This window comes from Kamptonema animale CS-326 (genome assembly GCF_028330895.1).
Classification (GTDB): domain Bacteria; phylum Cyanobacteriota; class Cyanobacteriia; order Cyanobacteriales; family Microcoleaceae; genus Kamptonema; species Kamptonema formosum.
On the sequence record NZ_JAQMUA010000454.1, the window covers coordinates 1 to 52,220 of the forward strand.

Annotated in this window: 64 protein-coding genes, 1 tRNA gene, 1 pseudogene and 1 CRISPR repeat array; of the genes and pseudogenes, 26 read left to right on the forward strand and 40 right to left on the reverse strand. The window is 44.1% G+C overall.

The window, feature by feature from the left end:
* The first annotated feature begins 22 nt into the window (after positions 1-22).
* Positions 23-1,239: a CRISPR direct-repeat array (repeat unit 36 nt; unit sequence CTCCCTACTTTGTAGGGAAACTAATTGAATGGAAAC).
* Positions 1,240-1,553: 314 nt separating this feature from the next.
* The 11 genes from PN499_RS26400 to PN499_RS26450 form a co-directional block, all read right to left on the reverse strand.
* Positions 1,554-1,886: a hypothetical protein gene (locus PN499_RS26400; RefSeq protein ID WP_272036127.1), complete on the reverse strand. Its 333-nt coding sequence runs from the start codon at positions 1,884-1,886 to the stop codon at positions 1,554-1,556.
* Positions 1,886-2,089 (reverse strand): hypothetical protein, encoded by a 204-nt coding sequence (locus PN499_RS26405; protein ID WP_272036128.1) that lies wholly within the window; start codon positions 2,087-2,089, stop codon positions 1,886-1,888. Before PN499_RS26405 ends, PN499_RS26400 begins: the two co-directional genes overlap by 1 nt.
* 56 nt (positions 2,090-2,145) lie before the next feature.
* Positions 2,146-3,033 (reverse strand): hypothetical protein, encoded by an 888-nt coding sequence (locus PN499_RS26410; protein ID WP_272036129.1) that lies wholly within the window; start codon positions 3,031-3,033, stop codon positions 2,146-2,148.
* Between the two features lie 31 nt (positions 3,034-3,064).
* Positions 3,065-4,951: a hypothetical protein gene (locus PN499_RS26415; protein WP_272036130.1), complete on the reverse strand. Its 1,887-nt coding sequence runs from the start codon at positions 4,949-4,951 to the stop codon at positions 3,065-3,067.
* Between the two features lie 3 nt (positions 4,952-4,954).
* Positions 4,955-5,506 carry a hypothetical protein gene (locus PN499_RS26420; protein WP_272036131.1) on the reverse strand — a complete coding sequence of 184 codons (552 nt, stop codon included), beginning with the start codon at positions 5,504-5,506 and terminating at the stop codon, positions 4,955-4,957.
* A 4-nt stretch (positions 5,507-5,510) separates the two neighbouring features.
* On the reverse strand, positions 5,511-6,383 hold the full coding sequence (locus PN499_RS26425; RefSeq protein WP_272036165.1) for a hypothetical protein: 873 nt from the start codon (positions 6,381-6,383) through the stop codon (positions 5,511-5,513).
* Positions 6,384-6,446: 63 nt separating this feature from the next.
* The gene (locus PN499_RS26430; RefSeq protein ID WP_272036167.1) at positions 6,447-6,770 is read right to left on the reverse strand and encodes a hypothetical protein; all 324 of its coding nucleotides are present in this window, start codon (positions 6,768-6,770) and stop codon (positions 6,447-6,449) included.
* Positions 6,767-7,054, reverse strand: a complete 288-nt coding sequence (locus tag PN499_RS26435; RefSeq protein ID WP_272036170.1) for a hypothetical protein — start codon at positions 7,052-7,054, stop codon at positions 6,767-6,769. The genes PN499_RS26430 and PN499_RS26435 overlap by 4 nt, the downstream gene beginning before the upstream one ends.
* Positions 7,055-7,166: 112 nt before the next feature.
* Positions 7,167-8,708, reverse strand: coding sequence for a hypothetical protein (locus PN499_RS26440; protein ID WP_272036172.1), 1,542 nt, complete (start codon positions 8,706-8,708; stop codon positions 7,167-7,169).
* A 45-nt stretch (positions 8,709-8,753) separates the two neighbouring features.
* Positions 8,754-9,080, reverse strand: a complete 327-nt coding sequence (locus PN499_RS26445; RefSeq protein ID WP_272036174.1) for a hypothetical protein — start codon at positions 9,078-9,080, stop codon at positions 8,754-8,756.
* 61 nt (positions 9,081-9,141) lie between these two features.
* Positions 9,142-9,495, reverse strand: coding sequence for a hypothetical protein (locus PN499_RS26450; RefSeq protein ID WP_272036176.1), 354 nt, complete (start codon positions 9,493-9,495; stop codon positions 9,142-9,144).
* Between the two features lie 637 nt (positions 9,496-10,132).
* Between PN499_RS26450 and PN499_RS26455 the strand changes: the two genes are divergently transcribed.
* Genes PN499_RS26455 through PN499_RS26470 form a run of 4 tightly spaced genes read left to right on the forward strand, consistent with a single transcriptional unit; the run spans position 10,133 to position 12,673 of the window.
* A complete protein-coding gene (locus PN499_RS26455; RefSeq protein WP_272036178.1) occupies positions 10,133-10,471 on the forward strand; it encodes a hypothetical protein in 339 nt (112 codons plus the stop codon).
* 20 nt (positions 10,472-10,491) lie between these two features.
* On the forward strand, positions 10,492-10,836 hold the full coding sequence (locus PN499_RS26460; RefSeq protein ID WP_272036180.1) for a hypothetical protein: 345 nt from the start codon (positions 10,492-10,494) through the stop codon (positions 10,834-10,836).
* A gap of 8 nt (positions 10,837-10,844) precedes the next feature.
* The gene (locus PN499_RS26465) at positions 10,845-12,092 is read left to right on the forward strand and encodes a hypothetical protein (RefSeq protein ID WP_272036183.1); all 1,248 of its coding nucleotides are present in this window, start codon (positions 10,845-10,847) and stop codon (positions 12,090-12,092) included.
* Positions 12,089-12,673, forward strand: a complete 585-nt coding sequence (locus PN499_RS26470; RefSeq protein ID WP_272036186.1) for a hypothetical protein — start codon at positions 12,089-12,091, stop codon at positions 12,671-12,673. The genes PN499_RS26465 and PN499_RS26470 overlap by 4 nt, the downstream gene beginning before the upstream one ends.
* A gap of 277 nt (positions 12,674-12,950) precedes the next feature.
* On the opposite strand, the gene PN499_RS26475 is transcribed toward PN499_RS26470, so the two are convergent.
* Positions 12,951-13,325 carry a hypothetical protein gene (locus tag PN499_RS26475; protein ID WP_272036188.1) on the reverse strand — a complete coding sequence of 125 codons (375 nt, stop codon included), beginning with the start codon at positions 13,323-13,325 and terminating at the stop codon, positions 12,951-12,953.
* 286 nt (positions 13,326-13,611) lie between these two features.
* Here PN499_RS26475 and PN499_RS26480 point away from each other — a divergent pair, with 286 nt between their 5' ends.
* The 4 genes from PN499_RS26480 to PN499_RS26495 all read left to right on the forward strand — a co-directional run bounded on the left by PN499_RS26480 (position 13,612) and on the right by PN499_RS26495 (position 19,827).
* Positions 13,612-18,525, forward strand: coding sequence for a methyl-accepting chemotaxis protein (locus PN499_RS26480; protein ID WP_272036190.1), 4,914 nt, complete (start codon positions 13,612-13,614; stop codon positions 18,523-18,525).
* Between the two features lies 1 nt (position 18,526).
* Entirely contained in the window at positions 18,527-18,934 is a 408-nt protein-coding gene (locus tag PN499_RS26485) for a hypothetical protein (protein ID WP_272036193.1), read from the forward strand.
* 4 nt (positions 18,935-18,938) lie between these two features.
* Entirely contained in the window at positions 18,939-19,247 is a 309-nt protein-coding gene (locus PN499_RS26490) for a hypothetical protein (protein ID WP_272036196.1), read from the forward strand.
* A 67-nt stretch (positions 19,248-19,314) separates the two neighbouring features.
* Positions 19,315-19,827: a hypothetical protein gene (locus PN499_RS26495; protein ID WP_272036199.1), complete on the forward strand. Its 513-nt coding sequence runs from the start codon at positions 19,315-19,317 to the stop codon at positions 19,825-19,827.
* Positions 19,828-19,831: 4 nt separating this feature from the next.
* Here the strand turns inward: PN499_RS26495 and PN499_RS26500 are convergent, their stop codons facing one another.
* From PN499_RS26500 to PN499_RS26520, 5 genes are read right to left on the reverse strand one after another with little or no spacing between them, the layout of a single operon-like run.
* Entirely contained in the window at positions 19,832-20,176 is a 345-nt protein-coding gene (locus PN499_RS26500) for a hypothetical protein (protein ID WP_272036201.1), read from the reverse strand.
* Entirely contained in the window at positions 20,173-20,571 is a 399-nt protein-coding gene (locus PN499_RS26505) for a hypothetical protein (protein WP_272036203.1), read from the reverse strand. Before PN499_RS26505 ends, PN499_RS26500 begins: the two co-directional genes overlap by 4 nt.
* 1 nt (position 20,572) lies before the next feature.
* The gene (locus PN499_RS26510) at positions 20,573-20,884 is read right to left on the reverse strand and encodes a hypothetical protein (protein WP_272036205.1); all 312 of its coding nucleotides are present in this window, start codon (positions 20,882-20,884) and stop codon (positions 20,573-20,575) included.
* Entirely contained in the window at positions 20,877-21,290 is a 414-nt protein-coding gene (locus PN499_RS26515; RefSeq protein WP_272036207.1) for a hypothetical protein, read from the reverse strand. The genes PN499_RS26510 and PN499_RS26515 overlap by 8 nt, the downstream gene beginning before the upstream one ends.
* The gene (locus tag PN499_RS26520) at positions 21,290-21,769 is read right to left on the reverse strand and encodes a hypothetical protein (RefSeq protein ID WP_272036209.1); all 480 of its coding nucleotides are present in this window, start codon (positions 21,767-21,769) and stop codon (positions 21,290-21,292) included. Before PN499_RS26520 ends, PN499_RS26515 begins: the two co-directional genes overlap by 1 nt.
* Before the next feature lie 17 nt (positions 21,770-21,786).
* Between PN499_RS26520 and PN499_RS26525 the strand changes: the two genes are divergently transcribed.
* The 3 genes from PN499_RS26525 (at position 21,787) to PN499_RS26535 (ending at position 24,791) form a co-directional block, all read left to right on the forward strand.
* Positions 21,787-22,122: a hypothetical protein gene (locus PN499_RS26525; RefSeq protein WP_272036211.1), complete on the forward strand. Its 336-nt coding sequence runs from the start codon at positions 21,787-21,789 to the stop codon at positions 22,120-22,122.
* Positions 22,122-23,711 carry a hypothetical protein gene (locus tag PN499_RS26530; RefSeq protein ID WP_272036213.1) on the forward strand — a complete coding sequence of 530 codons (1,590 nt, stop codon included), beginning with the start codon at positions 22,122-22,124 and terminating at the stop codon, positions 23,709-23,711. The genes PN499_RS26525 and PN499_RS26530 overlap by 1 nt, the downstream gene beginning before the upstream one ends.
* A 237-nt stretch (positions 23,712-23,948) precedes the next feature.
* Complete coding sequence (locus tag PN499_RS26535) at positions 23,949-24,791, forward strand: DNA-methyltransferase (RefSeq protein WP_272036215.1); 843 nt, start codon at positions 23,949-23,951, stop codon at positions 24,789-24,791.
* Positions 24,792-24,922: 131 nt separating this feature from the next.
* Here the strand turns inward: PN499_RS26535 and PN499_RS26540 are convergent, their stop codons facing one another.
* The 4 genes from PN499_RS26540 to PN499_RS26560 form a co-directional block, all read right to left on the reverse strand.
* Positions 24,923-25,300 carry a helix-turn-helix domain-containing protein gene (locus PN499_RS26540; RefSeq protein ID WP_272036216.1) on the reverse strand — a complete coding sequence of 126 codons (378 nt, stop codon included), beginning with the start codon at positions 25,298-25,300 and terminating at the stop codon, positions 24,923-24,925.
* Positions 25,301-25,399: 99 nt separating this feature from the next.
* Positions 25,400-26,713 carry a PIN-like domain-containing protein gene (locus PN499_RS26550; RefSeq protein ID WP_272036218.1) on the reverse strand — a complete coding sequence of 438 codons (1,314 nt, stop codon included), beginning with the start codon at positions 26,711-26,713 and terminating at the stop codon, positions 25,400-25,402.
* 101 nt (positions 26,714-26,814) lie between these two features.
* Positions 26,815-27,054 carry an addiction module protein gene (locus PN499_RS26555; protein WP_272036219.1) on the reverse strand — a complete coding sequence of 80 codons (240 nt, stop codon included), beginning with the start codon at positions 27,052-27,054 and terminating at the stop codon, positions 26,815-26,817.
* 127 nt (positions 27,055-27,181) lie between these two features.
* Positions 27,182-27,922: an abortive infection family protein gene (locus PN499_RS26560; protein ID WP_272036220.1), complete on the reverse strand. Its 741-nt coding sequence runs from the start codon at positions 27,920-27,922 to the stop codon at positions 27,182-27,184.
* A 245-nt stretch (positions 27,923-28,167) separates the two neighbouring features.
* Here PN499_RS26560 and PN499_RS26565 point away from each other — a divergent pair.
* A pseudogene (locus tag PN499_RS26565) lies at positions 28,168-28,323 on the forward strand (Uma2 family endonuclease); the annotation flags it as partial.
* Between the two features lie 227 nt (positions 28,324-28,550).
* On the opposite strand, the gene PN499_RS26570 reads toward PN499_RS26565, so the two are convergent.
* The 16 genes from PN499_RS26570 to PN499_RS26645 all read right to left on the reverse strand — a co-directional run bounded on the left by PN499_RS26570 (position 28,551) and on the right by PN499_RS26645 (position 38,834).
* Complete coding sequence (locus tag PN499_RS26570) at positions 28,551-29,270, reverse strand: GIY-YIG nuclease family protein (protein ID WP_465249975.1); 720 nt, start codon at positions 29,268-29,270, stop codon at positions 28,551-28,553.
* A 151-nt stretch (positions 29,271-29,421) separates the two neighbouring features.
* Positions 29,422-31,068 (reverse strand): hypothetical protein, encoded by a 1,647-nt coding sequence (locus PN499_RS26575; RefSeq protein WP_272036224.1) that lies wholly within the window; start codon positions 31,066-31,068, stop codon positions 29,422-29,424.
* Entirely contained in the window at positions 31,059-31,346 is a 288-nt protein-coding gene (locus PN499_RS26580) for a hypothetical protein (RefSeq protein WP_272036226.1), read from the reverse strand. The genes PN499_RS26575 and PN499_RS26580 overlap by 10 nt, the downstream gene beginning before the upstream one ends.
* Before the next feature lie 4 nt (positions 31,347-31,350).
* Positions 31,351-31,710, reverse strand: a complete 360-nt coding sequence (locus PN499_RS26585) for a hypothetical protein (protein WP_272036228.1) — start codon at positions 31,708-31,710, stop codon at positions 31,351-31,353.
* Entirely contained in the window at positions 31,703-31,891 is a 189-nt protein-coding gene (locus tag PN499_RS26590) for a hypothetical protein (protein WP_272036230.1), read from the reverse strand. The genes PN499_RS26585 and PN499_RS26590 overlap by 8 nt, the downstream gene beginning before the upstream one ends.
* A 113-nt stretch (positions 31,892-32,004) precedes the next feature.
* Complete coding sequence (locus tag PN499_RS26595) at positions 32,005-32,730, reverse strand: PspA/IM30 family protein (protein WP_272036232.1); 726 nt, start codon at positions 32,728-32,730, stop codon at positions 32,005-32,007.
* Positions 32,727-33,263 carry a rhomboid family intramembrane serine protease gene (locus PN499_RS26600; RefSeq protein WP_272036234.1) on the reverse strand — a complete coding sequence of 179 codons (537 nt, stop codon included), beginning with the start codon at positions 33,261-33,263 and terminating at the stop codon, positions 32,727-32,729. The genes PN499_RS26595 and PN499_RS26600 overlap by 4 nt, the downstream gene beginning before the upstream one ends.
* Positions 33,264-33,425: 162 nt before the next feature.
* Positions 33,426-33,653, reverse strand: coding sequence for a hypothetical protein (locus PN499_RS26605; protein ID WP_272036235.1), 228 nt, complete (start codon positions 33,651-33,653; stop codon positions 33,426-33,428).
* Positions 33,654-34,102: 449 nt separating this feature from the next.
* A complete protein-coding gene (locus PN499_RS26610; RefSeq protein ID WP_272036237.1) occupies positions 34,103-34,762 on the reverse strand; it encodes a hypothetical protein in 660 nt (219 codons plus the stop codon).
* A 475-nt stretch (positions 34,763-35,237) separates the two neighbouring features.
* Positions 35,238-35,453, reverse strand: a complete 216-nt coding sequence (locus PN499_RS26615; protein ID WP_272036239.1) for a hypothetical protein — start codon at positions 35,451-35,453, stop codon at positions 35,238-35,240.
* Between the two features lie 229 nt (positions 35,454-35,682).
* Positions 35,683-35,967 (reverse strand): hypothetical protein, encoded by a 285-nt coding sequence (locus tag PN499_RS26620; protein ID WP_272036241.1) that lies wholly within the window; start codon positions 35,965-35,967, stop codon positions 35,683-35,685.
* A gap of 141 nt (positions 35,968-36,108) precedes the next feature.
* Positions 36,109-36,699 carry a nucleotidyltransferase family protein gene (locus PN499_RS26625; protein ID WP_272036243.1) on the reverse strand — a complete coding sequence of 197 codons (591 nt, stop codon included), beginning with the start codon at positions 36,697-36,699 and terminating at the stop codon, positions 36,109-36,111.
* Positions 36,700-37,077: 378 nt separating this feature from the next.
* Complete coding sequence (locus tag PN499_RS26630) at positions 37,078-37,356, reverse strand: hypothetical protein (RefSeq protein WP_272036245.1); 279 nt, start codon at positions 37,354-37,356, stop codon at positions 37,078-37,080.
* A gap of 231 nt (positions 37,357-37,587) precedes the next feature.
* Positions 37,588-37,857, reverse strand: coding sequence for a helix-turn-helix domain-containing protein (locus PN499_RS26635; protein WP_272036247.1), 270 nt, complete (start codon positions 37,855-37,857; stop codon positions 37,588-37,590).
* Positions 37,858-37,885: 28 nt separating this feature from the next.
* Positions 37,886-38,161 (reverse strand): helix-turn-helix transcriptional regulator, encoded by a 276-nt coding sequence (locus tag PN499_RS26640; RefSeq protein WP_272036249.1) that lies wholly within the window; start codon positions 38,159-38,161, stop codon positions 37,886-37,888.
* 403 nt (positions 38,162-38,564) lie between these two features.
* The gene (locus PN499_RS26645) at positions 38,565-38,834 is read right to left on the reverse strand and encodes a helix-turn-helix domain-containing protein (RefSeq protein ID WP_272036251.1); all 270 of its coding nucleotides are present in this window, start codon (positions 38,832-38,834) and stop codon (positions 38,565-38,567) included.
* A gap of 59 nt (positions 38,835-38,893) precedes the next feature.
* On the opposite strand from PN499_RS26645, the gene PN499_RS26650 reads away from it, so the two are divergent.
* The 14 genes from PN499_RS26650 to PN499_RS26715 all read left to right on the forward strand — a co-directional run bounded on the left by PN499_RS26650 (position 38,894) and on the right by PN499_RS26715 (position 49,558).
* Positions 38,894-39,040, forward strand: coding sequence for a hypothetical protein (locus PN499_RS26650; protein WP_272036253.1), 147 nt, complete (start codon positions 38,894-38,896; stop codon positions 39,038-39,040).
* 174 nt (positions 39,041-39,214) lie between these two features.
* Positions 39,215-39,544 carry a hypothetical protein gene (locus PN499_RS26655; protein WP_272036255.1) on the forward strand — a complete coding sequence of 110 codons (330 nt, stop codon included), beginning with the start codon at positions 39,215-39,217 and terminating at the stop codon, positions 39,542-39,544.
* Positions 39,541-39,825, forward strand: coding sequence for a hypothetical protein (locus PN499_RS26660; RefSeq protein WP_272036258.1), 285 nt, complete (start codon positions 39,541-39,543; stop codon positions 39,823-39,825). The genes PN499_RS26655 and PN499_RS26660 overlap by 4 nt, the downstream gene beginning before the upstream one ends.
* A gap of 19 nt (positions 39,826-39,844) precedes the next feature.
* Positions 39,845-40,270 carry a hypothetical protein gene (locus tag PN499_RS26665; RefSeq protein ID WP_272036260.1) on the forward strand — a complete coding sequence of 142 codons (426 nt, stop codon included), beginning with the start codon at positions 39,845-39,847 and terminating at the stop codon, positions 40,268-40,270.
* Between the two features lie 265 nt (positions 40,271-40,535).
* On the forward strand, positions 40,536-40,757 hold the full coding sequence (locus PN499_RS26670; RefSeq protein ID WP_272036262.1) for a hypothetical protein: 222 nt from the start codon (positions 40,536-40,538) through the stop codon (positions 40,755-40,757).
* 403 nt (positions 40,758-41,160) lie between these two features.
* Positions 41,161-41,619, forward strand: a complete 459-nt coding sequence (locus PN499_RS26675; protein WP_272036264.1) for an ASCH domain-containing protein — start codon at positions 41,161-41,163, stop codon at positions 41,617-41,619.
* A gap of 5 nt (positions 41,620-41,624) precedes the next feature.
* Positions 41,625-41,888 (forward strand): hypothetical protein, encoded by a 264-nt coding sequence (locus PN499_RS26680; RefSeq protein WP_272036265.1) that lies wholly within the window; start codon positions 41,625-41,627, stop codon positions 41,886-41,888.
* On the forward strand, positions 41,885-45,058 hold the full coding sequence (locus PN499_RS26685; RefSeq protein ID WP_272036267.1) for a hypothetical protein: 3,174 nt from the start codon (positions 41,885-41,887) through the stop codon (positions 45,056-45,058). Before PN499_RS26680 ends, PN499_RS26685 begins: the two co-directional genes overlap by 4 nt.
* Before the next feature lie 2 nt (positions 45,059-45,060).
* Positions 45,061-45,291 carry a helix-turn-helix domain-containing protein gene (locus tag PN499_RS26690; protein WP_272036270.1) on the forward strand — a complete coding sequence of 77 codons (231 nt, stop codon included), beginning with the start codon at positions 45,061-45,063 and terminating at the stop codon, positions 45,289-45,291.
* A gap of 38 nt (positions 45,292-45,329) precedes the next feature.
* Positions 45,330-45,845 carry a DNA N-6-adenine-methyltransferase gene (locus PN499_RS26695; protein WP_272036272.1) on the forward strand — a complete coding sequence of 172 codons (516 nt, stop codon included), beginning with the start codon at positions 45,330-45,332 and terminating at the stop codon, positions 45,843-45,845.
* 15 nt (positions 45,846-45,860) lie between these two features.
* Positions 45,861-46,835, forward strand: coding sequence for a deazapurine DNA modification protein DpdA family protein (locus PN499_RS26700; protein ID WP_272036274.1), 975 nt, complete (start codon positions 45,861-45,863; stop codon positions 46,833-46,835).
* Complete coding sequence (locus PN499_RS26705) at positions 46,819-48,369, forward strand: bifunctional DNA primase/polymerase (protein ID WP_272036276.1); 1,551 nt, start codon at positions 46,819-46,821, stop codon at positions 48,367-48,369. Before PN499_RS26700 ends, PN499_RS26705 begins: the two co-directional genes overlap by 17 nt.
* Before the next feature lie 30 nt (positions 48,370-48,399).
* Positions 48,400-49,257, forward strand: a complete 858-nt coding sequence (locus PN499_RS26710; protein ID WP_272036278.1) for a 3'-5' exonuclease — start codon at positions 48,400-48,402, stop codon at positions 49,255-49,257.
* A 28-nt stretch (positions 49,258-49,285) separates the two neighbouring features.
* Positions 49,286-49,558: a hypothetical protein gene (locus PN499_RS26715; RefSeq protein WP_272036280.1), complete on the forward strand. Its 273-nt coding sequence runs from the start codon at positions 49,286-49,288 to the stop codon at positions 49,556-49,558.
* Here the strand turns inward: PN499_RS26715 and PN499_RS26720 are convergent.
* The 3 genes from PN499_RS26720 to cofG form a co-directional block, all read right to left on the reverse strand.
* Entirely contained in the window at positions 49,507-50,622 is a 1,116-nt protein-coding gene (locus tag PN499_RS26720) for a site-specific integrase (RefSeq protein ID WP_272036282.1), read from the reverse strand. The genes PN499_RS26715 and PN499_RS26720 overlap by 52 nt on opposite strands.
* Before the next feature lie 242 nt (positions 50,623-50,864).
* Positions 50,865-50,935, reverse strand: a tRNA-Cys gene (locus PN499_RS26725).
* Positions 50,936-50,987: 52 nt separating this feature from the next.
* Entirely contained in the window at positions 50,988-51,965 is a 978-nt protein-coding gene (cofG, locus tag PN499_RS26730; protein WP_272036284.1) for a 7,8-didemethyl-8-hydroxy-5-deazariboflavin synthase subunit CofG, read from the reverse strand.
* Positions 51,966-52,220 lie beyond the last annotated feature (255 nt).

Sequence of the window (52,220 nt, forward strand, 5' to 3'; positions counted from 1 at the left end):
CTGCAACTCTTGTCGCCGTAGTCTCCCTACTTTGTAGGGAAACTAATTGAATGGAAACAGCCAAAATGCTCGTAGCCAATCATCTCTTCACTACACACTCCCTACTTTGTAGGGAAACTAATTGAATGGAAACCCTCTAAAAAACACTCCTGCATCACAAAGCGAAACCATTGCACCCTCCCTACTTTGTAGGGAAACTAATTGAATGGAAACTAGCTAACCAACTGATTAGGTCAGTTTGTAACTCTACAGCTAGGTGTCTCCCTACTTTGTAGGGAAACTAATTGAATGGAAACACCACGGAACGGCCATCAGCCGAAGAGGAGACGAGAATCATCTCCCTACTTTGTAGGGAAACTAATTGAATGGAAACGACGACACGACTACATCGAACACCATCGAACGATTCGGCTCTCCCTACTTTGTAGGGAAACTAATTGAATGGAAACATCCAAAAGTTCTTTTTCTGCTAGCCCTTGATATTTGGAGTAAGCGCTCCCTACTTTGTAGGGAAACTAATTGAATGGAAACAGGCCATCTCTATCCAATTCTGCGTCCCTTTCTCTCTGAGACTCCCTACTTTGTAGGGAAACTAATTGAATGGAAACCTTGTGGAGTTGATCAGGTTTTGCCAGATTTGATCGGAGTAACTCCCTACTTTGTAGGGAAACTAATTGAATGGAAACGATTCTTCCAGAGGGGCGGTCTCTTACCATTCAATCCATCTATGAGACTCCTCCCTACTTTGTAGGGAAACTAATTGAATGGAAACATCCCAGTAAACAGTCCAGATCCCAGGATTTAATCTTTGTGCTCCCTACTTTGTAGGGAAACTAATTGAATGGAAACCCTGAACTACCAACGCATTGATTGTGTTGGCCGCTCCCTACTTTGTAGGGAAACTAATTGAATGGAAACATCACGATGTACTCGTCGAACATCCGATCCCCATAAGCTCCCTACTTTGTAGGGAAACTAATTGAATGGAAACTCTAGATGACATCTATCGTGGTGGGATAACCACTGCTCTCCTACGAGGAGCTCCCTACTTTGTAGGGAAACTAATTGAATGGAAACCACCGAAAGCTTGTTCAATTGCCTGTTTAATTTGGCTAACTCCCTACTTTGTAGGGAAACTAATTGAATGGAAACAGGAGCGATCGCCTCATACCAGCTCACCCATTTTTGCTTGACTGTTCGGGTCTCCCTACTTTGTAGGGAAACTAATTGAATAAAAACTAAGAACGATCGCATAACCATAGAGCAAACTTTGGCAGCGATCGTTATTTTTTGGGAAGCATAAGAATCAAGCTAATGTTAGCAAAACATCATATTCTTCAAAAAATTGCCCGATTTTCCGTGCCTCTAACTGTAAGTGACGAGCAGCTTTAGCATAGTCAGCCGCACTCAAAGCCTCCCCTGTAGCAGCGATCGCGACAGGGCCCTATTTGGAGTGTGCCTGTACACGGCTTGCCGCATTGCTGAAGCTTATTCCCTGACTGCCACCATTTATTCAACAGGAATAAATCCTGGCATTCATGCAAAAATTAGATTCAAAATCCACCAGTAGTCCCACTATCCTCATCATCTTGATCTGATTGCCGCATTTGAAATCCCCTACTAAGAATAAACCCCTCCACAGCTTTTAATCGATTTCTAACAGCTTGAAACTCGGATTTTATCAGTCTAAATCTGGCGACAAGTTCATCATATTTTTTTTCCATCTCACGCTGAAGCGCATCATAATTTTTTTCAGCCTCATGTTTCTCCGACTTCACAGCAAAAAGCAGAACGACAGAGATTACCCCAGAAAAAATACCAACAACTCCAACAAGAATTTCTATAAAATTCTTGGCATCAATAGTAACCATTAAAATAGGTCGCATTAGCTACTCCTGTGAACATCTCGACCAGAGCCAGACGGATAAAGTATGCCGCACAAAGCGCCAATAGCGCCAGTAGCGGCAGAATTCAATTCGGGAGGAATCTTCTTGTCTGCTGCACTCAATCCAATCATCCCAATAACAGAGATTATGGCAGTCAGAGAAATGCTTGAAATGATTATTTTGTGGGTTGTAGAATCAAGCATATTTCAGGATTTTTTGTTGAAAATAGCACATTAACGAGAGTCCCGAAACGACGGACTTAGACAAATTTATGAACGTAATCACAGGACTCTCCGCGATACCCCAGACAAATCGTGGCAGGCACTTTCGCTAATTCTTTCCCGCACACAAAAATATCGTTCGCGAAATCGGGATATGCGGGATTTGGCTCTATATATTGTAACTCTTCTCTGTGAGTTATGGGGATTTTTAAAGTTTGTTTTACTGCATTTTTGAATAAATTTCCCGGCTCCAGAATAGCACCTTCCTCGTGTACGATTGACGTTACCAAATAATGCCGAATCTTACACTGATAAGGCGGTGGACAAACGACTGTTTCAACTTCCTCAATGCACCCTGATATCGCTGTCCTGTAATCATCGGGAGGTTCTTCAAGTGTTGTCGATGCCATTCTAAAAGGGAGGATCACCTCTGTCTTTACAGAGGGCGACCCTGGATTAAAAGGAACATCACACTGATAATTCATCGTGCCTTTATAGTAAAGCTGCTTCCCACTTGTACCTCTACTATCTTTACCGGGAGCAATAGTTTTGCCAGAAGCCGGCAAAAATTCATGATAGATATTAGACCAATACTCACCCACAAGTTTTATACAGAGAACTGGTGATTTCTCGTTCTCAACAAACAGAGCCACAACTCGCCGACATATATCAAGAATATCTATATTTTCGGCGAGAATTATCGAAAAGGTATTTCCCGATGCTCTTATAAATTCTAGTTTTCTAGGTCGAAAATCGGAGTCGGGACAGGGGATTTCCATAGATGGCAATAACTTAAAAATAGATATCAATTCAGTCAACATAGAAGTATTTACATCCGAGGGTATTATAAACCGGCCAGTGGTGAGGAGATGCCTCCCGCGATCGGCGACATACTTAATACCGTAGGAGTGATACTTCTTAGCCATTAATAAAATATTGAATAGTCATATTCCATATTCAAAATTTAGAACGTGGAATAGAGAAACCGTCCCCAAGATATCGTAGGGAAGCATAATTATCGCGATTAAAAAAGGAACTAGGACTATTAGCACGAGAGAGCGACAACTGAGCTGGAGGAATAGAATAACTAATTCCAGCAAGAATCATGTTGCGTCGCTCTACAGCCGTTTTCCAAGCAATAAAATCATTTACCTGAGTAGCGGAGAGTGCCTTTGGAGGAGGAAATGCCGCACTCGCCGACGTAAGACCTAAATGCTTCAATGATTCAGGAACAGGAGGGAGTGGGATCGAGTTACGCGGAGCAGAGGAGATTTTGCTAGGTAGAGGCAACCGCGAGTTCGGCGACATGGAGCTTGTTGCCCGTAGCTGCGCGTTTATGTCTGCTAGGTTAGCGTCTAAAATTTCAGGCAGACGAGCAAAGCGATCCTGAAGCATCCGAATGCTCGCCTCACGATCCCCTGAGTAAGGAAAAGATTGCTGACCAACAATTCGATCAACATTTTCCGTTAGCCGCCCCAGAATTTCGCCTTGCAAGAAATAGTTAGGTTTGTAACCGAAAGATTTCCCGATCAGGGATTCAGTTTTATCTATCGCCTTTTTAAGCGATCCAACACTATATTCTGTTGAGAAAGCCTCAGCCTCTACCTGAAGCAAATCTGATTCATATCCAAGCCATGACAAAGCAACAGATTGAGTTGAATAATGGAAACTATCGCGAACATTCTGAACATAAGCATACTGGAGAACATCTTTATCCTGAAAACCGATTGTCCGAAAAGGATATCTCAAGCTATCATCTTTTCTAGACAAACTCTGAAAGGCTCTATTCTGGAGAAAATGTACTGTCTCGTGATAGGCAACTAAACTCTGAAGAAAAACAGTAGAGCCAGAATAATCAGAAGGAACCGAATCCCTCAAAAAAAGTCCTGCCCTGTTGTTCTCATCAAGTTCTGGTGCTCGATAAAAACCAAGAGCATCACGAGCCTTTCCAACAAATGCGGAATTGGAGATACTCACATCAACATTTTCACTTTGCAAAAATCTAGCAACTTCAGAGAGCGCTCTTGCGGGATCTCCACTGACGTTATAGACTAATCCACCAGGTTGAACAAACAATAGATTACTAACATTGTCTCCCGCGATACCACCTTGAGATTTAATAATCTGTTCTACAACCCTTCTATTCGCCTCATTTCCAGCACTATTACGAACACTCCTCGATCTCAAACCAAAAGACTCAGCAACTAAACCATCCGGAATTTCAACGGTCAAACTCCTAGCGGGACGTTCAAAAGGAACGAGATTATTGTTAACAGGAACTAAAACACCAAATCCATTATTAATATAATCGATTGTGTTATAACCAGCGTTTTCAGGAATTCCTCGGTCGAAATTCCGATCTCGACCTCTAAAATCAATCCCCAAAGGAATCGTAAAAGATTTATAACCACTGAAAAACTGTAATTCATCAGCAAAACCTCCACCAAAGCTCAACTCAAAACCAGTAGCCCCTTTCCTGACACCAACAGAAAAGCCAGGAATACGATCGAGACCAATACCAGCACTAAGATAATAATTATTAGCCCCTATTTCTAAGGTGGCAGCAACCCCGTATTTCCCCAAGATAATAGTGGGAGTTATCTCTATTCCCAAAACATTAAAGGTTTCGCTAGCAGAGATATCAAAAGCCAATTTACGCTTGAGTAGGCTATACTCGACATCTAAAGAAAAAGAGATGCCGAACAACTCAAAATCTTTTTTCAGTACAACACCTATAGGAGCGCCCAGGCGTTCTTTGCTCACCAATAATAACTGACCGGGAAATTGCAAGGCTATGCCGAAGCTTCTGGCTAGATACCTTTGAATCAAAGTAAAAATATCCACTTATTACCTCCCATATTTTTGATAACAAGCCCGACCTCCACCACCCTTGATACAATTAGCCAAACCAGAATTACCGTAATTTATTCCACTACCAACGACAGACGAATAGCTTGATTCATAGCAACCTTGACCCCCTTTATTCTGAAGACAACGCTCTACTATCAAAGAATTAGTCCCTCGTTGAGGCACAATCGGAGCCATAGGTAAAGAGGATTGAATTGGCACAACCGGAGCCGCAACTAAAGGTGCGCGTTGCCCCAAATCTTTAAATAGAGGAGGGGAAATACCCGCATCTCTAGCATCAGAAATCAATGGGGGTATAAGTCGCTCACCCTTAAGAGTTCTCCCAAAGTCTCGGACAACTCTTTGACTTTGCTGAACTGTATAGTCAACACCTTTTTTAAATCCTTCGAGACCTTCACCAACAGCCCTAACGAACTTGCGAGCACCTATCCTTGTTGCACCAATAGGGTTATCTGGGTCTAATTCCGTAGCACCATCTCGCCCATAGCCACTGGGATAAGATGTGGATTGATAAAAGTTATTTGTTGGCATTTATTTACCTGCCATATTTTTGATAACAAGCCCTGCCACCGCCGCCATTAATACAATTAGCTAAGGCAGAGTTACCGTAATTTTTTCCACTGCCGGCAACCGATAGATACTTCGATTCATAGCAACCTAAACCGCCGCCATACTTGAGGCAATTATTTACTAATTGCAAGCCTCTGCCATCATTGAAACGACCGCGTTGATCGGCCGTTAATGCGCGGACAGAGGGAACTATCGCCTGCAATTTTTTATCTTCAAAAACTTCGCGACCGCCCAGCCGTGTCCCATAAACGCTTTGGTCACGGATTGGGCCAAGCCGTTGAACCCTAGACCTAATCTGAGAATCAAAAACAGCAACATCACCCGCAAACCTAGCTATTTCGGCATTAGCATTCGCTTCTACAATCTCCCCTAAATATCCAAGAATCGCTTGAGCATTGCCAATTAAATCCGTCGTTGCGAGAACTTGATCGAACGCATTCCTTACTGTCAAACTAGGCAAAAGACTCAATTTCCCATCAATTTTCGGCCCCACAGCAGCGCCAATTTCGGCCGAGCCAAAACCTTCAAGAGAAACGCCAATTACACCCGCAATACTCCCAATGCCAACCCTTCTGCCAATAGCCTTCAGACCTGCAATTTGCCTAGCGCTTCCTACTGCTGCACGAGCCGTCCCCTTGATAGTTGACCCCGAATCAATCGCGCCAACGATGCTGCCAACAGGTGGGAGAAAAGCATTAATTTCCTTAAGAGAAACAATAGGAATTTCCCCTCCGGCATACACAGAAAACTTACCGAAATCGACACCGAAAACAATGCGGCCATCGTTAAAAGGATTGGGATCGAAAATCGTCTCAAATTTCTGAGGCATATTAGGCATAAGAAATCAGGCCGCAATGCTTAGTGCATCCAGCAGTTGTCACAAATTATCGAATCGAAAGATTTACATAAAGATCAAGGTGTTTTCTTGAGCCTTGGTGCGAGATATAGGGGGAGATGTAGGGGCTGGCTCTTCAATCTTTTTTGCCGATTTAATTGGAAAATTTAGAGCCAGGTAAGTATAGGCTGCCTCTGGGAAATGAAAGTCAATAACAGTCTCGACTTTCTCACCAGATAGAACACTTACTCGGACAATGTTTGTATTTGAGTAAGGAGAGATCCCGCCCCGCTCAAGGGAGACACCTACGCCCTGAGAATCAAAGAATCCAAACGGCTCTCCCTGACCCAACACCTGCAACAAATAAACTGACCAATCAGCGTTTTTCATATCGAAAAATTTATTGCCGGAGTTAAATCAGCTACGTCAACACCAATGTAGGCAATATTGCCTTGTTCAGTCATTTTGCTTTCAACTAACAGTGCCTTTACCTCTTCCACTGTGCTGAAAGACAACAAATCGCATTTCTCAGGCTCAATACAATTAGTTTTCGCTTCCGCAAACTCGATCCATTTAGGAGTGAAGCCAGAAGCAGATTGAGTTACTTCAGATAAAGCATGGATAGCCAAAGTTCCGCTATCCGTCACTTGAGTTTTCAAAACTACAAACCGCATAAATTCAGAGCCACTTTACAAGTTTTGAACAAAACTGAGAAGTGCGATCGCCGAATTTTCCGAAATTGTGGAAAAATGTGCGATCGCCATCCCACTACCAGCAGCCGCTAACTTACCCAGCAGCTACCAAAACAGGCGAAGGAGTAAGATTCGGCGTAAGATTCGGCTGCGGGCCATTATTCGGGAGTCGAATCCCGCCGCCACCACCACCATCAGGGCCGTAAGGCTGATTACCAGGTATGCCACCGCCACCGCCGCCGCCACCAGGAGGCGAAGACCGGCCGCCAGGTGTTGAAGAACAAGTAATGCCAAATAGCCCCAGTTTTTTGTGAAGCTGGTCATCACTTTCGCCTTCGTATTCAAGGCAAACGGTTGCGGGGTTTGCGGCGAGTTTTTTGCCGCAAAAACAGACATCCTCGACCGCTCCACCTGAAACGGGAATAGCTGTCTCTCTCGTCCCTGGGGCTTCGCCTCTGCGCGAGTTGGCTGGACGCTCCTCTTGAGTCACGTAAGTAACGATGTACTTTTTCGGAACGAGTGAATCCCGACCAGGGCAACTAAAGGGATTGGGATTCATCCAAATACAGCCGGGGAGATTTCGACTGGAGGCCAAAAGTCGTTTGCGATCGCGATACCACTGCGGCCGATAAGCGATCCACTTGTTTACATCAAAGGTATCCCCTGTAGTAAACAGCCCAGCACTCAAGCCCGTAATTTGACTGAAAAACTGTAGAGGGGGAACATCGAACTCATTCGGATAGTTCGCCTCCATCAGATAGTTGGAAACATCATTCCTGAAATCGGGGCGAGCCATCATCCGGCCCTTGGTGAGTTCAGCCTCGTTATACCCCAAAAATCCAGCCTGAGATTGATAGATCATCGCCCCAGAGAAGCGATGCTGCTTGCCATTCCGATAATTGCCGACAGGAGTAGTATCGAAGCCCGGAATCGGATCTATCTGGCGAATTCGTTCAGCTACGTCGGGATCGTTTGTATCGGCCAGCATCTCAGGATGGAGATTAATCCATTCTTCTCCTGACAACTTGATACAGACAATTGGATTTTGAGGAAAGCGGCTATTGATGTAATTGTAAATAGCAGTTGCAACACGACGAACCCCGTAAACCAGACCGGTGAATCCAAAGCCAGAGTAAGGATCTCTGAATAATTGAGGGATACCAACAACGAGAGGCCGACCCTCTTCACCACCAATATTAGTCAACGCCTGACCCGTAACATTGACGTAAATATCATAGGGGGCGGGGGCAACAACAGAAAAGCTACCAATTCTGCGAGTGAAGGTTAACTTCCTCGGCTCAAAATCGGAATCATTGCAAGTAGGATAAGTCCGATAGAAATCGGGAAATCCCAACCCCGGCCTAACTGGGTAGGCGGCCCCACTATCAGGCGTGAATCCCAGCATTTTAATTATCTCAAATGCCGTATCTTCTATCCGCCCAGAAACGACATCATCTGGGGAACCAGGAGAAATATTCCCACCACCAATATCAGGAACTTCAGGAAGTTGTTCCGTATCCCGATAAAAATTAGTCCAGTCCGAGGGTACAAAAAATTTGTCCTTAACCATGTGAACCGTCCCCCTGTCGCTCACATAGTAGGGAATCCTATAAGTTTGTGCTCTATCTCTTGCCATTTTTTTTCAGCTTCCGCATTACTAACAAACAGAACAGGCTAAAAATTAGGCTGGTTGAGTAGAACCTCCTGATGTTGGTGTTCTTTCAAAAGACACCGCAAAGATATGGTTTTCGTTCCCATTTTGAAGCGGCGTAATGGTGAAATTAACACCCCATCTATCCGGTTTGAAATCATCGGGTAGATTTTGGGTGCGTTTATTGAAATTCAAAAGAGCATGATAGTAAGCTTCACCTGGATCGGTCGCTTCATCAGCATCAAGGCCCGGAACATTCGTTATATCTAATGTTCCTGCACCGACATCAAATAGAGCGCCAGTAGTCGTACCGCCGATATCGAACTGAGACTCCGTGGGTTTTTTGTAAGGGGCCATTCTTTTATCTCCTAAGTATGCTAATTAAGTAGGCTAAGAAAGAGGAATAGATAGCGGAGAATTAACCGGGATTGGTTTCGCCTGTTGTATCTTTACTGCGTTCAAAAACGCAGTAAAATGTGTGCCGCTCATTCCCACTTGAGATAGGGGAGGGCTGGACTTGTTTATCAATAATCCATTTACTTTTCTGAGCGCCCGTTAGCCTCCGAAAGCGTTCAACCCCTCCCTGCAAAACCTGGAACATCGCTTCTCCAGGGTCGTCCGCCTCGTCAGCAGTCAGATAAGTTAGTCCAGCAAACCCGATATTTCCTGTTAGCCCAGGCCCAGTAGTAATGGTCTGAGCGCCTGTCATTGAAGGCGAAGAACCAGCTCCTAAAGCATTCCAATCCGCCAAAGTTGGTGCAGCGTATGGCATAAATATTTTTTACGTGGCGAAAATAAGTTGTCTTTTTTACCCTAACAATTTTTTTGAAAGATTGGGGATTTTTCGCTTAAAAATTACTCGTCGTCTTTGAATAAGAAAGCGAGGAAGTTATGCTAAATTAAAAAAGCACTTGAAAAGCGGCCGTAGAACTTCTTCCTAGCAAATCTTAACGCCATAGAAGCGAGACAAAAGTGATAGAGCTGACAAATGGAACAGCATATAAGGTTGATATATGTAGCTCGATATTAACCCTAGTATATCAAGGCACTGTATTCGATCCAGTATCAGAAAGGATTAAGTTAAAATTCCAGGCGAATGGAGTAATATCCTTCATAGAGTCAAATAGGATATCAAAGATAGAGGCTGCTTAATATGTCATGTCAAAACAATCCTCACGTACCCAGGAAAGGGAAGAAACATAACAGATTCTATCCTGGTACTTATTACAATCTGGCGGGAAGCAATAGAGACCCGCCTATTTGTATCCCTATCAAAGCCTATTGCGCGAAATACTTTCTATCACGCTCTCAAGTGATTCGAGCAGTCAAGGCGAAATATCTTTGCGCTGTATCTTTTAAGAAAGCGCTGTACGTAGAAGATAAGCCCATAGCACACCTATCTTGTTGATATGCCAGTACAACCAACTCTCGCGCAATTCTTCGGTGCTAATGCCACCGAAACAGCTACGGAACTAACGGTGGTGAAGGCAGACTTAGTGTCAGCAACGACACCAGCCGCGTTTAATTACACGCCGACTTCAACGACAGACACGGCGGAAAAGAATGCTTTAGCATTACTCCATAGATGGAGATTAAATCAAGATACTTCTGCTGATGCTCAATTCAAAGTATCAGAGTGGCAACCTAGCTTGGTGCAAATCAATAGTAAATGGTACACCCGCTATAGGGCAACGATAGATATCACTGTTGAGCAAGCAACAACACAGCCTAATCCTAATGACGTTTAAGGAGATAAGGAGATAATAGTATGGCAGTTGAACCATCTTTAGCGGCACTACTTGGTGCCGGTGCAACGCAGACAGCTACAGAGATAGTAATACCAAAGGTGGGGTTGCAAAGTGCTAGTGCTGCATATCAATTCACGCCCGCAGCCGACAATAGAGCAGAGCAATTGTTTTTGGCCATCTTACTTAGAGCGAAAGCTGGTCAAGATACATCAGAAGATTCACAGATGCGAATCAGTGAACCTCAATTTTCGTTGGTAAATGTACCGAAACCCGGAGATCCAGAGTACGTGAAAATCCGATATCAATACACAGTACAGATAGATATAGACGGAATCACGAAAGAACCATCACCAGATGGAATTTAGGAGTAAAAATGCCAAATATTATTGAAGGGATTCAAAACAGAGCTAATCGCATAATAGATGCAGCGAAAAACACTAGCGTTGATATCGATATAAATCCATTTAACGATTCAAAAATTGGAGCAACAGTCCGTAGCGGTAGAAACGCGCTAAATATAGGGATAGGAGTAGATGCTGGGCAAGGGGCTGGTGAAGCAGACAAGCTAGGACAAATAGGGATTGAAGCAAACATCTCAAGAGATGGTGTTGGATCGGTAGGTATTGGGGTAGGAATTGGAGGCAAGAGCGGACTACTCCCCGACCCCGAAATAAACATAAAAAATGCAGAGGGAAGAGCAATAATAACCTCTAGCCTAGAAACCCTGGCAATTGAATCGGGACAGTCACTCTTGGAAGGCGGTGTTGCGGCAATAAAATCCGACTTAGAAGCAATTAGACTAAGAAAAATATTGGCTGAGATGGAGGCTAACTCCAGACAAGGACAATCGAGAACGAAACAAACACCTCAAAACAACAGTCAAAAAACTCCGCAAAACACTAGCCAACAAAAACCTCAGAATAACAGTCAAAGAACTCCGCAGAATACTGGTCAACAAAAACCTCAGAATAATAGTCAAAGAACTCCGCAGTTACCAAGTGCTCAGGGTAGAACAATTCCTCAATTCGGAACCCCACAACAAACAATAGCGCCAACAGGACGAATACCTTCAGAACTTACCCCAAGGAGAGAAGCGACACAACAACCATTTACTATTCCCACAGATATACCAAAAACAAATACACGACTACCTAGAAAACCACAGATAGGAGGTAACACAACGCAACAGAATAGTGGAACAAATCAACGCAATGGTGGTATCACTCTAGGTAATGCACCGCGACAAAATAGTAGCCCAAGTCAACGCAATGGAGGCATTTCTTTCGGAGGCAATGGAGCGCCGCAACAGGATAGCAGGGTAAATCAACGCAATAGTGGTCGCACCATAGTATCTCCTGAAGAACTAGAGGATATTAGCGCTAATAACCCCAATAATAAACCTAGAATCGTTCAGCCACAACAAAACTCGGAACCGCGATCGGCGTATCGATTATTAAGCGCCCGCGAAAAACAATTGTTTGATTGTATTCAAAATGGTGGGGGTGATGCTTGCAATAAAAAGTATGGGGAAAGTGCACAGCCATCGAGCAACAACAATAACGATGAAGGCTTCTCTCTGTCGCTAGGAGATCCTTATATAGGAATGGGAATTCAAGAATGAGCAATCCCTTGCCAACTAGGAGGAAAACTATTGCCAAGAAATTCACGAAAGACGAGCAATCTCATGTTCTTTTCAAACCCGGAGAATTCGATTACTCCAGCGGAGGATATAATACGCCATTAAAGTACGACGGAGAGATACTATCCCTTAGAATGAAAGCCAATATATATTCGCTGCCGACACTAACAATCCCAGACACATCAGATATTGTTTCGCAAAAGGAATTAGATTTAATAGTAGAAAACATTAAAGGATGGAGCAAGATAGGTTTTGGACTGTTTTACAAAGCTCCTGACGGCTCCGAGTATTCTATAGGAGAAGTCTCCATATATCCAATCCAACCATTTTATCAAGCTAGTTTGTCAGAGTTACTATCCGACCTAACAAGACATCCAATACAGCATGATTGGAGCTTAATTGGTCGAATTATTAATTATGGGTATGGGATATTAAAGGGAAGCAACACTTCTGCAAGTGGCACACCATTGCCGGATGACGAGGTGATTATTCATGGGGCAGCGATGGAAGTTGGCGAGTATTTAACAAATCTTGATTGCCAACCATTCACCTTATTAAGCTAGAAACTATGGTGAAACTAAGAGGTATTGGAAAAGCGGCTAAATCAGGACTAGATATATTGAATGATGCAATAAAAAATCGTCTAGGTGTTGGCGGGCCACCAGCATCACGAAGTATAACAAGAGATACTATCGACTTAAAAAAGACACCCCCAAAAACTGAGCTACAAACTTTACAGGAAAATAGCAACACTTTCACTCCAGCAAATAAAGGAGGGAAAGGCAGAGGAATAGGGAATATCCCTTTAGAAAAACCCGACATTCGTCGTCGGCCACAAATTCAAGATAAACCAGAGAACGTAAGAAATCCAAATTTCCCCCCAAAGAAAACACCTATACTTCCGCTAGTTCCACCTTTAATTCCACTAATTCCACCAAAGCCTAAAACGGAACCCGTTGACGATAGCAAAATACCGTTCCCGCCAACACCGCCAGAACCTTCTCCCATATCTCCAAGACCACAACCCAAACCGAGAGATCCGCGAATTCCACCAGAGCCACAAAACGAAGGGCCATGTACAACGGTAATTCCCGGTATACCTCCGGGAACTATCGTGCCATTAGGCGAAAGAAGGATTTGGCGATTAACTTGGAGCGACGGTTCTCCACGAGAAATACCATATACTCTCCCCAATCCGACAGCTTCAAATGGCATCGGATGGAACTACATCATTTATGTCAGAGATCCAGCGAATGGATTCACCGGATGGGCCGGCTGGGGGTGGTATGCAGCAGCCAGTCCCGGCACACCAGATAGGATAGTCGAGATTCCTTGTCCTCCCCCTGGAGTCGATCCTCCAGAACCTCCAGATAAACTAGAAGAGTGTCCTGAAGATATGAGCGGATGTGATTGTCAAACTGTTTATCAAATAGTTCAGAGTCTACTTGCAAAATATTCCGCAGAGACTCAAAATCACGTAACCGAATCGTCAGAGATAGGGATGGAGTTTGTAAATGAATCCCACGATTTTACCCGAAATGTGATAACAACTTCTAAAGAGGAAATAATTGACTCCTTAAAAGTTTGTTGTGACGACTTGTCTATAAAAATAGATAACATAAAAGCTCCAGAAATAAAGCAGTTTGACGAAGAAGCTTTCAAAAAATGGATTATCACGCTACTGGCAGATTTCGGCAAGCGCACGTTAAGTTACATAGAGAAACTATTCAAGCAGCAAACCTACTTCTTAGAAGATAGGATGATCAACTATCATCAGCAAACGACAAATTTACTAAGCGATATAACAAACATTCTAGGCGACATACAATTACAGGTTGACTTGCTAATCCAGTTTCAGCAAGAAGTCACAAACTATTTTGAATCTGTACTAGACGACTTAGCAACGATCAGACAGTTAATAATTGAGTGCTGTCAAAATATAGAGAGCATCGATTTTTCGGAAATATTGGAGCTAATAGACACGACTTCAACAAGATTAACTCAAGAATTGTCAACCACAATAACGAATACTTCCGGCATAGTTATCGCAAGCCTAGCCAATCAAATTTTAGTGTCGGGCAATAATACAGTTGTCGAGTTAGGCAATGCGATCGCCAATATCCAAAATATATTAAGCAACAATTTTGAAAAGCGAACTCAGATTAATAGACAAAATCTAAAAATTGTCTACGACTTACTGTTAGAAATATATAAATGCTGTAGAGAGAGCGGAACAAAATTAGATTGCTGCGAAGATATTAAGGGAGTCCTGAGCTTTAGCTTGTGCGACACAGAAGATACAGTAGATCCAGCAAGCGAGATAGCTGAAGATGTAGCTAGCCAAGTCACAGGTAGCTTAGTAAATTTAGTATCAAGCCTCATCCCAGGGAACATCGACGATGCAGTGTTAGGAGCGCTAGAAGGAACTATTCAAAAGATAGTAAAAGGATTTGTTGCGGTCAAAATCAAACCGTATGTTAACACGACTCAAAACGCCAGACAAATATCTTATTCCGGCTACGCATTTAAAGGTATCGAATCTCAGATTAACGCTCTATCACAACAATTAGATTTAGCAGTCAAGGAAATCTGTAGTAAAAGTGTAGAATGTCCCGATGAGGAGCAATACATTTTTTCCGGTTCGCTAGAATTTGCGACTTGTGATGAAAATGCGCCAGAGATATCAATTTGGGACACATTGGTCATAACAACATCCAACTTTATTGTTAGTCGAATCGCTTCCGAATTAGTCTCGAAACTGTTTCCCTTTCTTAAAGCCGATTTCGATGATAAAACACTTGACGCTATTATCGGGAACCTAGAAGATACGATAAAAAATGAATTAAAAAGCTTATTCTACAGATTTCTGCCGTTACCTCAAAATGAAAGAGTCAAACCTTATCATGGCTACAATTTCGAGGGAATAGAAAAGATGATTTTGGCATTATCTGACCAAATCAATTATGTAACAGAGCAGCTATGCGGAAAAATGGCGGCCTCTGTACCAGTTACGCCATCAGCACCAGTGATTACCAAGATAGTATTACCAACAGACTCACAAATCGATGGTTTGACTAATTTTCAATGTGAAGACTACGAAGGGCCGTTGGCATTTCCCTATCAAGGGAGTGGGATACAGGGATTGTCCTCTCAGTTAGTGGCGATAGAAAACGGAATGAACGTTATATTAAAACAAGTTTGTTCTGTCAAAAAAGAAGTAAGCTCAGATAATGTTAACGGAGCGTACAGTTTCAAATGCGGCAATGATGTAAAAAGCTTCACTTATAGCGGCAAGGGAATAGTCGGACTATCAGCACAATTAGCAGCTTTGGCGCAAGGAGTAAACGCCGTACTATCTAAAGTCTGCGACTCGGACAGTGATATCAACAGAAATATCAATGATACCCGCAATCAAATAATTGAGGTATCCAATAATAACAACCAAACCATCAATCAAAATATCGACAACACGCGCTCTCAAATAATCAACAATGATAATGAGAACGAGCAAGAAATCAACCAAAACATACAAAATATCAGCAATAGCATAAGCAACATACAAAACACAATTAACAATATTAACAACACCATCAGCAATCCTCTAGCAGACCCAAACAATGAAAGTCCAAACAATGATGAATACGTAAATGGGCAAATCCGATTAATCTGCAATGGCACTCCAATGAGCTACCCTTACAGCGGGGTCGGATTGGAGGGGATATCAAATGGCATAGAAGCGATGGGAAACGCATTGCAAATGGTCTTAGATCGAGTTTGCAAGCCAGACGATTTTATTGCAGGAGAGTTATTGATTGAATGCGACAATTACCCCTACTCTTTTTCTTATTCGGGAAGCGGATTTGATGCAATAATTTCCTCTGTAGAGGCTTTGAATCAAGTAATGCAGGTTGTACTAAATCAAGTCTGTGGCAAAATTGGGACAAATATAGAATTCATTGACGATACCATAGAGCTAACCTGCGACAATGAAACTACAACATACAACTATTACGGTATCGGAACAGTAGGCATTACACAAGGAATTAACGCATTAGCTAAAGCGATTCAATTAGTGCTAAATAGGGTGTGCGTATTGCCAACCATAGAAGATTGTAGTCAAGCAACTATAGAGCAAATATCACAAATAACTCAAGAAATAAATCAGTCGTTCAGCGAAAAAATTGAAAACACAATTGACGAACAAACCTCTAACATAAAAGAGACTATAACAGAGACGATTTCAAACGTAGCGGAAACGATTTCTGAAATCACGAATATATCACAAGCTATCTCGGAAAACTTAAATTACAACAGCACAATCCAAACAATCTTACAAAACCAGTTGGGTAATATCGTATTAACGCTTAACAATTACCTGGAGGATTACAGCGAAAATACAACGAACACTAACTCGGTTTTAAGTCAAATAAATGGTATCATCACAAATATATTAAATAGCGTATCCGTAGAAATAGCAAATACGCACAGTATTGATTGTGATATTGAAATAGGGAAGCAAGTAAAACCCAAACCGCTCTATGTCACTAACGGTGCAGGACTATATATTGTCGATCCAGTAGAGAATCTAGTAAAAGAAGTTGTAAGGAGTTATCTAAACCCGCAGAACGTCCCCTTTTCTGGGTTTTTACCAAATAGCTTACTAATAGGAATTCCAGCAAACAATATAGTACCAAACACTCTATTGTCAGGATTTCCTGGATACTCAGCAATCTACAGCGCAAATGGATTAGCCGCAAATCAATTATTAGAATTGATAGAGCCGGCAGCCAGCGTAATTCAATTTGATGGACTGACCTTTAACAATGAAGAAAAAATATATTTAGCTCGTTCAACCCCAGACAGACAAACTCAATATTTCAAGGTCATGCCGGACACGGGGGACATTGAATTAATTGCCGAATCACCCAACGATCTCACCGAAGGAGTTGGGGCGATGACTAAAACTTTTGTGGGACAAACAGACAAAGAAGATCCGAAAGTTGAATACACCTACTCGCTAGGAGTTAGTAACACGCGAGAAGATTTCAAACTGCTTCGACTAAACGAACTTGATTTCAGTAGCCTGGAGATAGTATTACCGCAAGAAATTAACGCTCTATTAAAAAGCGATCCATACACTTCAGGGCTGCCTGGTTCTCGTCAGGACTATGTGCTTTCCATAACTTTTGACAGAGACAATAACCTATACATTTCATCGGCTCAATACGATGAGGATGCACTTGGTGGATATATAAAGAAGCGGCGGCTAACTAGAATCACAAATAGCGGAGTAGGCAATATTTCAATTATCAAGGATTATCCGGCGATTCGTTCCACAGAACCGGCGCAAATCAACGAGATTGACGAGGGAGTGATTTTTGATGTTTTATCCTTTGATGCCCTAAATCAGTTATGGGGTTTAGATGTAAGCAGTGTAAATAGTCCGATCCTGTACAAAATAGAGAATTGTACCGGAGAGATATTAAGCGCAACAAGTCCGGTTGGCGAGACTGGGACTGAGCATATTTTACTAAAAGGTAATTACTATAATTTTCAGTTTGCCCCTAACAATCCAGAGAAAAAATTACACTGCCTATGTGATGGTGATTTCAAGCCGGAATTAGAAATCACCTATCAGCAATCGCAACCACAAGAGTACAGTTATAGCGGAGTTGGACTAAAAGCTCTAGCGCAACAAGTGGATCAGGTGTTTCCCATCCTCCAGCAAGTAGTAGATAAACTGTGCCACCCAGTCAAAGATGAAGAGTATGAGAAAGAGTGCTTGATAGTTCAATGTGGCAATGGATACCTAGATGAGAGCGTCCATGAAATTATTAGATATGAAGGGTCAGGATTAAAACTCTTATCCTCAAAGCTAGATGCAGTAATAAAACAGAATCAGTTTTTACTTAACACCACTTGCCAGCCATCAGAAGAACAGGGATGTGTCGTATTGCTGCCTGACGAGCGATACGCCGAATTTACAGTAACAAAACAGTTGGTGCTAACCTTTGGTGAGAATTACCCAAAACAGACAGGTAGTTTGTGGCACGTTAATATCCCAATGCCCATAGATAATCTAGATTGGTGCGAACATTTCGAGAATATATCTATGCGGAAAGGGAGTGTAAATGGTCGCTTATACTGGGAAAATAGTAAGATTTATACAGGCAGCTATTTTGAATCGGAAGAAGAAGCGAGAAGAGTTTTAGCTCTACTCGCAGCGCTATCAACCTCCACTCCCCGGCAGAATAATGGGAGCCTAGACCCTCGGATCACGAAGGGGGCGAAAACTAAGAGAATCCCGCAAAATAGAGTGACAAGGTGTGTCAAAGCAGTTGTTAGCGATATAAATCCACTAACAGGGGAACCGACAGGTGTGCAATGCTATAAACCCCCTAGAGGAGGATGTTAAAATGGTTTTTTCTCCTAACGACTGTCATGGATTAAAACGATTACTTGGTGGGTCTGGAGGCTCAGGAGGTTCTAGCGGCGGCTCTTCTTCAGGTTCGGATATTATGTTTGTGCCGAAAGGCACTAATCAGCAATTACTAGAAGTTACAGAGGTAGGGATGACGATAGCAGCAGCAACAGCATCCCCAGTAGCAAGAATGCTAACGATACTCAACGAAAGCGTAGAAAAAACAACTGTATTTATTAGTGTGGGGAGTCCTGCTTCTTTGGGGAACTACCTATATCCGCTACGTCAACATCTGATCTTAGAAGAGATACTAGATGGAGGAGAAATCTGGAGCGCGATTACTCAATCAGGAGAAATCGGCATATTAAGAGTCTCTATCACACCATTAGTAAAAATATTTTAGATCCATGATTTATGTTCCCAGAGGCACTATCCAACAAGTAATAACCGTCAGTGACTCAGCGACTATCCTTGCCCCAGAAACAGCAATAGCAACAGCAAGAATGCTAACTATATTAAACGAGAGTTCGGAGAACACAACTATATTCATCAGCAAGGGGACTCCGGCATCTTTAGGAAATTACACTTATCCTCTACACCAATTTTTGATACTACAGAATGTGCTAGACGGAGGGGAGAATTGGAGTGCGGTATGTCGTCCCGGAGAATCGGGCACAATTAGAATAGCGATTGCACCATTGGTGAGAATCTCTTAAAATACAACTATCAGGAGAATCTACAGCATCAAAATTCCACAATTTCGGAAAAATAGAGAATACTGATATGGCAAAAGAGCTTTACGTAGGGATTTTCGAGAAAGATGCCAGCGGCAAGAAAACAGAAATAGATGTAGCTGACTGGGAAAAGCTAGAGGATGCTAACTGGATTTCCGCTGCACAGATATTCGGATCGCTCCCACAACAAATGGTACTTATGCGACCAAAAGCTGAAATGCTAAGTCCCGAAGGTATGACGATTGCGATCGCGGATAAAAGAAATAAAAGATGGAGTAACATCACTTTCGACCAATGGTTTGTAGCCGAATGCCTAAAGAGAGATTTCTTAGAGAGGCTGAATCTAGATCCAAAAGCAGCGGAGGTTAAAATCAGTGGATGGCTCGACTGGATCTCACAAAAGGATCTGCGAAACATTAAATTGAAAGTTGATGAGGAGATAGCCAAATTACAGAGGGAATATGTCAAAGTTTATGGCTCTCCACTTCCAAAAGATGAGGCGATAAAAACTCTAAAAGTCGCTCAGCCCACATTAATGCGGGATTTTCAGGCAATAGCCTAATAGCCTAGAAAAAGCTCCCGTGCGTACCATCAGGGTTAAGCAAAACCTGCTTAACCCTATCGATTAAAGATGATTGCTGTAAAAGGCCCACGCCATCGGCAGCGGGAGGAATAGGAAGAGACGGAATAGCCTCTCCCATTGACCGAATATAGGCCCAAACTTCTACGGCTTCAGCCCCAGTCAATTTAAGCTCAAGGATGTCGGAACCAGAGCGCTGAAGGCAAAGTGTAAGTTTGGGTGTCTCCCAGGTAGAGGTAATGGAATTATAGGAAGTCCTCTCAAATTTCGCTTGAACCACGTCATCAAGGACTATCAAGCGATCGCCACTTGTAACTATTTCTCCCTTCATATCTTCACCAGCGAGAGTTTACGTTCACCCCCCTTATCGTTGTACACGGGACGCAAGCCTTGGAAGCAAATAACCGAAACAGGAATAGTTTGAATAACACTCTCATCAAGATCGATACTCTGAGAGAAGCTTGAACGGATATCCTCAATAGTCCTAGCTGAATAATACTGGCCTCCGTACCAGCACCCCCACTGTCGCCCTGGAGCTTCAGGAGTTCGCTTCGGTCTCGCCTGCCAATGTAGCAGAGAGAAACCTTTTTGAGAAATTGATGGATGAATAGCCGAAACTAGCGGCTCAAAATCGATATCTAAAGCAATTGACGGAATTGAAGGCCATAATATACGAAACCTATAATCATCCTTCTTGATAATATCTGGATTCTCAATAACTATCACGCTAACCTACTCCTATTATTTGAAAATGACAGCTCCAACTAGGGAAAAGCCATAAAGCCAATTCAAAGGATCTAATATCAGGAGGAATAATAATTATCTCCTTGGTATCGATCGCAGTCAATCCCGGCACAATTAGCCAGGAACTATCCAAGTAAATGCACAGCCGACAAGCAATTTCGATGTATTGACCAAACTCAAGATAACTACCCGGCAGCAGCTCGGATCGAGCATAGATTAGATGCTTTCCACTAAATGAATTAGAGCATACGGGTTCAGTACCTAACAACCCTTCAAATAGTGTTTCTTCACCCATCTAAGTCTTCACCGTAATATTCAGCGCACACAACATTTTTCAGTAGTGGGTTGACTAATAGAGAATTAGATAGCCAAGCATATATTTCCTTAATCTGCTGTTTGAATTCCTGAGATGAAGGATGAAAAGGGACAACCACCTTATATTCTCCAATGCCTGATTGATTACGGGGGATAGAAAGAGTTATCTTGACATATCTTGTAGCCCTCTCAAGTGCGATAGGAGGCGCTACACCTCGCACTATAGCCCTCTGAATCAGCGAATCTGTAACGGGCGTTAAGATGTTTCCTTCAGCGTCCACAGTTGTTCTCAGAACAACTTCAGTATCTCGAAAATCATCCTGTGTATATCTCAGCCTAATATCAATCCCCCGTTTTGTCGAAGGAGAGATGCCATCAGAGAACATTAGAATCCCCCATTAAATCGAGGCAGCATTAATCGCTCCAATATAGAGGTAGGAGAGCTACTACCGCAAAGATCGCGACCGGCAATCAGCTTTAATATGGGGTTTCCCACGAACTCCCCATGAGATTTTATGTTAACAAAATTAAAGCTTCGCATTTGTATCCAGAAAGTTGCCCAATCGGGAGAGCCTGGTCTAAAAGGATACTCCATTTTAGCACGATAAGCAGGCTTGTTTTTACTGTCTAGCACTTCAAAACTTGCCCATCGGGGTTTCACCGACTTAGGCAAATCGCAGGGGCGAACGTCATCTTCTCCATTGGCAATTACTTGATTCTGAAGTATAGTAGGAATTAGCTCTGAGAGGCTTCGAGAATCTTCGGCATCATCATAGTTTTCAAGAATGCTGATTTTCAAGTAAGGAAAATAGAATTGAAGCCCATAATCAGTTTCGTATTTGCGAAGTAACAGCAATTCTTCCATAAATATTAAGGATAGCGATGATTTTCAACCTAAATCCAAACAGTCAAGTAGATATAAAAGAAGATACACGCGGAGCAAAAACTACAACGACTGTAAGCGCGACATCGACTGTATCTGTAGCGTTAGCTGCTAATGAGAATAGAGCTAATTATAGTATTTACAATGCGGGGCCTGCGACCGTTTTTTTAAGGGAAGGGGCGGTAGTAACTTCCACCTTATACGATGTACAAATTCCTTCGGGGTTTTACTGGAAGGAGGATTTTGGCGGAGCCGCTAGGTATCTGGGAGCAGTTAGTGTGATTACGGCATCGGGTACGGCCTCGCTTCAAGTTTCCGAGGGGGCGCTGCTGTAATGGGGGAATTAATAAATCTGAATCCCCAAGGGGGGATTCCTGATGAAATCGCACGGGATACAGAAGTTGCCAGTGCGATCGCGACTCATTTGGCGACCACCGACCCTCACCCCGGATACCTGACACAAACTGAAGGGGATGGACGATACAGGCAAACTGCAACACCTCTAACTGATGCTGATATCCCAACTGCGATCGCACGGGATGCCGAAGTAACAGCAGCTATAAATGCTCACCTCGCAGCGGCAGACCCTCACCCCGGATACTTAACACAAACCGAAGGGGATGGACGCTATCGCCAAGTCGCATTGACAAACAATGCTGACTTAATTGATGGAATCGATTCTAGCCAAATCGTCTTCGGAGACGATTGGAGCAAAACTGTGGGGACAAATATTGATAACGTTTTCAGCAGCGGCAAAGCCTCCGGCTTCTTCGATGGTTATAGCGGTGGCACATATCCTGGTGGAATCACCCATTTGAACGGATTTCAATCCAGACACAGAAATAACAGCAACATTTGGGGAATGCAAGCTGGCTGTCAACATAATGTTCCAAATGAATTCTATTTCCGAACTATCTCATCAGGCGTTTGGAACCCTTGGCGACGGATTTGGAACGATGGAAATTTCGATCCAACATTTCACGCGCAAAACTTCAACGGAACTACCGCGAAATCTATCGGATATAGCGGGGGTACTTTTTTTTCAGAATCGGGAAACTCCGGCTACGAAGTACGAGGTAGAGATAGCTCGTCGGCCGCGTATATCTCCTTCCACCGACCAGGGGCTTTCGCTTGCCACCTAGGGCTTGATACGGACAACCAACTGAAAATAGGGGGCTGGTCTTTCGGCGGGGCTGCCTATAAACTTTGGCACGAAGGAAACTTTAACGCACAAAACGCACCGGGCGGAATTTATGGGAGCCTCCAAATCTTGGGGGGGCAGCTTGGATATGCAGGTATAAATTTCTCAGGGGCTCTCAACAACCCCAGCCTCATGCTTAGTCTGTCAGGGAATATCAGTGGGCTTTACAACCCAACCTACGGATGGAATTGGCAATATACAGAAGGAGCCTTCTATATAAGAAGCCCGAATGGAGCGTCCGAGGGCACTTATTTGGGGTTGTCCAAAAGTGTTGGTGGATTGCCGGGATATTACCCACAGCGATACCCGACAGTGAAGACCGACTTCCCGTACCTTTACTTCTCTGCGGGAGGAGCGTACTCCTCTCATATCGATCAAAATGGCGTATATAGCGCCATCTCGGATTACAACAAGAAAACTAATATAAGGGAATTAGACTATCAAGAAACCTTGGAGAGAATCAAGTATTTACCCGTTTGTGAATACAGTTTCATTGACTCCGATCCTAGAGTGAAAAGTGTCAACACTTTTGCTCAAGCTTTTTGGCTAGCTTTCAGGTTAGGAGGGGATTTGGAAATATTGGAAGATTCTTCCCCAACACAACCGAATAAGATGATCGCGACTTCCGACGTAGCTGGAATTTGCTTAGCGGGGATCAAGGCTCTTCTTGAGCGGGTGGAAAAATTAGAATTATCCCTACTCAATCTCAGCGAAAAAGAATAAACGTCTACTACACCGATAACCCCATGAATTCTGAAGGGGGCATCGCGAATTCATTGAGTTTTTGAATAGCGAGCCGTTACGTCGCTAATCATCAGTTCATTTTCACCACCACACTTATCCCCGGAGATGCTCTTTGATTTATAAGTCAGCCCTCATCGTCCTGACAAGCAAAAATAAAATTGAAAGAGTTACTTGAGAGATTTTACCCTCACTTCAGCATCTCAAACAAGTAACAAAATGATAGAGAAAAACAAGGTATATCTAGGAGATTGCCTAGAAGTAATGAAAGGAATAGAGGAAAGGAGTATAGACCTGATTCTATGCGACCTACCCTATGGAATAACAAATTGTAAATGGGATACTCTAATCAGATTTGATAAGCTCTGGGAGCAATACAATAAGATCATTAAAGATACGGGAGTCATAGCTCTATTTGGAATAGAACCTTTCAGTAGTTATCTCAGATTAAGCAATAAAGAATTTTATAAGTATGACTGGGTTTGGGAAAAAACAGGCGCTCATGGGTTTTACAATGCCAAAAACAGACCTTTAACAGCCCATGAGAATATCTCAATATTTAGTAAAGGCGCAATAACGCATAAAACGAGAACTAAGAGAAGAAGCGTGTACAATCCTCAAATGGAGAGAGGAAAGCCATATAGAAAGACTAAGCGCAAAGTACACGCAGGAGAATCTTACTTTTACCAGAAAGTTACAAGGTGCAACCTTGAGTATGTAGGCACTACCATAAACAATGATGGATCGAGATATCCCAGAAGTGTAATAAAATTCTCTAATTATAATGTGGGAGGGATTCACCCCACACAAAAGCCGCTAGCGTTAATAGAATATCTGATAAGAACGTATAGCGATGAAGGTGAGTTAATATTAGACAATTGTGCTGGCTCATTCACTACAGCAGTAGCTTGCGATAATCTTAAAAGGAACTGGATTGGGATAGAGAAAGAAAAAACATACTGCTATCTAGGGTTGGAAAGAATAAATAAAAATAGAAATTTGCTAAACTTGGATGCAGTAGAATTGGCGATTGAGCAATCTATTTCGCGTGTAAAAAATTAGCCTATAGACGTGAGTTCGATGCTTTCATTGAAGAATTATCAACTGAACAAATAGCATCTCTTGTAGGATGGGATTACATTCGAGCGGCACTATCTACTGTCGCATAACTTTAGAGAAATGGTATAAGATTGTTACGCGGGGATTTTTACCGAATGATATGGTTGAATGAGAATTTCAGCGGGAATCCCTAGTTCTTGATTCAACTTCCGAATCATATCTAATGTTAATGGATGTTTCCGAGATAAAACCTCAGACACCGTAGCTTGACTACCGAGACAGGACTCTAAATCGCGATGAGAGTATTCGCGGGTTTCCATGTAATAATAAATCGCTTCGATGGGATCGGGAATTGCGATCGGAATGTGTTTTTTTTCATAGGCTTCTACTAAAGTGCTGAGAACATCTAATCGATCGTACTCTGGAGTGTTTGCGGCTGCATTAAATAGTAACTCGATCTCTTTAAGGGCTTCCTGATAGTCGGTTTCATTTCTAATTGGGCGCAATTCCATATATTCACCTCTGTTTAGACTATTTCTGCATCTACTTTGTCATACTCGGCATGAGTGCCAATAAATCGGATGAAAATAATACACAGTGGAATCGTTTCCTTAGCTATCATTCTGCTCAGATACCAATTTATCATGGTTTTCACTTAGTACATCTTCGCTGATTCTAGGAGTGCTTAATGCCTGGAGTAAATTTTCGCTGGCTATAGCAGTGCCAAATGCTTTGATTGCTGCTTCGTGGATTCTAGGAGTGCTTAATGCCTGGAGTAAATTTTCGCTGGCTATAGCAGTGCCCAATGCTTTGATTGTTGCTTCGTAGATTCTAGAAGTGCTTAATGTCGGGAGTAAATTTTCGCTGGCTATAGCAGTGCCCAATGCTTTGATTGCTGCTTCGCTGATTCTAGCAGTGCTTAATGCCTGGAATGCAGCTTCACCAATTCTAGGAATTTGAATCTGTCGAAGTACCTCCGAAAATTCTTCATAAGATTGTTCTTCAGCCGCTTCGGCCTTAGCAACAATATTCGCTTCCTCGATTGATCTTGGACTGATATCAATTTCCAATTTGTCTTTGGCTATTGCAAGGAAGTCCTGAGTTTGATACATCCAGAATGGTTGGTTAACTTGCTCTTTAAATTCACGCCTTAACTCAAAATGGGGAGAAGCTATTTCACCTTTTTTCTTATTATTAGTCCACCAATCCTTTTTCTTGTCATCAGTTACGAAAACTATTGAAGAAGATTTTTCCTTGGCAAACTCTAGTATCTGTTTCCAAAGTATAAAGTCACCATATTGCCCTTCATCTGCTTTACCTTTATCCTCAAATCCTGGAGGTTTTTTCTGTTTATATCTTTCTTCACCTTCCTTGTAAAGTTTCTGTAACGTTTCTATGCTATAAGGCTCACCTACTTTTCCATCAAATAGTGTAAAAAGTTTTTCCAATATGTAGTCTTCTTCCGAGTTCAGCACGGAATGAGTTTTAGCAATCTCTTCTATTTTGTCTTTAAAGCATTTCTCAACCTCTTCAATAGCAGCCGTATAAGCATCCTGTTGATCAAATAGGAATGCCACTTCAGTCTTTACAATCCTTCCTGTTTGAGCAATCAATCCCTTAAGGCGATCAAATTTGAGTTCAGCATCTTTCCATTGTTTAATATCGCTTAGAGCTTTCTTGAAAGACTTCGCTTCTGAATCAATAATTCCTTCTCTATTATTCAGAAATTCACTAGCTACTTGATAGGGCAACCATATTCTTGATTGAAGATGGTCAAGTATATTTAAATAATCTTTCGCTGTCGAGTGCGAGACTCGATATAAATCACAGAGAAAATTGGTATCAAAGACAAAAATAGCAGTCTCCCAGAGGTTTGTTAAATCCTTTTCTGATGGCTGTAATCTCCAGGAGAATAAATTTCTCATGTTCTTATTTTTACTCTAAAGAATTGGATTGATAAACATATAGTATCATTATTTGGCATGAAACCTGCACTTAAGATTGTTACGCGGGGATTTTTGCCGATTTATATAGTTCGACGATCAACCAACAGCCTCACTTGAGCTAAGGCTTCATCCCCCGGAATTGCTTGCACAGTAACGCTTCGGATCTCGTTACGTCGTATATGAGCCTCAGTTGTCCAAGCTGCCTGAATCATTGGGTCGATATCGAATTCTAAACATTCTGCGAGTTTTTCTGCAAAAAGTGCTCTTGATGCACTAGGCAGAGATAAAAGCTCTTCTGTCAGTTGTTCAATTGACCGCATAGCTAGTCGCCAAATCCTTAATTACGATCTTAATGTAACAGATTTTAGATCAATAGAAGGTCATCGATCCGGGGTTGATTTGCTTTGCGATCGCCGCGATCAAACAGATCTGATAAAGTTTACTTGGCTAAAAAGGCACTTGGGGTTCATTAGAAAATTTTGCGTCAAGGTAATGCAAAATTGTTCTTGTCGCGTTTATAACAAGTAGGGCTTCATCTTTATCAACTAGACTCTCGTTCGGATGAGCAACACTTGCCTTGTTTCTAATCGGATTTAGGGCATCCATCACAGTTCCAAATGCTTGAAATATTTTTTTAATATCATCTTGCCTTGCACCTAGATTTTGCAAATTCGGATGGCTTTCACAGAGCAACTTAAAAAGCTTTGCTATCGTGTAATCAGGTTTGTAATCTATGCCCACGTCCGTGCATACCGCTCTCAGATAACCATGTAAGGTAGTGTGAATGCGGTCAACTCCGCTAGTTGCTCCGTTTGCCTTAAGTAATGACTCTGTATCGCTTATAGCACGCTCCACAACAGCAGTAGTAATTTTAGGCGATGGGCTAGATACAGGAGAACCCGACTCCAATCGTCTGACTACTTCGATTAACTCATCTTCTAATAATTTACGTTCTGGAGGACTGTTAGCCATTGCGAATTTGTCTATAACTCCCCGCAGTATTTTTGCCTGAATTTCAGGTGGTGATTCTTTTAGGATCGCAATAAATTTTTCGCGGGTAGTGCCTTTGTATTGGTTTAGATCAATATCAAGGTCGCAATACTCTGGATAAAATTTAGCGTGACTTTGATAACTAAAATCGCCCAAATACCCCTGATATACTCCAATGTAGCGGTCAACTATTTTCATTATCTCAGAACTGGTTAGACCGGACATTACAAAACCCCACACTTTATGATAAACTCGCCTGAATTATAATTATGAGCGTAATGTAACAGATTTTAGACCAATACAAGGTCATTGATCTCGGGTTAATTTGCTTTGCGATCGCGGGCGGCGATCAAACAGTGAGCGACAAACAGTATAAAGCACCTCAATCAGCGATCGCTATGCTCTAATTAATAAAGCATCTGTCCTTTCACCATCGGATAGACATGACCCAAAGCCTCAACCCCACAACATTACCCCCCGCCTTTCCCGATCATACTCAACTACCTGACTCCGACGGCACTTTTGTACATAACTTTCTAGCACATCCCCAGAGTATCCTACTCACCGATTCCCTGGAAACTACACTGCAAACCCTCAACGTGCCGATCGCGCGGAGCAAACTCAACGGGATGCTATTCCCCAACTTCTGGCAATGGGTTTAACTGTAGAGCAAGTGGCTCAAGCGCTGTCGCTGTCGGTGGAAGATGTGCAGAGATTGGGGTAAAGAGAGATTGGGGTAAAGTGCGATCGCATCGAACTCACGTCTATAGATAACTGGAGAGGATTTTACCAGGGAAGATGATTTCGTACAAAATCACATAGCCTATCAGCGAACAGTTGCTAGTGATAGACATTTCTCCCAATACTCCCGCATCTGCTCATGATTCACAGACTTAGGTTGCTCATTCAAATAGGGTTTGAACTGAAGAATCAGCCGCTCCTCTACATCCTGATAATCAGAACAAGGATATATTGCTATGTAGACTGGAATACCTAATGATTCCAATCCTTCAAAATATTCTTGCCTGTCGTGCGACTTGTCGGGAGAATTCCATGAAAGCATCATGTTTTTTGAGCTGCCTATATAATGCAACAGACCATCTTGAGTAAGTACGAAGTAAACGCCTGACCTAGTAGGCAAAAGACGAGTGAAGCTAAAAGGAATTCGCAACCATGACAGAGGATCGCTCAATCTGGGGAGTAGAGAAGAAAGCCTTGAGGAAGAATCCCGCAATCTGTCGAAACGATTAAGAACACCCGCAACTTCAGTCAACCTAGCCATAGTCAGTGCAGAAGACTTACCTATGTAACGCTTACGTAATTTTCCTTGGATTTTTTTGTAAAAATACCAATATCCATTGGGTTCCTTACGGCAGGTAAAACCACCGCAGTCAGCAAATCTAAAAGACCTAGTTGCCGAATCCTCCAACCATTTAAACCATGCCCAAGATCCCACAGCCACTAATTCACCAGAAGTATATCTAATGACTCCACTCTTTACTATTGCCAATCTATTTTTTTTATTACCAATATCAAAGTCTTTCATGTCCACAAATTCACAGAAAAAACAACCTAAAGAAAACAATATTTTTCGAGATTGGTGTGACAGTTAGAGTCTGTCAGGTGTCAGCGTCGAGTGTCGGAGTCGGGTGTCAGATGCCCAGAAAACAGGCATCCAACACAGATTGAGGTAAGATTTACTCGACAGTAAACGTCCAGCTATCACCGTCCTGTGTGACAGTTCCAAGGTCTAATCGCTGAAGTTCTAAAAGCATATTCTTGATAGTTAAAGCATCACCTTTTACAACCCCTGCTCGCTGAATATCTCGCGCTTTAATCGCTCCTTTTCTTCGGCAATATCGGTAAATTTTCGCTAGCTCAGTCGGAATAATTGCAATGCTTATGTTGGGATATTCTCCTCTACAAGCACCCAGTCCGTCCTCACCAGCTCTTTCAATCAACAGACAAGCCGAAGGCTCTGTTAGCTTTGGGAATTGGCGGCAAAGATGAGAAGGAAAAACAATTCCAGATTGCTCCGCCAACCATCTAAGCATTTGCTCAATTTCGAGTTCTGACAATTTAGACGGGGGTGGAATATTCAAAGCACATTGCTCAGAGAGAGGAGATGCCAGCATGGGGGCAGGGTGTTTGATTAATGAAGGAGATAGCTGCCCATCGGAGAAAGATTGTATGCCTGCGATATCACCTGGCAACATCGCAGGTAGACCTTCAACTAAAATAGGAAACCGGCGATTTCCCACCCATCCTATCAAGTCAGCATCCCTGAGTTTCCTGGCGTGAATCGCCGCGAACTCCCCTAATCGAATGTATCGCCAACAATACCTAAGAACGCCCTCTCCCTCCATCTTGAGAGACTTAACATTGTCGGATTGAAGCAAACAAATCAGTCGTATTTTAACTTTCCTCGCCTCCCTGAGCAAGTTTTTCAGCGATTCTACGGCATCAGGAACCTTGCTCAAAGATGTGTTCAATTCATCCAGAACAATGTTAATCATGGGGTAGTCCTCGTCGCCCCGTTCGTAACACTTGTATCGTCTGTCCATCTCGATTTCGAGAGTTTTCATCAACGATGCAAATGAAACCTTACCCGCTTTCCCATCAAACAAGGATTCAAAATTCACGGAATCATCTTTCTCCCAATCACCGTAATTGCGTCCGCCGCAATAAACTGCCGAATAGCCAGGATAATCGCTGGGCTTCCAGTGCGGATGACTAATCAGGGGATAGCCATCTAACACTGGTATTAATCGCTCAGCAGTAAAGCTTTTTCCATCCCCCGTCCCGCCCACAATAGCCAAATGAGGCCACTTATTCGGATCTGAATTAAACAGAGTCCAATCGAAAAACTTTAATCTTTGTGATAGTGCCATACCAGCAGTTTCCGAAATATTGGAATTGAGTAGTTGCCAGTCATAAGGTTCTCCGGTTCCAGTCGGGATGTTAACAGCAGCCGAGGATTGGGAGCCGATATCACTCGTTTGCGGCTGAAGCGGAGCTGTAGGTGCAACGACAGACATAGGCAAAGATGCCTGATTCGGGGGAGAGAATTCGGCGGCGATCGCACCCGCAACCTGCTCGTAAGATCGCCCCTCAACTTCCTCAAGCAAAATATAGAGCCGCTTCAGATTTTCCACGCTGGCTCGGCTGCAAATCGCGACAAAAGCCCCAGCCCCAAGGAAGCCAACCCTCAGCCCCGGCTCGGCGGGGAGAACCCCGGCAGCAATTAGCGCCAAGGCTCCCACGAGATTTCCTGCGAGGCTGCCATTTAGCTTGGCATTATTGTTTTGAAGTTCTCGGAGAATTAGGCTCAAACTTATATCCATAATCCCCAAGCCCCTAAGAACGCGCCAAAAATAACGAGGCTCAAACGATTCCATAGATGACCAGCGATCGCAGAGATTCGCCAGCTAGTTCCATCCCAGCGGATACTTGTGCCAACAATCGCCAGGAAAGAGATGAAAATTGCGATCGCCAAATACCAAAAATCAATTTTTGCAGCCGGGATAGAAAGTGCCAGAAGTCGAAAGGGAATCGCAGGCACAGATATCCAGCAAAGGAACTGGGAAACTGCATCCATAGAAACAATTGATTTCTCCCGCATTTTTTTAACCTCCAAAAGATAGGCGCTTCAATTTCTCAGTTACCCCAGCCTCAATCGCCTTACATTCTGCCGAGGCTACACTCAGCCGAGCACTGTTAACTTTTTGCATGGTTTGCGCTTGCCTCAGTGCGATCGCACCATCAGTCGTTACCGAGTGATTTGCTACTTTTGCGTGGATAAGTTCAGTACCGAGCTTCTTAATCTCAGTATCATGCTTGATCTCTTCCAACTGCTTAGCAAGTTTCTGTTTCTGAAAAAATCGCCTTCTAGCTTTAGCGTCAATCGGCGGGACTGGGACGGGAGGTGAGCCGGGTTCAACCTTCACCAAACCTGAATTATTTGCCAACTTCACTAGATTACTCATCTTGCTTACCTCCAAAAAATTCCTTGACCTTATTCGGCACATTCTCAGTCGCTTCCTTGGCTGCCAAAAATGCTTTAACCTGTGGAGAGGAAGCCACTTCAAAGCCCTTCCAAAAGCCGAAACTATACCAGATTAATCCAGGAAATAGCCCCCAGAAAACAATGTTTTTAAGTAGATTCACTTGATAACCTCCTGCCGTTGCCGGCTAATTTCTCCGAGGCTATAGCAGAAGAGAATTCCCCCTCCCGCTATAGCGATTAATATCAGGACTCCCCAGAATTTGCTCACAGCTTTTTAATTGAAAGAGAGCGATTGAGGCATCGGCGGCATCTCAGGCATGGCAGGCATTTCGGGCATGGCAGGCATCGCCGGGATAGAGTGCGCTGCGGGGGGTAGAGATGGCATTGCCATCGGTGCGCCATTAAGCGCGATTCCCGTGTTATTTCCAGCCGTAATCAGGCGAGAGTTAGAGCTAATTTCTGAGTAGGCTATCGCCCGTTCGGATTGAGCAGAGATTAATTGCTCTAACCGATCAAACTGAGAGAAAACGCTATCTCTGGAGACTAGACGTTCCTGGGACTTGACTACTGAAGCTTTGATTAAAAGCTCTTGCTTGCGGTTATTGGCATCAACACACTTCGCCTCTAATTGTTGCAAATGGTGCTTTAGAATCTCAATATTTTGAGCCTGTTGTTTAGCACTTAATTGCAGTTGATTTGATCGAGAGAAGCATTCGTCTCGATAAGCCGCCGCCTGTCTGGCCTCCGTGTCCTGACCACGTTGGATAAAAGCCATCATGTAGCCGTTATATTGCTGTGTAAGGCTGGAATACTTCTGATATTCAGCTTCGGTCAGTCGATAATTAGCAATTGATTCGGCGACTTGCCGACGCTGAATAACTAGCTCATCATTCATCTCGCGAACTACTTGCTGCAAAGCTAGTGCTGGATCTTCTGCCTTATCCAATAGGCCGTTCAAGTTAGCCGAAATTAGCCGAGAAATCCGAGAAATAAGACTCATTCTTCATTCACCTTGTACGAAACGATTACACCTGCCAAGAAGCCACACAAATGCGCCTCCCAGCTAACACCAGCCGGGACGAATCCCGGCAACATTTCAAAAGCCATCGAAAAGAACCAAGTTGCGGTTAGACCCGTCGCCGCCAAATCTGGCCAGCTTTTAGGGCGGAAGAATCCGCCACTAAGTAGATAACCAAACAATCCATAAATCGCACCGCTAGCACCTACACCGACAGCGGCGGGATTGCCTATAATCCAGTTAGCAAAACCTCCGATTAAGGCGCTACCCCAATAGGCATAGGGGAATTCTTCGGGGTTCTTCAAACAGAGCAATCCAGCTAAGAAAATATAGGCGATGGTGTTCGCCTGGATGTGAGCGAGACTGCCATGAAGGAAAGGGGCGGTAAGGATTCCTACCAATCCGTAGGGATTGCGAGGTTGCAAACCATAGGCGTTTAATCCGCCCCTGAAAAAATGTTCATTTGCTAGAAAAACTACCCACGTCAAAGCAAGGTTTACGGCGGCGTGTTTCATTGGGTTTTCCTCCACTTCTCCTGATGATTGAAGGGCGAAGAAGCGCCTCTAATCCTTGCTTGGGAGATTGAATTCGGAGTCTTTTATGTTGAAAATTAGAGCCAGAAAAGCTCAATGCGATGGTCAAAATCACGATAGAGGCTAAGGCGGCATGACGAGCATTCATAATCTCGATGTCTGAAGTGGAAGGGATGACTCGGCTGCGGGTTGTTGGCGACGATTATTGTTATTTCCGCCGTTATCAACTTCGATGAGTCCCACAGCACCCAGACCAAATAAGACAATAGCAACTCCCAAAAAAAGACCGAATCCTGATGTACCCTGCGTTTTCTGCTCTTGCTGAAATTGAAAACCTGTTTTTAGCGTGTCTTCATTCTTAAAAATACTCACGATTGGTGTCCTCTTGTTGATGAATGTTTGGGTTTGAGATTCCTTGTTCTCCTTCGCTAAAAATTAGCCCCGTGAATACGGAAAGGCAAAGGAGTATTAAGAACAAGCTATTAAGATTGACGCGAGAGGTCGTTTCTTCGACTTCCACAACTATTTTTGTTTTTCTAGTTGTCTTGTCCCAGAGCACATTTAGCGCCCCCTATTGATTGCGGTATGTTGATTTGTCTGAGCAGGAAAGAGCAGAGAAATAAAGTGCTAGTAATTGTTGTCAAGCTAATGCAGATCACTAGGACTGCAACCCAACAATTTAATAGCCAATCGTGTTCTCCTTCGCTACTGGAATGGCGCTTTGACAGTGCAAATACTGCCAAAAGTAGGTCAATGATGTGAGTCATTTAGCCCTCAGAAAAAGCCGGAGAAGGGAGCCGAGAAGTCGTCCGAATCCGCCACTATCCTTTGCCATTTCCGTTGACTGCGCTCTGGAGCTTTTTTGCTCCGTTTCCACCCTCTGTAGTAGCAGGGAGGCTTCTAAAATCGCCTCGAAACACATCCCCAGTTAATTGCAGTTGATTAGGATTGGATGCTGCTAGTGCTTGCCCGATAATTGTGTCGAGGTCGTCGGTGGATTCTTGATAGTCAACATCAATAGCTTCGTCTTGTTTACAAGAGAGGAAATTGATTTTTTGAGCAATTTTTTGAAGCGCATTTTGACGCTTGCTTTGACGCTCTTGATTTTTTGGAGCAACCATCGCAGCGATAACGGCATCGCCAAGCCTGAATTGCAAATCTTGGGCTATTTCGTCGATAATTCCCGATTGTTCTAGGCTCTCCCAAATATCATCTCGCGTGTTCTGTGCTAGTTGACTGCCGTAGCTTGAAGCTGAGGCGGCTCGTTCTTGCTGTAGTTTGACGTGAGAATCAATCAGGTCGCTGTCCGAGAAGTTTGGGTGCTGATATTTGAGGACAGTCAGCCGCGCGATCGCTTGGATTGTAACCTCGCACTCAAACTTGATTAGCAGTTGCCGTGATGCCTCCAAATGGGCAATCGAGATATCGGTTAGCCCCTGCTTTTTAAGCGCTTCTAGTAGTTGCTGCATTTGTGGCTGCACTGTCTGATTCCTCCAAGAATTTAATAAAGTTATCGACACCGTGACCGCATCCCTTCCATTGATTGAAAAGTTCGCAGATCCTTCTTAGTTCCCTGACCTGTTCTTTCCTTAAAGGGAACCGTACCCCGAAACCAAGAAAGCGGCAGAGCTTTGCCCCCTCGACTCTAGTAAGTCCAAGGTCTGAATAAACCTGGATACGTTTCGTCGGAATGTTGTCATGAACTGTTTCCACATTGTGCGTACTTGTACGAGGTTGTATTGAGCTTGTACGAGCTTGTATTAGACTTGTACAAAGTTGTATTGAACTTGTACGAGCTTGTACGAACTTGTACGAACTTGTATGTATTCACGATATCCCTGCTCAAAAAGAAGGGGTACTATTCACCGAATACGTTTTATTCACTGAATAAAACTCGTGTCGAGCAATTTCGAGTAAAAATAGCCAATAAAAAAGGGGCTACCCAGCCCCTTGTATTTAACGATTTATAGATTCATACATCAACCCAAACATCCTGTTAATGAAAGGTTTCGGTTCTCGATAAGCGGGATCTTCTGGCTCTTTTAGATAGTTGTATAGACTGGGGAGAGGAATCTCTGACTCCCTTGCCATCTTATATACTGACCACCCAGTAAGTTGACGAAATTCTTTAGGAGTCAAAGACGGTCTTTTAGTAGTTATAATAGTTGCCATACCCAAACTCTCCGTCGCTGTTGATAAGGGTTGGCCCTGAGTGTTAGACGCACTTCAGGGCATTTTAATTTTTAACAGTCGTTCTGTTTCCAAAATTTTGGAAACAGAACGATACATCACCTTTCCCTAGCCCAACTCCGAAACCGCGCCAGGTGCGTCCAGTCTCGGCTATCGGGCATCGCATTCTTGCCATTGGCGGCAAGGTATCCCCCGATCAGCTCCTCGATGCCTAGCCTGGAAGATTCGCTACTTTCTTCCAGGCTTTCGATTTTCCCAGGCGCGAGTCCATCTCTTCAACCCGTTGGCGTAACTCCAAAACCTCCGCCGTGAGAGCTTCATTACACCGTTGTACATCTTGTTTTACGGCGTACAACGGAAGCGTCGCGTCTGGCACTGAGTCTGGTTGTACGGTGTATAACGGCTGTTGTACGCCGGGGTCGTTGGACAGGGCTAATGCCCCAAGTCTTAGGAGTTCGACAGCTACGGCTGTCTTCCCTTTCCCAGTTGCGGTCATGCGGTCGGCGATGAACTTCCGCAGGTCGTCGGGGCATCGAAATGTAAGCAAGTTGTCGTTTTCAGCCATTTGCCACCTTTCCGTATAACGGCACGTACAACGGTCGGTATAACGTTGCGTACAACGCCGTACAACACGCCGTTATACACCCTGAACTGCCTCCCAGAGACGAAGGTAATCGGCCTTAACCGACTCATCCAGACCGTCCAACTCAGAAGGTAAGGACAGCGCTCGAACCAACTCCTGTACGTCGGCTAAATCCTTAAGTCGCCCTGGAGCGCTCAAGCCAGAGGCTAATTTGAGTTCAATGAGTTTAACTAGCTCAATAACCTTGATGCCATCCCTGTCTACGGAGACAACGGCGGGGTCTGGGAAAATCACGGGCTTCGGTTTGCCGTCGCCGGGATATTCACCGGTGACTATGATTTCGACTGAGACTCCAGTAGCGGTGTCTTTAAACATTTTGGTAGCTCCTGTGAATGCGGGGACGAATCCACGCCCTACAAGAGCGGTGCGGAATGTTTCAAGTCCTTCGGGAGTCAGCAGCAGGTCTACGTCTTGGGTGGTTCGGCTATAACCATGTATGACTAGGGCCATACCGCCGATGACTGCATACTCAATGCCTGCTTTTGAGAGGCTGCGCGAGACGTTCTGTAAGGTTTCGTAGACTTTCCCTTGCTGCATAAAGAATTGGTCGATTTCTCGAAAGATGAGTTGTACTGAGTCGGCCATTTGGTTAAGTCTGTTGTTTTACAGTGTTATACGGCTCGTTATACACCAGGAGATTCCAAAATTTCGGAATGCTTACATCCTCGTAACCCAGCTCAGACCATGCTCCACTAGCAATTGGGTGACTTCGAGCTCGTTGAACACCTGGCGCTGATACCCACATCTTCGGTTCGAGCAAACCTCGAAGCCCTCGTTTGAGAGTTGGGGCTTGAAGCACCCCAACAACTTGTATCCGCAATTGGGGCAGCGATCGCACAAGGCCTTTAATACCCACCGTTTCTCAATCAGGACATAACGGAGGTAACATCGACCCTTGGAAGCTTTGACAAACGAGTGCAAGTCATCCATAACGTCTAATCAGTTGCCCCAGAAGGTAGAAGTTCAGGGTTTTACTTCCATAGTCACAGTTGGAGCAGCGAGAGCGTCCGAGTCCTCCGCTAGCTGGACAAGGAGGGTATCAGTCAGCTCAAGGGCCATTGCCACCAGGTCAGCCCTAGTCTGTGGCCGATTCAGGGAGAGCATACCGTGTTGCTGACTTACAATCAGCGCGGCCATTAGGTGAGCGGCAATGCGTTCTCTGCGACTGCTGTAGTGATGGCTATCACCAACCAGCGAGGACTCTGCGATTACTGCCGCAATCTGTTCTTCGTTAGCTCCCATATCAGTAATTGTTTTACAGTTGTACAACGTCCGTATAACGCATTAAGTAAACAGCCAAGGTGACTAGCTCCTTGGCTGCAATACGCGGTGTTTCTTAGCTTTGGGCTAAGTCTGGTTAGGGAAAAGTCGGCGGCGGGTGTGAACCGCCGACTGGCCCTTCGCCAAAGATGAGAGCAATCCTCACTGGGTTAATAGGTGGCTCATCTTGGCAAAGCTTTTGTACTACACTATTTAGTTTTCAAGGTTCTGCGAGATACAGCTTCGCTCAGGAGGGATACCCTCCACATCCAGCCCAACAGCTTCTGCAACAACCAAGAGGGAAACTCCTAGAGCTTTCGATAAGGCCAAAGCATTGTCTAGTCGAGGGATCTTGCGTCGCCGCTTCCAATCATTGATAATTCGTAGCCCGACCCCGATTTGACGGCTCAGCTCCGGCTCTGTCAACCCTGCTTTTGCCATCAATTCATCCAAGGTCACAGCCTCCCGCTTATTGGATACCATAATATCATGTCAGCTTAAGCTTACGTTGTCAACCTTGTCTACTAAGCGCCTCTGACTCCAGGTGTTCGTGAGGAAAAGCCAAAGCAAATTCAGCTAATGTGCATCCCAGTATTTCAATAACAATAAGGGTTTCGGCGGGGGAGAGCTTAGGAATAGCTCTACCATTAACCCAGGCCGATACGGCTTGGCGAGACAGTTGGCGACCCGATATGCCGCTCCAAGCCGATTCAACCAAATCCGCGAATTGCTCTTGAGTGAGATCCTTACGCCGCAATAGGTTCATAAAAACTTCGTTTTTTTTCATACTTACGCCTTGACAGCGTAAGGTCAACCTGTCACTATTAGCAAGTAAGGTAAACCTTACGTACAAGCCCTCCCACATTAGTGAATGAGTGAGAGCAGCCCCGCACTGCTAAGCCGCTGGACTGCCTATACGTAAGTTTCGCACCTACCCCCTAGCGATCGCGAGTAAGTCGTAACGCCGCATCGCATCGACAGGGGCTATCAAACAGCCTGACTCAAAGGAAGCGCCTAGACATCAATCACAATATTTAATTTTCAAGGTTCTGGAGCCGCTGACAATATGGCTAGCGGGTGTAGCGTCTATCAATGAAAATAATATAAGTCATTGTCTAGACCTATGTCAAGAATGTGACCTAATAGATTTGTACTAACCTCTTCTTTAGTTAAGACTCTTTAATCGCCTATTACCCCCCGGCTCTAGCAGGTTCCCTTGCTCGCTCGTGATAGAGGAAATCTCCTGGTTGCAGATCGAAAAAGTTACATAAAACATCCATAACACGGGAGTCGGGAACGTAAAGCTGATCGTTAAAAAGCTTTAGGCAGGTTCCTTGACCTAACCCAGTAAGAACCTTCAATTTATAGGGATTAATTTCCAGGGGTTCTTCATCAGGCCATCTTTGCTCGAAGAAGTGTCGGCACTTCGTCTGTAGAACTTCCGGGACTCTATGTTTCACGGGCATTTTGGGTAATAACAACTTTATTATAGGTCAAGTGCTTGACTTATGTCTAGACCGTGACCTACAATATTTGGGTAGACGACGCAAAGGATAGTCCCGCACCTACTAAAGCTCAAGACAACCTTTTACGTAAGTGTCGCACCTCCAATGTCTCTAACGCCGTCCTTGCCTGCATCCCACTTATAGGTCGCGTCGCCGCATAGTGCCCAGGCAGGAGGCTCCTATATCCCAGCTCAATTCAGGAGGGAACCATGCCAATAGATTTCTAACAGCGCACTCCACTATATTCAGACGTTTTTAGATGGCAAAGCGCGGCGGATTTCCTCTACCCCCGCCGCGCCTTCCTTCAGTCTCAGATACCATGCCCTGCAAAATATATGACCTCAATCTCCGCGATCGCACCGAGATCCGCAAGGGTACAACCCCCGTATGGGTTTTCACCACTGAGGCGTATTAATACGCAGGGGTATAACCCCTCACCCCCAGAAACAACCATGAGCTTGTCCGAATATCTCCTCAAAAATTGGGAGAAAAACCACATAGACCATTCACTTCGAGTTGAGCGGCACTCCGAAGAAGGCATTCACTGCTACATCCATCCCGCCGCAGTGGACGGTGACACCCTGGACTTCATCATTTCCCCAGACGACCAAGTGCGACAAGTGCCGGCCGCAGACTCGGAGGCTCCAACCCAGGGGCTCGAATGAAACAGTCAACCAAATTAGATCCAGCAGCAGCCCAAGCCAAAAGCGATCGATTAGCAGTCGGCCGAATCTGGGAGATTTTGCACAAAGCTACAGTCGAGGAGCGAAAAACCATCGCCGCCCTCGCGATTTTACAGAGTAAAGATGTTTGTGAAATCGACTTTTATATCAGCTTCGTAAAAATCAATCGGGCAGTTGTCGAGGCGAATAAATTGCTGCAAGAGATTACAAATGCCGAAGAAAAAATCGCCTTATCCATAGCGATTCTAGAAGGCATCGAATAGCAACAATCAACATAAAACCATGCAAACACTGGATTTTGAAACCCTCACCTTTGAGCAATTGAATCAATGGGCAGAGAAAGAATCGGAGATTTTTGAGAAACTAGCCCGTCTGCTCAAAGGAGCCTCCGATAACGAAAAGCTTAGAATCGCGGCGATCGCTATCTTAGGCGCACAAACTTATCCAAAGAACTCGAACATAACACACCGAATCCAATCTTGTGTCGAAACAGCTTTCCTCAGAAACACTTCTCTAATCACAAACGAATGCAGTCGGTTAATAGAAAGTTTACCATTCTCGGACGGCAAACTTCGACTCGCGAATTTCATCATCGAAAGATTCCGCGAAGACAGCGAAGAAGATATCTCCGAACCAGCGGAACAAATTACCGATGCCGATACTTTTGATCTTGCTGAAACTGGGGACGAGGACTACATTCCTTACTAAAAATAAAGGGATGGCTAAGCCATCCCCCGCAACCTCATACCTGATTGATTACCTCAATCAAGTATAGCATCAAATAGCATTTATCAGGGTGCAGAACACAGGGTAAACCATTTAGATAAGTTCTGCGGGTATGCAATCTAAATCAGCTCCATCATCAACCCTTATTTCTCCTGAAAGGGGGAGCGGTCGGCGTTTTGGGAAAATTAAAAAATACTGTCGATAGCATCCCTCAAAGAGGGAACAGGTGGAAGGACTAGGAGAAAAAATGAGCAAAGGATTTTCAGAAGTAGCGAACATCCCCAGAGGCGAGATAGACCCACTGCCTTACAAGCAGGATCTTCTTAAGTTTTTGGGGAAAGAGAACCTGACAACAGAACAGGTAGCGCTCAGACTAAAAATCTCAGTTACCAACGCATTAGAAGTGCTGATGAGCCTCGAACGCGAGAGTCGGATTTACAAGTACAAAAAACACTGGCATCTGAGATAAAACCATGAGACAAGTAGAAGACCTAAAAAACACAGTCGTTTGCATCTCAGACCGCTGCTTCAAGGCAGAGAAACATCGCATCGAACTGTTGACCGAAACCACTAAATTACTGAATCGATTAGCACTAGAAGGATACCCTCAGCGACACACCAAGGATTGCCACGAACTAATCGACAAAATCAATCGGGAGATAAGCAGATGAGTTTGATTAGCAAGATATTCACATCGCAGTTCCTCACCGATTCGGATAAGGAATTGATAGCCCCTCGCAAAGATAACAAGCTCACAGTTTGCCTGTGCTACTTAATCTTTCATCTATCCCAAAAGCAAGCAAAACCTAAAGCGTCTCGGAAGTCCAAATCAACAGAATTCATCCAACTTTCACTATTTGAGGAAACTTAGGATGATGCAGGCAACCCAGACAGAAATTAAGGAGCGCCCCATCTTATTCAAAGGTGAGATGGTGAGCGCTATACGCGGCAAGTTAAAGACACAAACCAGGCGGATAGAAAAAATCGGCAAACCATGCCCCGCAGGAAAAAAGGGGGATCGACTTTGGGTTAGAGAAACCTTCAGAAACATCGGCGACTACATCGTATATGCCGCAGATTTCTCAGAGCCAAGCAACTGGAAACCCTGGACACCTTCAATATTCATGCCCAGATACGCTTCTAGACTCACATTGGAAGTGACCGATATCAGACTGGAACGATTGCAAGATATTACCGAAGAAGATGCGATCGCCGAAGGTTGTCTAGATGTCAAAGATTTTGAGGCACTTTGGCTATCAATTAACGGGCATAACTCGTGGGATAAAAACCCTTCGGTTTGGGCTATCAAATTTTCCGTGATTGAGGACTAAGGATAATGAGCTATGACCCTTACATAATATCCCGGCATATCAAGCAGCTTGACCGATTGACAGCCGCAATTCTCATAACAAATAAGAGCAAAGATTATAACGCCAAGTTGTTAGCTACAGAGGCGGGTTTATTCGAGACTCCAGCCGGAGAATTGACCCGCGAACAGTGGAGGATAATCCTCGACTACATCGACAATTTTCGATATTTACACCCGCATTATTTTTCACCGGCAAACCCCGGCATTATCACAGTGAGGTTAGATCGATGACTCTCGCAACCACTAAAAAATCGGCAAAATCAGCGCCTCTTCCCGCGCCAACCATTAGGAAAGAAAGGGCAAAGCAGTTAACCGATGAAATCTTTGAGCTTGGCGACAAAATAGGCCAACACCTTGCAGAAATCAGAGATTCTCGCGGATTTCAACATTTAGGCTACCGAGATTTTGTCACCTACTGCAAAACCGAATTTGGGTATGGAAAAAGCCGCGCTTACCAGCTAATACAAGAAGCCCAAATAGAAAAAACCTTAAGAGAAGAGTCCATAATTTCGGAATCGGAACGGCTCACCAGTTCCCACTACACCACCTTAGCTAATGATGTTGCGCCAGAGGATAGAGGAAAAGTTCTCAGTTACGCCAAGAGACTAGCGGAAATGCGCGGCAAAAACCTAACAGCCATAGATATAAAAGCTGCGGCAGTTTCGGTTAAGGGCGACATACCCAATAGACGGAGTAAATGGGCGAAACCTCTTTCAAGGTTGGGGCTAGAAAAAGGATCTCAAGTCGTAGTAAATCCAGGTCTCCCCACAAGTGCAACTGGAGTAATTAAAAAGGTTAGAGAGGATGGGAGAGTAGATGTCTACCTCTATGGTTTCAATACTATAATCTCCTATTCATTTAGCGACGTGCAACTCGCAGAGCCAATGTCGCATATCCCCCTCACGAAAGAGGAATGCGACCTAAACCAGGAAGTACGAATATTTTCATCGCGAATGAAGTTCGCTGGCGAGATCGGCATCATCCTAAGTCGATTGAAAGAGATGGCAATTGTTGATGTGGGCGGCAAGCAATACGAACTGTGCTATGAAGAATTAGCGGCCATTGAGGAAGGGGAAGAGGCAGAGGAAGATGAGGAGAAAAACCCACCAGAAGCCTCCGAAATGACAGTTGAAGTAAAGAGCGAAGCTGTTGATGAAGAGAGGGACGATTTTAACTGGACTAATTGGACTAGAAAGTGGCTCCCGCGAATGCTGGACTGGCTATCTGTTAATGCCACCGATCGGCAACGCCTGGATATTTTCTCAGCCCTAGCAGAGAAGCTATCAGCAGAGGGGAGGGAAGCCGCGATCGCTATTTTTGGCGGTGAGTTGCAAGCCGAACTAGATAAGGCCAGGAGCGATCGGGATGAACTGGAGAATGATATCAAATTATTGAGAGAAGAGTTTGAACGAGCACAGTCTCAAATTCAGAAGATAGAGGAATCTATCAGCGATCGACTAAATCAATGTCAGAGTCCTCAAGAACCTAGCATTTCCGAAAGAGTGTTAACCCCCTTTCGGAAAGTAAAGATACAAGGCTTACTAGCAAAAGAACCACTTAGAACCGAAGAAATAGTTCAGGCTCTGGGAGATTCCTGTTATAGCGAAGTAATGGAGACATTGACCAGTTTAGTAGAGGAAGGCATTGTTCTCAGACAAGGGAACCGCTGGCAGTTGATAGAGGTTGAAAAAGTCGAGACAAGCATTTTTGAAATTGGCGATCGCGTTGAAGTAGTGCAGCCTGAAGGATGGTGTGAGATCGCTTATGCAAATATCGGTCAGACAGGCATAGTTCAAGGGAAGGCTAAGCGAGATGGGTGGGACATCCTTTTAGATGAAGCTCCAGCAAAGGGCAAGCGGAAAGATATCACCCTGTCTGGAATTCGCCTGAAAAAACTGGAGCCGACTACATCTATCAATCAAGTAAATGACGAGGAGAACAAACTACCTATTTCTATTGGCTCCCTAGTAGCTCATAAACATTACCCAGATAATCCAATTGGCAAAATAACCAAATATTTTGATGGGGGAAGAGTCTGGGTAGAAAGTGACGACGCAGGGAAATCCTTACTATTAAAGAATCTGGTTTTGGTGAGTCACAGTAAATCACAAGTAGTCGAAGCAGAAACAACAGAATCAGCCCAAGAATTAGCCCAACAAATAACCGAGCAACGCCAGAAATTAGCTCAGAATAAATCGCAGTTAGAGCAAAACTTAAAAAACCTCGAAAAAGAAAAAGAGCCTAAAACGGACACTAAAAAGAAGGGGCCTTCAAAAGCAGATAGGCGAAAAAAGATGGAAAAGGATTTAATGCACCTAGAGCAAAGAATCCAACATATAGACCTATTTGAAGCCTACGCAGTTGGCGACACCGTGCAGAACAATGGTCAAAATGGGACAATCAAAAAGCTGGACTTCTCACTAGGGGGAATGCCTCAAGCTTGGGTTGAATGGGAAGGCAGCGGTATAGTCAAGGCTGAGTCAGTTTCAACAATTAGTCAACCCCAAAATATCCAACCACAACGCACTAACATTCACGATATCAGCTCAGACAAATGGGCCCAAGTAGAGGAATTCCAGAAACAATTAATTCCCTATGTAGCTAAGAGCGGAGTCAAGAACCCCTACGCTTATGCCAATACAATTTGCAAAAACATTTTGAATGGAGAATCTTCACCTTTATTCGATGACTTCCTCGCAGGCCGCCCATTAGGTTCTCAGGTAAAACGCGATTGGGAAACAGAACCAGGGATAAATTATCCAGCCTTTGAAGAAGAGCGGATACAATACCACATTCACAGAGGAGAACCTGTTGAACAGGCAACATTAAAGGCGAGAGATGAGCTGCGAAATCCTACCACCGCACAAGCCTTATGGGATGGATTCTTAAGGAAAATAGATCGCATTGCTGATGATGCAATCAAGGCTAAGGAATTGGGAGTTGAAACACCCTATCTACCCCCTTCTTTTACCGATAAGCCGGAAATCACGAAGGAGAGCGTCGGGGCAAAACTAGAAGAAGTCACCAGCACTGTGACGCAGGGAATAATTGAACCTTCGGAAGAGGAACCCCCAACATTCAATCAATTAAAAGATTCATGGGTTAAGGGAAATACTGCGAGTAAATCCTTCATAGAAAACTCGATCAAAAATCATCCAGAGTGGGGATACAAAATCGAAGATTTATTTGAAGATAGCCAGCCATTACCATTTCAGGTAGGTGACTACATTCAAGACGAAAATGCCGACTGGATTCCATTAAAAGAAGGGAAAGTAAAAATCCTTGAGATTCTTAACGATTCAAACCAATTGAAGGTTTCCTGTTATGGAGAAAAGATTAGATATTCACACATGGAGATTTATCCATCTCTTAAGAAAGCCTTGGGATTAGAGGAGCAATAGCCATGTCGAAGAAACCAGGCAGACCACTCTCAAGCAACTGGCTGACAACCGCAGAGGCAGCCGCTGAGTTGAATATCTCAACCAAACATCTGCTCAAGTTAAGAGCTGAAGGCATCTTTAAAATTGGCAAACACTGGCGAGATGTTCGCGGCAAATATGCCGCGAGAGCGACCTATCGCTGGCATCTTGAGAATTGCGAGAAAGCCCTAAATGTAGGAGCTGAATTTAGGTAATTTAATGCAGTTAACAGTTAAGAATCAAGGAAAAAAAGATGGTAGATACGGACGAATGGTTCACTCCATTATTCTTACTTACAAGAGTAAGGGAATTTTATCGAGGCGACTTCTTAGATCCCGCCTCATCAGAATTAGTAGCAGAGCGCGTAGGAGCGAGACAGTATTACACGAAGGAAAATGATGGATTGATTCAAGCCTGGAAAGGCAGGGTGTGGCTAAATCCGCCCTATTCAAGATTGCTGATAAATCAGTTCACAAACAAGCTTAGTGCTGAGTATGCAGCAGGACATATAAAAGAGGCACTGTTATTAGTAAACAGCGCCACCGATACAATCTGGTTTCAAAAGATGGCTCAAGAATCTTGCTTAAGAATTGACATCAAAGGGAGACTACGATTCTGGCATCCAGAGAAGAAATCAGATAGCCCAAAATATGGACAAAGCCTGTTCTATTTCTGTAGCAGGGATTCAGCCTACAAGTTTCGGACAAATAGATTTCGATTTTTACAAAGTTTTGGCGATCTGGGCATTGCAAATCAAATAGTCAAATAGAGGAGAACGATCGCAATGATAAAGAGAGCAACGAGTTTACGAGGGGAAGCTGATTTCATTCAGAATCGCGAGATTGTCGCCACAAACCTCACAGGGAGACCACTATTTTTTATTGGATGTAGCCCAAGCCAATCATCTACGATAATCAATCCCGACTACCCCGCAGCAGGGGTGATGGTATCAATTAATCAGCTTCGCGATCGCAAGTCTGATTTTGAAGTCGCTGATTGGATTCTAGACAGTGGAGCATTTACTGAAGTGGCGAGATATGGTGGCTACCGTCATGGTGTACAGCAGTATATTCAGCAGATTTATCGGTGGTCAAAATGTGGAAAGTTGTTGTGTGCTGTAGCTCAAGACTGGGGGTGTGAACCGTTTGTTTTATCTCGTACAGGGTTAACCGTAGCTGAGCACCAAAAGTTAACCATTGAACGTTATGACCAATTAATTTCCAAGCACCCAGCAATACCAATAATGCCTGTATTGCAAGGCTATAGAACAAGCGACTACCTTAAGCATTTAGCCGATTATGGCGATCGCTTTGCCATTGGTTCATGGATAGGAGTTGGTTCGGTATGCAAAAAAAATGGTAATCCTGGCGAAGTAGCTGATATTCTCCGAGCAATCAAGATATTACGACCCGATCTGCGGCTGCACGGTTTTGGACTAAAAATTTTAGCTCTAGAAAATATTGAAGTACGGGAGCTGTTATATTCGTGCGATTCAACGGCATGGAGCTACCCATTGAGATTTAGACGCGAAGGGGATTCTGTACAGCATCTTCCCCCCCTGCAACTAGCAAATGAATATCAACAGAAAATAGCAAGTAATTCTAAAAAACGAATCCCACGAACAGCAGGTGCAGGAAACGGGCAGGGGAGAAAACCTAAGTGGAAATCAGCGACAACCGCTATCAGAGTGCCTTCAAAATACGCAGATAAGCTCATTTCTGTAGCGAAAGAGTGGGAAGAATATGATCGCAACCATTAGCGACTCATTAGCTCACATACCCGCGAATTGGGAATTAGTACCAGTTCGCGGGAAAGCTCCCTATAAAAAAGAGTGGACAAAATTAAACTTTGACCATAGTTCAATTTTAGAAGAAATAGAGAAAGACAAAGCAACAGGTTGGGGATTAAAATTAGGTAGTACAGGTTTTCTCGCCATAGATATTGATGGGCAATCAGCGCGAGATTTACTCCAATCACTCGCTCCTGAAGGCGATCTAAAAATATTGAATGAAACTGTCGCCTGGACGAGCGGCAAGCTCGGACGCGGACAATATTTATTCCAAGTAAGAGAAGCCGATAGATCGCGAATTACAAACCGAAAAATTCTCACGGGTCAGACTGATGAGAATGGCAAAGCAGAAGCCCTAGAATTTCGCTGGCTTGGCACTCAATCAGTGCTGCCGCCATCAATCCACCCCGAAACGGGAAAGCCCTACAGATGGCTGAAGAATCCCACACATTCACCCGTCGCCAAAGCTCCAGAATGGTTGGTGGCTCTCAACGAAAATTGGAAGCCAGAATACACCGGTGAAAATTCACCAGAGTTATTAAGGTTTCCTGCTCGGCTATACAAGCATTTCCGCCGCCAGATGGCTATCTGGTTAATTGCACGATATTGGGATATCTCAGCTCATTACCACGAAGGTAAGAATAAAGGCTGCGGAATCGGAAGTTTCACAATTGCCAGCGCTGCCGCATTATTAAATCGAAGCTCTGGCCACATCCGTAAACTGCTCTGTCAGGCTAAGAAATCAGGTTTGATTCGGAATTATCACCAGAAGGGCGATCGCGTCACAGTTTATTACACGGCCCTAGAGAAAGTAATTGAGATTGCAGGCATTAGCCAAGATTTGGGGCCTGTCGCCTGCATTAACTTAGAAAGCTTAGAAAATCTCCACATCAGAGCTACAGAAGTGGAGGCACAAGACTTACAGCGGCGATCTCTTCATCCATGCCGCAAACAAGAAATCGCAGAACTGGAGCAGCAGGGAATCAACCCGGCTGATGTCAGATCGCAGATTGAAAAACCCGAAACCCTTTTATCTCCCTGTGATTATCCGGCGCGGGTACTTGGTAAAGGGGCGAGGTTTATCTACTGCAAGCCTGACTTCCATTTCTTCGGGGGTTCACAGGTGGCGACCGCAGCGCAGCGGGGTATCTGCCAGCGCACAGTCAGTCGCCACCTATCGAATTCCTACCGATTACAGCCTGCCGCGCTGCGCGGTTACAGGCAAGGACTAGAGCCCATTATTAAGGGGCAATTGGCCCAACAGTTACCCAGGTTAAATGGAGCCACCTCGCCAGAGATGATGAAATTAATGGCTGAGGATGGACTGTTTTTTTATCTGGGTAGCTGGTGGAAGCCCAGGTGCAACATCTATGGGCTGAACCATCGGCTGCTATCGGTGAAGCGCCGCAGGGCTGCTCTGACACATAAGTTTTCCTTAAATGCCGATTTTTCCGAGAGAGAGGGGGTTTTCTCAATAAGCTCGGAAATTTTGGATGTTCGCTAACAACCGGGGCAATAAAAGACATTTTGGATCATGCTAGAACCAACAAATAACGAACTTAAAGAGTATAAATGGTGGGGTAGTCCAGGTGAGCCGCCACCACAGCTCAAGACTAAAAAGCAGCTTGCAGAAATGGGTTTAAGACCCATCAAAGCAGTTGGTAGAATTGAAACCAGAAAATACGATTTATTACTCTATGATCCCACAAACTCAGAAAGTGTCGGGCTAAAACGTAAAGCCTCGGACAAACAGAAAGAAGCATTGGAAAAAGGGAGGAAAGCTCAAAGATATAAAGCTTGGTATCGTGAGATAGGGTGGATGTATGAAGACAGGAATGATGCGATTAAATGGGCTAAATCCTTAGCTAGCAAGGATAACTTTCTCATCTTAGACACAGAGACAACAGAGTTTTTTATGAGTCAGATTGTACAGATTGGGATTATTGATATGAATGGGCAGATAATCCTTGACTCGCTTGTAAAACCGACAATCCAAATTTCTAGCGAAGCAATCGCTATTCACGGAATTACAAATGATATGGTAGCTAATGCTCCCTCATTTCCTGATATTTACCCACAAATCCAGACTGCTTTAGAAGGGAAGCAAGTAATCACTTATAATGCCGCGTTTGACAGAAAAATCTTAAATTATTGTTGCGAATTGCACGGATTGAAAAGCTTAGGACTTTCAAAACGCTCTCATTGTGCGATGGAGTGGTACGCAGAATATTTCGGTCAATGGTCGCCATATTATAAATCCTATAAGTGGCAACCACTACAGGGAGGAAACCACACAGCAATCGGAGATTGCTTAGCTTGTTTATCACTAATCAACGAGATGGCAAGTGAAGATGTCAAACCTGTAAAAGAAATATTTGACGATATTCAGTAGAAAAAATGTTAAAAGGCAGAGCAAGATTATGGAGATGCCACACTGGGCAAAACAGAATCAAGAATATCCAAATCATTATGAGGTTACGCTCCCGTCAAAACAGATAAACATAAATCATCTGACAAAATGGTTGAGCGAGATAGAAGAGGAGAATTGCATTATTGCAATTGATGGGGGGAGTTATCATTTCGCCTCCAAACGGGAGAGGATGCAGTTTGTGCTGGGAATAGAGTTAGTGTTTGCGGCGTTCTATGAGGAAATGTCTTGTGATAGCGATCGCCGTGCCACCAATCCGTCATAGACCCGCTGCTGAATAGCTTTGTCAATCCACATCTGGTAAGTCTCGCAATGGATCTTGACGCTATGCCCCATCTGCTTAGCAGCCAAGCTAACGTCTAGCCCAAACTCAACAGCACGGCCGGCCCAAGCGTGCCGCAAGTCATAGGCATGAAACGAGATATTTTCTCGCCTAAAAAATTTACCGACTCTCTCACCATAGGCTGAATGCTCCTGACCAGGCGCACAATCTGGGAGACATGGGTTATCAAGTCCCCAAAGAGTCGGCCACTCTGGCCACAGAGGCCAGACGAATCGAGATCCGCTTTTACCCCGCAGCACCGTAGCCACAGGAAAATCGTCCAGGTCGGTAAAAAAAGCCTCGTGCGGTCGCAAACCATAAGCAGCAATCATTCCGTAAACCCATCGCCAGCCAGGATGCTCAATCTCAGTAAAAATTTCAAGGATAGTGGAGTCGTCAGGAATGTCGCGAGGGTTAACCTTTTGGGCAGAATAGGAACCGATCAGAGAAGCGGTATTGAGATCGATCCTGGCAAATCTAGCTAATTGCTGATAAGCCAGACAATAGCGCCGTCGCGTTCTAGTGTTTGGCTTCGTTTGAGAAATTACCTGAACAAGTAAATCAGCAGTAAGAATCGCATCGCCAGGAAGTTGATTAAAAGGCTGGGAATAGTCAGTCTGCCATGTTACCGGAGCCACAGGGTCGTGCTGCGATCGCCACTCAGTAAATCTCGATATCCACTCACCAACAGTTTCCCCTTTAGGCAAAACAGTAGGCAAGTATGGTTCCCAAGAAAACTGCTTGCAATCGAGCAGCGCACCGACTTTCCGAGCCTCTTTCTCAGCCATAGCCAGTCCTGCGGGGTTCGCGTGATATCCGAGAGAGATGCGCTGCTGGTAAGCGGTGAGCTTGTCAGATCCGGGCTTCGGGGGGAGAGTCGCACGGAGTCGAACGCGATCGCCCTGGACTTCGACAGCCACCCCCACGCAGGCAGCTTTAAGGCGATCGTTGAGTTGTTTAAGCCTTTCAGTCAAGTCCATGTGTTTCAGGCGGCTAGTTGTTACCACCAACTTTCACTGGGACTGAGTGATTGCTCAGTATCCCAGCGTCCGTCATGCTCGGATTCGCCGCCTGTCTTATTTTATAAATTTTTTGCATTGAAGTTGCGATATTCTTGCCTAAACCTTGCCTAATTTTCTCAAGACCATTATGGCAAATCAGGGAATATCAAGGAAGATTCACACTTCGCAAAAATAGAGAAATGAAGGCTGGAATAGGGTTTTAGGTAGTATTAAGACATGAAATATAAAGGCGGCACCCAGATTTGAACTGGGGGTGGAGGTTTTGCAGACCTCTGCCTTACCACTTGGCTATGCCGCCGTCGATCGCAAGATCTACTATATCACAACGCGATCGCTAATTTCCACTTTTCTCACCATAATTTTTGCTTCCCCCCATCTCCATTGGTCGATCGCCACTGCTGAACGGCAACTTGCAATCTCGGTGACAGCCAACTATCATATTGAGGATAAACTGGCAAGCGTTGTCTCAATTGCCATCCGTCTACTGCCAATAACGCCTCTAAAGCCCGATCTTGGAGATGATCGTAATCAGGATTAACCTCATCGCGAGGCCCAATCCCCCCCAAATCCCTCGCACCGGCTGCCAAACAAGCCAGTAATATCTGCGGTTCCGTAATTAAATTAGGCGGGATTTGCAGAGTAATTTCTGATGGTAAAATCGACTTGGCGATCGCCACCACTTCCGGCATCTTTTCAGTATTAAAACTTGCACCCTTCCAACCTTGCTGGCTCCCAGCACTATGAGGTTGAAGGATAACCTCTTGAATATTACCATAATCAGTCTGAATCTGCGCGATCGCCGCCAGCGTTTCCTGCCAATCCCCCTCACTCTCACCAATTCCTAGCAGCAAACCAGTAGTAAATGGAATCCTTAACTCCCCTGCCCATCGCAACTGTTGCAACCGTAGAGAAGGCACTTTACTAGGAGCATGGCGGTGGACAGATTGCAACAAAATCGGCGTTAACTGTTCTAACATTAACCCCATTGACACATTCACCTCTTTTAATTTTGCCATCTCCTCAAAACTCAATGGCCCAGCATTTGTATGAGGTAAAAAGCCAAAACTTAATGCAAGTTCGCACAAATCATAAATACGCTCAAACCAAGCTTTTCGCCTTGGCGAAAGTGGATGTACCTCACCACTGAGAATCAAAATTTCAATCACTCCTTTCCCCTGAAGGCCTTGCAATTGCTTTTGGGCCGCCGCCAATGTCAGCCAAGGACTTTGCTCAGGATTGGTGCGAAAATTACAGTAAGTACACCGATTAAAACACTCGTAAGTAGGAACCAGAGTGTAAGCAGGACTGTAAGCGATCGTCCGCGACATAATTTAGAAGCATGAACATCTATTTAATTTAGAACTTACCAATTATTCCCATAGCGTCTTTACCTTTGCCAGCCCCCAGATTAGTAATACTTATCTGCCTCATCAGTAACAAAGTACTTAAAAAGCCTTTACAAACCGAAATAAAAGCGTTAATCTAATATTCATCGGGGAACACAAGCCCCACCGAACCTTGAAAAATACATAAAGCAATCATAAGCACATGACAACTACCTTACAACAGCGCGAAAGCGCTAA

What these genes read in the sequence shown, in the direction of transcription:
- PN499_RS26400 (WP_272036127.1), bottom strand. Translation starts at nt 1,886, where the DNA reads ATGCGACCTATTTTAATGGTTACTATTGATGCCAAGAATTTTATAGAA.
- PN499_RS26405 (WP_272036128.1), bottom strand. Translation starts at nt 2,089, where the DNA reads ATGCTTGATTCTACAACCCACAAAATAATCATTTCAAGCATTTCTCTG.
- PN499_RS26410 (WP_272036129.1), bottom strand. Translation starts at nt 3,033, where the DNA reads ATGGCTAAGAAGTATCACTCCTACGGTATTAAGTATGTCGCCGATCGC.
- PN499_RS26420 (WP_272036131.1), bottom strand. Translation starts at nt 5,506, where the DNA reads ATGCCAACAAATAACTTTTATCAATCCACATCTTATCCCAGTGGCTAT.
- PN499_RS26425 (WP_272036165.1), bottom strand. Translation starts at nt 6,383, where the DNA reads ATGCCTAATATGCCTCAGAAATTTGAGACGATTTTCGATCCCAATCCT.
- PN499_RS26430 (WP_272036167.1), bottom strand. Translation starts at nt 6,770, where the DNA reads ATGAAAAACGCTGATTGGTCAGTTTATTTGTTGCAGGTGTTGGGTCAG.
- PN499_RS26435 (WP_272036170.1), bottom strand. Translation starts at nt 7,054, where the DNA reads ATGCGGTTTGTAGTTTTGAAAACTCAAGTGACGGATAGCGGAACTTTG.
- PN499_RS26440 (WP_272036172.1), bottom strand. Translation starts at nt 8,708, where the DNA reads ATGGCAAGAGATAGAGCACAAACTTATAGGATTCCCTACTATGTGAGC.
- PN499_RS26445 (WP_272036174.1), bottom strand. Translation starts at nt 9,080, where the DNA reads ATGGCCCCTTACAAAAAACCCACGGAGTCTCAGTTCGATATCGGCGGT.
- PN499_RS26450 (WP_272036176.1), bottom strand. Translation starts at nt 9,495, where the DNA reads ATGCCATACGCTGCACCAACTTTGGCGGATTGGAATGCTTTAGGAGCT.
- PN499_RS26455 (WP_272036178.1), top strand. Translation starts at nt 10,133, where the DNA reads ATGCCAGTACAACCAACTCTCGCGCAATTCTTCGGTGCTAATGCCACC.
- PN499_RS26460 (WP_272036180.1), top strand. Translation starts at nt 10,492, where the DNA reads ATGGCAGTTGAACCATCTTTAGCGGCACTACTTGGTGCCGGTGCAACG.
- PN499_RS26465 (WP_272036183.1), top strand. Translation starts at nt 10,845, where the DNA reads ATGCCAAATATTATTGAAGGGATTCAAAACAGAGCTAATCGCATAATA.
- PN499_RS26470 (WP_272036186.1), top strand. Translation starts at nt 12,089, where the DNA reads ATGAGCAATCCCTTGCCAACTAGGAGGAAAACTATTGCCAAGAAATTC.
- PN499_RS26475 (WP_272036188.1), bottom strand. Translation starts at nt 13,325, where the DNA reads ATGCCATTTGAAGCTGTCGGATTGGGGAGAGTATATGGTATTTCTCGT.
- PN499_RS26480 (WP_272036190.1), top strand. Translation starts at nt 13,612, where the DNA reads ATGGAGTTTGTAAATGAATCCCACGATTTTACCCGAAATGTGATAACA.
- PN499_RS26485 (WP_272036193.1), top strand. Translation starts at nt 18,527, where the DNA reads ATGGTTTTTTCTCCTAACGACTGTCATGGATTAAAACGATTACTTGGT.
- PN499_RS26490 (WP_272036196.1), top strand. Translation starts at nt 18,939, where the DNA reads ATGATTTATGTTCCCAGAGGCACTATCCAACAAGTAATAACCGTCAGT.
- PN499_RS26495 (WP_272036199.1), top strand. Translation starts at nt 19,315, where the DNA reads ATGGCAAAAGAGCTTTACGTAGGGATTTTCGAGAAAGATGCCAGCGGC.
- PN499_RS26500 (WP_272036201.1), bottom strand. Translation starts at nt 20,176, where the DNA reads ATGAAGGGAGAAATAGTTACAAGTGGCGATCGCTTGATAGTCCTTGAT.
- PN499_RS26510 (WP_272036205.1), bottom strand. Translation starts at nt 20,884, where the DNA reads ATGGGTGAAGAAACACTATTTGAAGGGTTGTTAGGTACTGAACCCGTA.
- PN499_RS26515 (WP_272036207.1), bottom strand. Translation starts at nt 21,290, where the DNA reads ATGTTCTCTGATGGCATCTCTCCTTCGACAAAACGGGGGATTGATATT.
- PN499_RS26520 (WP_272036209.1), bottom strand. Translation starts at nt 21,769, where the DNA reads ATGGAAGAATTGCTGTTACTTCGCAAATACGAAACTGATTATGGGCTT.
- PN499_RS26525 (WP_272036211.1), top strand. Translation starts at nt 21,787, where the DNA reads ATGATTTTCAACCTAAATCCAAACAGTCAAGTAGATATAAAAGAAGAT.
- PN499_RS26530 (WP_272036213.1), top strand. Translation starts at nt 22,122, where the DNA reads ATGGGGGAATTAATAAATCTGAATCCCCAAGGGGGGATTCCTGATGAA.
- PN499_RS26535 (WP_272036215.1), top strand. Translation starts at nt 23,949, where the DNA reads ATGATAGAGAAAAACAAGGTATATCTAGGAGATTGCCTAGAAGTAATG.
- PN499_RS26540 (WP_272036216.1), bottom strand. Translation starts at nt 25,300, where the DNA reads ATGGAATTGCGCCCAATTAGAAATGAAACCGACTATCAGGAAGCCCTT.
- PN499_RS26550 (WP_272036218.1), bottom strand. Translation starts at nt 26,713, where the DNA reads ATGAGAAATTTATTCTCCTGGAGATTACAGCCATCAGAAAAGGATTTA.
- PN499_RS26555 (WP_272036219.1), bottom strand. Translation starts at nt 27,054, where the DNA reads ATGCGGTCAATTGAACAACTGACAGAAGAGCTTTTATCTCTGCCTAGT.
- PN499_RS26560 (WP_272036220.1), bottom strand. Translation starts at nt 27,922, where the DNA reads ATGAAAATAGTTGACCGCTACATTGGAGTATATCAGGGGTATTTGGGC.
- PN499_RS26570 (WP_465249975.1), bottom strand. Translation starts at nt 29,270, where the DNA reads ATGAAAGACTTTGATATTGGTAATAAAAAAAATAGATTGGCAATAGTA.
- PN499_RS26575 (WP_272036224.1), bottom strand. Translation starts at nt 31,068, where the DNA reads ATGGATATAAGTTTGAGCCTAATTCTCCGAGAACTTCAAAACAATAAT.
- PN499_RS26580 (WP_272036226.1), bottom strand. Translation starts at nt 31,346, where the DNA reads ATGCGGGAGAAATCAATTGTTTCTATGGATGCAGTTTCCCAGTTCCTT.
- PN499_RS26585 (WP_272036228.1), bottom strand. Translation starts at nt 31,710, where the DNA reads ATGAGTAATCTAGTGAAGTTGGCAAATAATTCAGGTTTGGTGAAGGTT.
- PN499_RS26595 (WP_272036232.1), bottom strand. Translation starts at nt 32,730, where the DNA reads ATGAGTCTTATTTCTCGGATTTCTCGGCTAATTTCGGCTAACTTGAAC.
- PN499_RS26600 (WP_272036234.1), bottom strand. Translation starts at nt 33,263, where the DNA reads ATGAAACACGCCGCCGTAAACCTTGCTTTGACGTGGGTAGTTTTTCTA.
- PN499_RS26615 (WP_272036239.1), bottom strand. Translation starts at nt 35,453, where the DNA reads ATGGCAACTATTATAACTACTAAAAGACCGTCTTTGACTCCTAAAGAA.
- PN499_RS26620 (WP_272036241.1), bottom strand. Translation starts at nt 35,967, where the DNA reads ATGACCGCAACTGGGAAAGGGAAGACAGCCGTAGCTGTCGAACTCCTA.
- PN499_RS26625 (WP_272036243.1), bottom strand. Translation starts at nt 36,699, where the DNA reads ATGGCCGACTCAGTACAACTCATCTTTCGAGAAATCGACCAATTCTTT.
- PN499_RS26630 (WP_272036245.1), bottom strand. Translation starts at nt 37,356, where the DNA reads ATGGGAGCTAACGAAGAACAGATTGCGGCAGTAATCGCAGAGTCCTCG.
- PN499_RS26635 (WP_272036247.1), bottom strand. Translation starts at nt 37,857, where the DNA reads ATGGTATCCAATAAGCGGGAGGCTGTGACCTTGGATGAATTGATGGCA.
- PN499_RS26640 (WP_272036249.1), bottom strand. Translation starts at nt 38,161, where the DNA reads ATGAAAAAAAACGAAGTTTTTATGAACCTATTGCGGCGTAAGGATCTC.
- PN499_RS26655 (WP_272036255.1), top strand. Translation starts at nt 39,215, where the DNA reads ATGACCTCAATCTCCGCGATCGCACCGAGATCCGCAAGGGTACAACCC.
- PN499_RS26660 (WP_272036258.1), top strand. Translation starts at nt 39,541, where the DNA reads ATGAAACAGTCAACCAAATTAGATCCAGCAGCAGCCCAAGCCAAAAGC.
- PN499_RS26665 (WP_272036260.1), top strand. Translation starts at nt 39,845, where the DNA reads ATGCAAACACTGGATTTTGAAACCCTCACCTTTGAGCAATTGAATCAA.
- PN499_RS26670 (WP_272036262.1), top strand. Translation starts at nt 40,536, where the DNA reads ATGAGCAAAGGATTTTCAGAAGTAGCGAACATCCCCAGAGGCGAGATA.
- PN499_RS26675 (WP_272036264.1), top strand. Translation starts at nt 41,161, where the DNA reads ATGATGCAGGCAACCCAGACAGAAATTAAGGAGCGCCCCATCTTATTC.
- PN499_RS26680 (WP_272036265.1), top strand. Translation starts at nt 41,625, where the DNA reads ATGAGCTATGACCCTTACATAATATCCCGGCATATCAAGCAGCTTGAC.
- PN499_RS26685 (WP_272036267.1), top strand. Translation starts at nt 41,885, where the DNA reads ATGACTCTCGCAACCACTAAAAAATCGGCAAAATCAGCGCCTCTTCCC.
- PN499_RS26690 (WP_272036270.1), top strand. Translation starts at nt 45,061, where the DNA reads ATGTCGAAGAAACCAGGCAGACCACTCTCAAGCAACTGGCTGACAACC.
- PN499_RS26695 (WP_272036272.1), top strand. Translation starts at nt 45,330, where the DNA reads ATGGTAGATACGGACGAATGGTTCACTCCATTATTCTTACTTACAAGA.
- PN499_RS26700 (WP_272036274.1), top strand. Translation starts at nt 45,861, where the DNA reads ATGATAAAGAGAGCAACGAGTTTACGAGGGGAAGCTGATTTCATTCAG.
- PN499_RS26705 (WP_272036276.1), top strand. Translation starts at nt 46,819, where the DNA reads ATGATCGCAACCATTAGCGACTCATTAGCTCACATACCCGCGAATTGG.
- PN499_RS26710 (WP_272036278.1), top strand. Translation starts at nt 48,400, where the DNA reads ATGCTAGAACCAACAAATAACGAACTTAAAGAGTATAAATGGTGGGGT.
- PN499_RS26715 (WP_272036280.1), top strand. Translation starts at nt 49,286, where the DNA reads ATGGAGATGCCACACTGGGCAAAACAGAATCAAGAATATCCAAATCAT.
- cofG (WP_272036284.1), bottom strand. Translation starts at nt 51,965, where the DNA reads ATGTCGCGGACGATCGCTTACAGTCCTGCTTACACTCTGGTTCCTACT.